We start from the raw sequence: 55,069 nt of genomic DNA on the forward strand, positions 1-55,069 counted from the left end.
CCAGCTCGTTACCCTTGGCACGATGCTCACGAGCTTCACGCTCACGCTCGGTGCTCATACGTTCGAACACGCTGCGGTTCACTTCCTTGGGCAGGTCAATGGCCTTGACCCGGACATCGACGACTTCGATACCCAGCTCTTTTTCCGCCATGGTGTTCAGCGAACGGGTGATATCCGCCATCAGCGCATCACGTTCACCAGAAACCACCTCATGCAGGGTGCGCTTACCAAACTGGTCACGCAGGCCCGATTCCAGACGACGGGACAAACGCTCGTCGGCAATCTGCTTGAGGCCGGAGGTCGCGGTGTAGAAGCGCTCGGCATCCTTGACGCGCCACTTGGCGTAGGCGTCAACCATCACGGCTTTCTTTTCCAGGGTCAGGAAGCGCTGTGTCGGTGCATCCAGGGTCATCAGGCGGGCGTCGAACTTGCGCACCTGGTTGACGTAGGGGACTTTCACATGCAGGCCTGGCTGGACATCCGCCTGGACCACGCGACCGAATTGCAGCAGCACCGCACGCTCGGTCTGAGCCACTATGTAGAAGCAGTTCCAGGCAGCGATGACCACGACGACGCCCACAATCAGGGCGGTCAGCGATTTATTGCTCATCAACGACTCTCCCTGGTACGTGTTTGCTGTTGCAGCAAGTCAGCGGCCGCACGGGCGCTCGCTTCGTTGGCAGCGGCATTCGAACCGGTGGACGGTGCGCTGGTGCCGCTACGACCACTTTCGATCATCTTGTCCAGCGGCAGGTACAGCAGGTTGTTCTGCCCACCCTTGTTGCCGGTCACGAGAACCTTGCTGGTGTTGCTGAAAACTTCCTGCATGGTGTCCAGGTACAGACGCTCACGCGTGACTTCCGGCGCCTTGCGGTACTCGGCAACCAGCTTGGTAAAGCGATCTGCCTCACCCTTGGCGCGCGAGACCACTTCGTCGCGATAACCGTTGGCATCTTCAAGGATGCGCTGGGCCTGACCACGGGCTTCCGGCACAACGCCGTTGGCATAGGTTTCAGCCTGGTTGCGCGAACGCTGCTCGTCTTCACGGGCGCGGATCACATCGTCAAACGCTTCCTGCACTTCACGCGGTGCCGCGGCGCTCTGTACGTTCACCTGAGTGACAGTGATACCGGTGCGGTAGGTATCGAGGAACCGTTGCAGGCGCTCCTTGATTTCACTGGCCATCAATTCACGACCTTCGGTCAGCACCTGGTCCATGGCGGTGGAACCCACCACATGGCGCAGGGCACTTTCGGTTGCGTGTTGCAGGCTGATCTCCGGCTGATCAACGTTCAGCACGAAATCCTGCAGGTTGCTGATCTTGTACTGCACGGTCAGCGGCACTTCGACGATGTTCTCGTCTTCGGTCAGCATCTGGCCCTGCTTGGTGTACGCACGCTCACGCGTGACGTTTTCCATGTACTTCTTGTCGATCGGCGGGAAATAGATGTTCAGGCCCGGCCCGACAGTCTCGTAGTACTTGCCGAAGCGCAGCACCACGGCTTGCTCCTGCTCGTCCACCACGTAGACCGCGCTGTACAGCCATACGGCCGCGAGCACGACAAGACCCAGGCCCAGCAGGCCGTAGCCGCCGCCCTTGCTGGTGCGACCGCCGTCGTCACCGCCACGTTTTTTTCCACCACCGAACAACCCATTCAGGCTTTCCTGCAGCTTTCGGAAGGCCTCGTCGAGATCCGGTGGCCCCTTGCGGTCGCCATTATTGCGGCGCTTACCACCCCAAGGATCCTGATTATTCGAGTTGCCACCCGGCTCATTCCAAGCCATAGCGCTCTCCATCTGATAAAGCAAAGACGCACCCACGGCGCGCCGACCAATGCTACAGAATGCCTGCTACTGCGGCACAACCGCTTTCTCAGGCTTTTATTGCAAAGTGTGTTGTTCAATGAACTCCGCCGGCACAACACCCTCGCGACTGACCAGTCGATTGAGCTCCGAGCGTGGCAATCGAACGGCCAGCAAGCTGACACCTTCTTCGTCGTGTTCTTCTTTCTGTACCGCACCCAGTTCGAAAAACTGTGCCCGCAGTCGAGCAAAACGCTGCGGCAAGCGCAAGGTGCCGACAAACAAATCGCTGCCCAGCAGTTCGGCAATCGCTTGCTCAAGCAGGTCCAAACCACTGCCATCACGCGCCGACAGCCAGACCCGCTGGGGCTTGCCGTTTTCGTCACGCTGGATTTGTGGCTCAACACCTTCAAGCAAATCGAGTTTGTTATAGACCTCGAGGATCGGCAAGTCCTGGGCACCAATCTCGCCCAGCACCACCATGACCTGTTCAATCTGCAACATGCGATCCGGTTCGGCCGCATCGATCACGTGCAGCAGCAGGTCGGAATTGCTCGACTCTTCGAGCGTAGACCGAAATGCCTCGACCAGCTTGTGCGGCAAGTGACGAATGAAACCCACGGTATCGGCCAGGACAATCGGCCCCAGGTCGTCTATGTCCAGACGGCGCAAGGTCGGGTCGAGGGTGGCGAACAGTTGGTCGGCCGCGTACACGTCCGATTTCGTCACGTTGTTGAACAGCGTGGACTTGCCGGCGTTGGTATAGCCCACCAGGGACACGGTAGGGATATCCGCACGGGAACGGCCACGGCGCGATTGTTCGCGCTGGCTGCGGACTTTTTCCAGGCGGCCCTTGATCTGGCGCAGGCGAACCCGCAGCAGACGCCGGTCGGTTTCCAGCTGGGTTTCACCCGGACCGCGCATACCGATGCCGCCACCTTGACGCTCAAGGTGAGTCCAGCCGCGAACCAGGCGGGTGCTCATGTGATCAAGCTGGGCCAGTTCGACCTGGAGCTTGCCTTCATGGGTACGGGCGCGCTGGGCGAAAATATCGAGAATCAGGCCGGTACGGTCGATCACGCGACACTCGAAAACACGTTCGAGGTTACGTTCCTGACTGGGCGTGAGGGTGTGATTGAAGATCACCAGATCGGCTTCTTCAGCGTGAACCAGGTCGCGCAGTTCCTCGACCTTGCCGCTGCCGATCAGGTATTTGGCGGTTGGCCGATGACGCGGCACGTTAAAAAACGCAACGGTCTCGGCGCCGGCCGAATTTGCCAACTCCTGAAACTCCTGCGGATCTTCGCGCGCCTCAGGGTCCTGTCCATCCAAGTGAACGAGGATTACTCGCTCACCACCACCGTGGCGCTCAAAGAACAAAGGAGACTCCTATCAGGCGTTACCTGGCTCAGCGTCACCCTGTTCATCACCTGCTGCGCTAGGCAGACGGATTGGACGAACTGGAACGACTGTCGAGATAGCGTGTTTGTAGACCATCTGGCTGACGGTGTTTTTCAGCAGGATCACGAACTGGTCGAACGACTCGATCGTGCCTTGCAACTTGATACCGTTGACCAGATAGATGGAAACCCCAACTTTCTCTTTACGTAAAGTATTCAAGTAAGGGTCTTGTAGCGAATGCCCTTTTGACATGTGCCGCACTCCTTTAAGGATCAATAATAAAAAATCGGAAAATAGATAGCTTATGGCCGTCACACCCCCAAGGATAGACGGCAATTGCAAGGACTCAGCTCAATATGGAGACCGTTCCCAAGTATTTCAAGGCGCGTGACAGATTGTCGCTGTCCAGGCTGTCCAACCAGTGCAAATCGCTCCAGCTGCGCAGCCAGGTGAACTGGCGCTTCGCCAATTGGCGCGTGGCGATGATGCCGCGCTCCTGCATTTCGGCTGACGTCAGCTTGCCATCCAGATGATCCCAGACTTGGCGGTAGCCTACAGCACGTATCGAAGGCAGCCCGGCATGCAGGTCACCTCTTGAACGCAGTGCTACGACCTCGTCCACAAACCCCTGTTCCAACATAATTGTGAATCTTTGTGCAATTCGTTCATGCAGCACCTGGCGATTTGCCGGAGCGATGGCCAGATTCGCCACAGTATAGGGCAATTGTGACTGTCCAGATGCGCCTGCATCAGCACTTTGCGCACTTTGTTTCAGCCGATGTTCAGTCATGGTCTGGCCGCTGACACGCCAAACTTCCAGGGCACGGGTAAGGCGCTGGGGATCATTGGGGTGGATGCGCGCTGCGGACACGGGGTCCACCGCTGCCAACTGGTCGTGCAGGGCTTGCCAGCCAAGGCGTACAGCCTCTTCTTCGAGTTCGGCGCGCACCTGGGCATCGGCAGGCGGCATATCGGCCAGCCCCTCCTGCAATGCCTTGTAGTAGAGCATGGTGCCACCCACCAGCAGCGGGATATTACCGCGCGCGGTGATCTCGGCCATGGCCGCCAGGGCATCGGTGCGAAAATCCGCAGCCGAATAGCTCTGCGCCGGGTCGATGATGTCGATCAATTTATGCGGATATTGGGCCAATAGCGCTTTGGACGGCTTGGCCGTGCCGATATCCATGTCCCGGTAAACCAGGGCAGAGTCGACACTGATCAACTCGCAGGGCAACACCTTGGTCAGCTCGATGGCCAGGTCCGTCTTGCCGGCGGCCGTGGGGCCCATCAGGAAGATCGCGGGGGGCAAGGCGCTCATCAACGGCCGCGCAAGAACAGTTTGTCCAGATCGTCCAGGCCCATTTGGGTCCAGGTCGGTCGGCCATGGTTGCATTGGCCGCTGCGCTCGGTGTTTTCCATGTCACGCAGCAGGCCGTTCATTTCCGGCAGGGCCAGGCGGCGATTGGCGCGGATGGCGCCGTGGCAGGCCATGGTGCCGAGCAATTCGTTGATATGCGCCTGGATACGGTCGCTGGTGCCGTATTCCATCAGGTCTGCCAGCACGTCGGCCACCAGGCGGTTGGCTTCGGCCTGCTTGAGCAGCGCGGGAATCTGACGGATCGCCAGGGTTTCCGGGCCCAGGCGTTGTAGCTCAAAACCCAGCTTCTGGAACACGCTGTGGTGTTCTTCGGCGCAATCGGCCTCGCGCTGGCTCACGGCCAGGGACTCCGGCACCAGCAGCGGCTGACCGCTGAGGCCTTCGCTGGCCATGGCGATCTTCAGGCGCTCGTACATGATCCGTTCGTGGGCGGCATGCATGTCCACCAGCACCAGGCCATGGGCGTTTTCCGCAAGGATGTAGATGCCCTTGAGCTGCGCCAGGGCATAGCCCAGCGGCGGGATATCACCGCCGCCTTCCGGCAACGAGGGAGCAGCACCCGGCTCGGCACCCGGCAGCGGCGCGAAAAACTCCCGGTAAGCCGCCTGGGCCTCGGCCACCGGCACCGTCGATTGCGGGCGCGGTGTGTATTGGTACTGATAACCCGCACCGGCACCCGAGTTTGGCGCCGTGTAGGCTGGCTGCGACGGCGTCGATTGCAGCAGGTTGGCCGCCAGGCTCATTTCACCTTGCGGACCGAACTCACCGGCCTCAGGACCGCTCGGGCGCACCACCGCCGTGACAATCGGCGCTGACAGTTGATCATCCGGGCGCACATCGCCCAAGGCGCGGTGCAGCGTGCCATACAGGAAGTCATGCACCATGCGCCCGTCCCGGAAGCGTACTTCGTGCTTGGTCGGGTGCACGTTGACGTCGACCACCGACGGGTCGACCTCGAAGAACAGCACAAACGTGGGGTGCCGGCCGTTGAACAGCACGTCGCGATAAGCCTGGCGCACCGCGTGGGCTACCAGCTTGTCGCGAACCGCACGGCCATTCACAAAGAAGTACTGCAAGTCGGCCTGGCTACGGGAGAACGTCGGCAACCCCACCCAACCCCACAACCTCAGGCCATTGCGCTCGATTTCAATCGGCAGCGCCTGCTCCAGGAAACCGCTGCCGCACACGGCTGCCACACGTCGTGCGCGGGCGGCGTCGTCGTTGGCTTCGTGCAGACTGAGGATGGTCTTGCCGTTGTGGCGCAGGTGAAACGCCACATCGAAACGGGCCAGGGCCAGGCGCTTGATGACTTCTTGCAGGTGATCGAATTCGGTTTTCTCGGCCTTGAGGAATTTGCGCCGCGCCGGGGTGTTGAAGAACAGGTCGCGCACCTCCACCGAAGTGCCCACCGGGTGTGCAGCCGGCTGGACCCGAGGCGCCATGTCGCGGCCTTCGGTTTCCACTTGCCAGGCTTGCTCGGCGTCGCGGGTGCGGGAGGTCAGGGTCAGGCGCGCCACGGAACTGATGGAGGCCAGGGCTTCACCGCGAAAACCCAGGCTCATGACCCGCTCAAGGTCTTCCAGATCACGGATCTTGCTGGTGGCGTGACGGGCCAGAGCCAGCGGCAGATCATCGGAGGAGATGCCGCTGCCGTCATCACGTACCCGCAGCAACTTGACGCCGCCCTGCTCCACGTCGACATCGATGCGCCTGGCACCAGAGTCGATGCTGTTTTCCAGCAGCTCCTTGATCACCGACGCAGGGCGCTCGACGACCTCACCCGCAGCAATCTGGTTAGCCAGGCGCGGGCTGAGCAATTCGATGCGCGAGCCGCTGTTCAACAAGGATTCGCTCATTACTGTGCCGCCAATTCAGTGCCGGGAATGGTCAACACCTGGCCGATCTTCAACTCATCGGTTTTCAGGTTATTGGCGCTGCGCAAGGCCGCAGGCGTGACCTGGAAACGTATCGCCAGCATGGCAACGGTGTCGCCGGGCTGCACACGATGGTCACGCGGGCCCTGGGCGATTTTGCCGGAATCGCGTAGCCAGGCGATATAAGTGCCCGGTGGTGGGTTCTGCTGGAAGAACTGGCGCACGCCCGCACTGATGGAGCGCGCCAGCGCTTGCTGGTGGCTGGCGCTGGCCAGCTTGGAGGCCTCGTTGGCGTTGGAGATAAACCCGGTTTCCACCAGGATCGACGGGATGTCCGGCGACTTCAACACCATGAACCCGGCTTGTTCCACCCGCTGTTTATGCAGCGACGTCACACGACCGATATTGCTCAGGACTTTCTGGCCAACGTTAAGGCTGGAGGTCAGCGAGGCGGTCATCGACAGGTCGAGCAGCACACCGGCGAGCATCTTGTCCTTGTCATCGAGGGACACGTTGCCGGCCCCGCCGATCAAGTCGGAGCGGTTTTCACTGTCGGCCAGCCAGCGGGCGGTCTCGGACGTGGCACCGCGATCCGACAGGGCAAATACCGAGGCACCAAATGCAGCAGTTGAAGGCGCGGCGTCGGCGTGAATGGACACGAACAGGTCAGCGCCCTTCTTGCGCGCAATTTCGGTACGGCCACGCAACGGAATGAAGTAGTCACCGGTGCGGGTCAGCTCGGCGCGGTAGCCTTTCATGCCGTTGACCTGGCGTTGCAGCTCGCGAGCGATGGCCAGTACCACGTCTTTCTCATGCTGGCCGCGTGAGCCGGAAGCCCCCGGATCTTCGCCACCGTGGCCGGCGTCGATCACCACGATAATGTCGCGCTTGCCTGCCGGCGCGGGCGGCGGCGGTGGCAATTTGACCTGGGGTTGCGACGGGTTGACCGGCACCGCAGGCACGGTAGCCACGCTTGGCGTCGGCGCAGGCGGTGGTGCCGCGTCGGCGGGGTTGTCGAACAGGTCGACCACCAGTCGGTTACCGTATTGGGCGTTGGGCGCCAGGGAGAAGCTCTTTGGCGTCACGGCCTTTTTCAGGTCGATGACCACGCGCAAGTCGGTCGGCGTACGCTGGGCCGAGCGCATGGCGGTAATCGGGGTATTGGCGGTAGACACCTTCAGCGGCGCGGCCAGGCTCGCACCGTTGATGTCGATCACCAGGCGATCAGGCGCCGTCAGGGTAAAGACGCTGTGCTGGACCGGGCCAGACAGGTCGAACACCAGTCGCGTGTTATCCGGCGCTCGCCACAGGCGAACGCTCTTTACCTGTGAAGCAGCCAGAGCATTGACAGTCATTGCCGCAAGCAACACCCCCACGACAGCAACCAACGCGCGAAAGCGCATACCTAACCCCACCAATTTTATTTGAATTCCAATGCCAGAGCGGTGCACCACGCTTCAGCGCGCACGCTCTGGGGCAACAACTTCAGCTGACGTCCGTGCTCATGCGGCGTAATGGTAATGGTCATGTCTGGCTTTGGCAAAAAGCCTGTGCCTTTATCTGGCCATTCGATCAGGCACAGCGCATCTTCATCGAAGTAATCACGGATGCCCATGTACTCCAGTTCCTCTGGATCTACCAGGCGATAAAGATCGAAGTGGAAAGCACGCACGTCGCCGATCTCGTAGGGCTCGACCAACGTAAAGGTCGGGCTTTTTACCGCGCCGGCATGGCCCAGGCCGCGAATAATCCCCCGGGACAATGTGGTTTTGCCTGCGCCGAGATCGCCTTCGAGAAAGATCAACCCTGCCCCTTGCGTGACCTGCGAAAGACGCTGCCCCAACGCGACCATGGCCTCTTCATCTGCCAGGAAAAGAATTACTTCAGGCACGGCGACTGCTCCTCCAGCAATTGACGAATGGCAGGGATCAGGTCGCTGGCAGCCAGCCCCCGACCAAAACTGCCCTGGCGGTCGCCAGCGGTAGCGTGCAACCACACCGCCAGGCAGCTTGCCTCGTACGCGGGCATACCCTGAGCCAATAGCGCGCCGACCAGACCAGCCAAGACATCCCCAAGCCCCGCCGTCGCCATCGCCGGGTGGCCTTGATCACAACGGGCAAGCCGTCCATCCGGGCTGGCAATCAAACTGCCAGCACCCTTGAGGATAGCCACTGCATTGAATTTTTGGCTCAACGCGCGCGCCACATTAAGGCGATCGGCCTGAACCTCGGCTGTCGATAGCCCCAACAAACGCGCAGCTTCGCCCGGATGAGGCGTAATCACACAGTTGGCCGGCAGCTCGACGCTGCCAGTGGCCAGTTGATTGAGCGCGTCGGCGTCCCACACCTGCGGCTGGCGGGCATTGGCCGCGACCGACAACAGGCTTTTGCCCCAAGCGGCATCGCCCAGGCCTGGGCCAATGACGATCACCGAGATTTTTTCCAGCAGGCCCATCAACTGGTTGGCCGAGCTCACGCCGACAGCCATGACTTCCGGCAGCCGGGCCAGAGCGGCTGGCACATGTTCCGGTCGAGTTGCCAGCGAGACCATGCCGGCGCCACCGCGCAGGGCACTTTCGGTGCTCAGCAGCGCCGCACCGCCAAAGCCACGGTCACCACCGATGACCAGCAGGTGGCCGAACTGGCCCTTATGGGCGTCCGGAGAACGCGCAGCCAGTTGCGGCAAATGGCCGGGCAACAACAGCTGAACGTCGGTAATTGGGTGTTTTGTCTGAGGCATGCGTCTTCAAGCTCCGATGTCTGGCAGAATTATACGCATCTAACCTGTGGTTTCCCGTGTCTCATGCCTGCTATTACCTCCGATCTGCCCGCCCTCGCCCAATCGATCAAAGACTGGGGCCGCGAGCTGGGCTTTCAACAAGTCGGCATCAGTGGCCTGGACCTGGCTGAGCATGAACAGCACCTGCAACGCTGGCTCGACGCGGGCTACCACGGCGAGATGGACTACATGGGCGCCCACGGCAGCAAACGCTCCCATCCCGAGGAACTGGTACCCGGCACCTTGCGCGTGGTGTCACTGCGCATGGACTACCTGCCCGGCGACACCCAGATGGCGCAACTGCTGGGCCAGCCGGAAAAAGCCTATATCTCGCGCTACGCCCTGGGCCGCGACTACCACAAGCTGATCCGCAAGCGCGTGCAGCAGCTGGCCGACCGCATCCAGGCGCAGATCGGGCCGTTCGGCTTTCGCGCCTTTGTCGACAGCGCGCCGGTCCTGGAAAAAGCCATCGCCGAACAAGCCGGACTGGGCTGGATCGGTAAAAACACCCTTGTGCTCAACCGCAAGGCCGGCAGTTATTTCTTCTTGAGCGAACTGTTTGTCGATTTACCGTTGCCGGTGGACCCACCCCACACTACCGAGCACTGCGGCCGTTGCACGGCGTGCCTGGACATCTGCCCCACCAACGCCTTCGTCGGCCCTTACGTGCTGGACGCCCGGCGCTGCATCTCCTACCTGACCATCGAGCTAAAGAGCGCCATTCCCGAGGACCTGCGCCCACTGATCGGCAACCGCGTCTTTGGCTGCGATGACTGTCAGATCGTTTGCCCATGGAATCGTTTCGCTCGACCCACTGCCGAAAGCGATTTCAAGCCCAGGCACAACCTGGATAACGCCGAGTTAGCCGAACTATTTATGTGGGACGAGGATAAATTCCTCAGCAGCACCGAGGGCTCCCCCCTGCGCCGCGCCGGTTACGAGCGCTGGTTACGCAATCTGGCGGTGGGCCTGGGCAATGCGCCGTCAAGCATTCCGGTATTGGAAGCCTTGAAGGCGCGGCGGGACTACCCCTCAGAGCTGGTTCGCGAGCATGTGGAATGGGCGCTGAACCAGCACGCGGCCCGCTAGTGTACGTCGTCGTTGTAGACGAACTTGGGCATTTCCCAGTGAAAACGGATCGCCAGCAAACGCAGTAGAAAGCCACTGAACAGCGTCAGCAGAATCGCCTGTTCGCTCGGCAGTTCCAGATACAGGCACAGCAAGTAGAACCAGGCGGCCAGGAACGACACGCTGGCGTACAACTCGCGGCGGAAGATCAGCGGAATGTCGTTACAGAAGATATCCCGCAGGATGCCCCCGAATACGCCGGTGATGACCCCGCTGACGGACGCCACCAACATGCCGTGACCCATTTCCAGGGCGGTCATGCAGCCGATCAGGGTGAATGCCACCAACCCCAAGGCGTCCAGCGCCAAAAACAGTGAGCGCAGGCGGCGCATCAGCGGCGCGATAAAGATCGTCACCAGCGCCGCGACGGAGGTCAGCACCAGGTACTCCGGGTGCTTGACCCAGGTCAGCGGGTAGTGGCCGAGCAGCACATCGCGCACCGAACCACCGCCCAGGGCCGTCACGCAGGCGATGAGCACCACGCCAAACCAGTCCATGCCGCGCCGACCGGCGGACAAGGCGCCGGTCATGGCTTCGGCGGTGATGGCGATGAGGTAGAGCATCAACAGCATGATGGCGATCCTTGCAGGGAGGCCGGCAGTCTAATCATTTGCTGATGGCACCAAAAGGGGGCAAACGCTCTCCAACACTTGGATTTGCAAACCCCTCCCACATGTTCAGCAGTCGCCCGTTTTCAAGCCTTGATGAAATGCTTGCGGTAATGCTGCAACTCGGCGATCGACTCACGAATATCATCCAGCGCCAGGTGCGTGCTGCCTTTATGGAAGCTGTCTTTGACTTCCGGCGCCCAACGCGCAGCCAGCTCTTTAAGCGTCGATACGTCCAGGTTGCGATAGTGGAAGTAGCTCTCCAGCGCCTTCATATGCGTATAAAGGAAGCGACGGTCCTGGCAGATGCTGTTGCCGCAGATCGGCGACTTGCCCTTGGGCACCCATTTTTCCAGGAATGCGATGGTTTCGGCTTCGGCTTCGGCCATGCTGATGCGGCTGTCGCGCACACGCTGGGTCAGCCCGGAGTTACCGTGGGTGCGGGTGTTCCACTCATCCATGGTGGCGAGCACGGCGTCGCTGTGGTGGATGGCGATCACCGGACCTTCGGCCAAGGTGTTGAGGTTGCTGTCGGTAACAATCGTCGCCATCTCGATGATGACGTCGCTGTCGGGGTTCAGACCGGTCATTTCCAGATCGATCCAAATCAGGTTCTGTGGGTTTTGCATGGCTTGATTCTCTTGGCACCTTGGCGTAGCTGCGCAGTTTAGCAGGCGGGGCCGTGCTAGACTCGCGACCGTTTTACCCAACTTTTGCATTATCGACACGGAACACCAATGGCCAAACGCCAGCTCAACCGTCGCCAAAACTGGCGCATCGAAAAGATTCAAGGTGAACGCGCAGCGCGTGCCGCCAAACGTGAATCCTCCGCCGTGGAAGCGCTCGAGGGCGGCGACCTGGGCCCCGAACAAACGGGCCTGGTGATCGCGCACTTTGGTGTGCAAGTCGAAGTCGAGGCGCTGGAAGGCGAACTCGCAGGCTCGGTGTCCCGTTGCCACCTGCGCGCCAACCTGCCTGCGCTGGTGACCGGCGACAAAGTCGTGTGGCGCGCCGGCAACCAGGGCATCGGCGTGATCGTCGCCCAGTTGCCGCGTAGCACCGAACTGCGTCGCCCCGACAGCCGTGGCCAGCTCAAGCCGGTGGCAGCCAACGTCGACATGATTGTGATCGTGTTCGCACCGTTGCCCGAGCCCCATGCCAACCTGATCGACCGCTACCTGGTCGCGGCCGAACACGCCGGCATCCGCCCGCTGTTGCTGTTGAACAAATTCGACCTGATCGACGAGCAAAACGCCCCGGCGCTCAATGCGTTGCTGGCGGTCTATCGCACCCTGGGCTACCCGGTGCTGGAAGTGTCGGCCCATCACGGCAACGGCATGGAACAGCTGCAACAGCAGCTGGACGGGCGCATCAGCGTGTTTGTCGGCCAGTCTGGCGTGGGCAAGTCATCGCTGGTCAACAGCCTGTTGCCGGAAGTCGATACCCGCGTGGGGCCGCTGTCGGAGCTTTCCGGCCAAGGCACCCACACCACCACCACTGCGAGGCTGTTCCACTTCCCCGGTGGCGGCGAGCTTATCGACTCCCCGGGTATTCGTGAATTCGGCTTGGGCCACGTCAGCCGCAGCGATGTGGAGGCGGGCTTTATCGAGTTCAACGACCTGATCGGCACCTGCCGCTTCCGCGACTGCAAACACGACCGCGAGCCGGGCTGTGCATTGCTCAAGGCCCTGGAAGATGGCCGCGTGCAACAGCAGCGGATGAACAGCTATCGGTCGATTATTGCGAGCTTGCCTGAGAGCAGTTATTGACGGTCAATTTCTTGATACACATAAACCACGGCGCTGAATGCCCTAGCCCATTGATTTAACAGGAGCGGGAATCAAGAATCCGGATCAACTGGGTGGCTCATACACACAAGCCAGCTTGTATTCAGATTTCCTGATGCCCATAATTGCTCCGTCACCAGCGAAAGCTGGCAGGAGTCTGGATCCTTTTCGGGGTTGATCCAGCGGCGCAGAAGGGGCGAAGCAAGCTCCGCTGCGTGTCGAATGAAGCCGCCTTCGGGCGGCTTTGCTTTTTGTGGGGAATTAACATTGGCTCTCTACTATCACCCCAAACAAGGCGACGTGCTGCTGTGTGACTTCACACGAGGTTTTGTTGCACCGGAAATGCTGAAAATCCGCAAGGTTGTCCCACGCCTGTGCGCCGACGACATGCGGGGCGTAGTTAATGGTGTCAAAGCCTACCTGCCACTCTGACCGCCAATGAAAACGCCCCGAATGATTCGGGGCGTTTTGGTTTCTGCTGTAGAGAGATAAGTTACGAGGCCGGCGCAGGCACCGTAGGATCCTTCATCCCACCGTCATCAAACAGGTTCAGCTTCTGCCGCAACTCATGGGCCGGCAGTGGCTCCTGCTCAGGCGGCAGTGCGTTGGGGTCGGCCGGCACTTCGCCAGGGGCACCATCGCCCTGAGTCGGTACCGGTGGCGGTGGCTGGTCGCCTTCAATCGCACGCTGGGCCTTTTTGGTCAGCACCACGATATCGATACGGCGGTTGACCGGGTTGAACGGGTCTTTGGGATCAAATAACTGCGATGAGGCAAAGCCCACCACCCGTGCCACTTGTGGGTCCGGATAGCTGCCGGCCACCAGCGCACGGCGGGCGGCGTTGGCGCGGTTGGCCGAGAGTTCCCAGTTGCCGAAGTCGCCCTGGCCCGCGTAGGGCTTGGCGTCGGTATGGCCGCTGATGCTGATCTTGTTCGGTACCGCCTTGATGGTGTCGGCCATGGCCAGCAGGATGTCTTCAAAGTACGGCTTCAAGCGCGCACTGCCGGAATCGAACATCGGCCGGTTGGCGGCGTCCGTGATCTGGATGCGCAGCCCTTCGGGCGTGATCTCGAACGAAATCTGGTCCTTGAACTTCAGCAGTTGCGGGTTTTCTTCGACCTTGTTCTGCAATTCCTGCAGCAACAGCTCCAGGCGTTCCTGCTCGACCTGCTCGGCCATGGTTTCGACGGTATCGCGCTCAATCGGGATTTTTTCCTGGGGCGACTCAGTTTGCACTTCCGGGTTGATGGTGCGCTCTGGCGCCAGTTGCGGTGAACCGCCCAGATCGATGACAAATGGCGTACCGCTTTCCGAAAAGCCAATCGGGTCTTTGAAGTAACCGGCGATGGCGATCTTCTGTTCCGGTGTGGCGGTGGACATCAGCCACAGCACCAGGAAGAACGCCATCATCGCCGTGGCAAAGTCGGCAAACGCGATTTTCCAGGCACCACCATGGTGCCCCGCAGCGAAGCGCTTGACGCGCTTGATGATGATCGGCTGGTTGTTTTCCATGGCTTAGCGACCGCGAACCGCTTGTTCCAGCTCGGAGAAACTTGGGCGATGCTTGGGGTACAGCACCTTGCGCCCGAACTCCACGGCCAGCGATGGCGGCATCCCCGATGCTGATGCCACCAGGCACGCCTTGATCGCTTCGTAGAGGTTGACCTCTTCCTTGGCATCGTGGGCCAGGGAAGTAGCGAGCGGGCCGAAGAAGCCATAGGCCGCGAGAATACCGAAGAAGGTACCCACCAGCGCCGCACCCACGTGCATGCCGATGGCCGCTTGATCGCCCTCGCCCAAGGACGCCATGGTCACCACGATACCCAGCACCGCCGCGACAATGCCGAAACCGGGCATGCCATCGGCGATGCCGGTCACGGCATGGGAAGGATGCTCCAGCTCTTCCTTGAGGCTGAACAACTCCATGTCGAACAGGCCTTCCAGCTCGTGGGGAGCCATGTTGCCGGAGGACATGATGCGCAGGTAGTCACAGATATAAGCGGTCATGCGCTCATCTTTGAGCACGGCCGGGTACTTGGCGAAAATCGGGCTGGCGGCGGCGTCTTCGATGTCGCCTTCGATCGCCATCATGCCTTCGCGGCGGCTCTTGTTGAGGATCTCGTAGATCAGCCCCAGCACTTCCAGATAGAAGGTGTGGGAAAAACGCGAACTGAACATGCCCAGCGATTTCTTGATCACGTGCATGGTCATGTAGCCGGGGTTGGCCTGCAAGAATGCGCCAAACGCGGCGCCGCCGATGATCAGCACTTCGAAAGGTTGGATCAATGCGGCGATTTTACCGTGGGAGAGGACGTACCCTCCGAGCACACTTGCGATGACGACAATGATGCCGATAATTTTAGCCATAGGAGATGGGTACTTGCGCCGTCGGGTTCATGGACATAGTGGGTGCAGCAGAAAACTCTTGTTCTACTTATCGGCAAAACTGCGCCAGACTATAGCCCGTTAAGGCGAAAAGCCAATTCGGCCCGTTCCGGGTGTGTTGAACACAAGTGATGATCGCGCCCCAATCATGGCAATCGAAACGACAGTCCCAACGAACCGCCCCACCACCCTCGCCGCTTGGATCAAGCGCCTGGACGACGTGCTGCTGCCCGTTCCCCAGGCCAACCATGAGCGCGTGTGCAAAGCCATCCGCGACAGTCGCAGTTCATTGCGAGATATTGCCGAGCTGATGCAAAACAGCCCGGCGCTGGTGCTGAGCGTGATGCGCGAGGCCAACAGCCAAGCCCATGGGAGCCTGGCCGAGCCCGCCGAAAACCTCGAAGTAGCGCTTAACCGTCTCGGCCTCAAACGTGCCGAGGAGTTGCTGGCACGCCTACCTTCGGTGCCGGCTGGAGAAATCCCAGCCGCATTGCGCCAACTGCTGCTGGTCAGCCAGCACGCGTCCCAGCAAGCCAACGGCTTGTTCGGCAGTCGCCTGGCGCGGCTATGGCAGGACATCCACTGGGGCAGCCTGCTGTTTCTGTCGCCACTGTGGCCGATGGCCGTCGCCTACCCCAAGCTTTTGGAGGAATGGGAGCTGCGGGTGATTCACAAGGGCCAGTCGGCGCGCCAGGTCGAGCAGGAACTGTTCGGTGTGCGCTTGCTGGACCTGTGCCTGGGCCTGACCGAAGCCTGGCACCTGCCGATCTGGGTTTCGCAGGGCTACAAGCTGCTGCTGGCCGAGCAACGCCTGCTGGTCAAGGCGCTGCACATTGCCCGCGAAGACGACGCCTTGCGCCACCAGCAATTGCTCGACGCCGACCCCAACCTGCGCCGCTGGCTGAACCAGCCAGCCAATACCGTGTTGCTGGCCAACGGCCTGGCGATGTCCGCCCAGGAATCCTGGACCTGCCCGCACACCGAACGCTGGCAATACCTCACCGCGCTATACCTGCAAGTGCCCTTGAGTGATGTGCAACAACAGGCGCACCAGCAGGCAGTCACGAGCGCCCGCACCACCTTGATGCCCGACCTCTGGCACCCGGCGCTGTCGCTGATCTGGCCGTGGCATGTGCAAAAAGTCCATCGCGGCTTGTTGCCCGCGCCGCCGCCCACGGCTGAAGCCCTGGCCGTATGGCGCACTCATTGCACCGAGTTGCTGGTCGAGCCGAGCCGCTTTGCCAACGCCATGCACCTGACCACCTGCGCCAAGCACGCCTTGGTTGCCAGTGGCATGCAGCGGGTGTTGTTGTTCATGGCCGATCGCGCCCTGAGCACCCTGCGCGTGCATCAGGCCGACGGTTTGCCCAGGGACGCCGCGCACCTGAGCCTGGATGTGGTCAACAGCACATTGCTGCAACGCCTTCTGGAAAAGTCCGCTCAGGTGCGTCTGACCCCCGACAACCATGCGCAGTTTTCCGCCCTGCTGCCGCCTATCCTGCGTCGCCTGTTTACGGGCGAGCACTTGCTGCTGCGTTCGCTGAGCTGCAATGGCCGCGTGGTGATGCTGGTAGTGGCGGACCAAGGCGGCGGACCATTCTCGGAAACCACCGTGCAGGCGTTCGGCAAAACCGCCCAATGCATCGAAAAAGCCCTGCACAGCTTTACCAACCGCAGCGCCTGATGCTTGCGCTACAATCAGCGGCCTTTATCACCAACATTTGTGCCCAGGAGACCTCACATGCCTGACTTCTCTGGCTTGCCGCTGGTGATCGAATCCAGTGACCTGCTCGCTCAACTGGATGCCGAGCACTTGATTCTGGTGGACCTCACCAGTGCCGCCCGCTACGCCGAAGGGCATATCCCCGGCGCGCATTTTGTTGACCCCAAGCGCACCCAACTGGGCCAGCCACCGGCACCCGGCTTGCTGCCGAGCAAGGCCGACCTGGAAAAACTGTTCGGCGAACTGGGCCACACCCCGGACGCGACCTACGTGGTCTATGACGACGAAGGCGGCGGCTGGGCCGGACGCTTTATCTGGATGCTCGACGTGATCGGTCACCAGAAATATCACTACCTCGACGGCGGCCTGCTGGCATGGCTGGAGGAAAAGTACCCACTCTCCATCGAAGTGCCCGCGCCGGCAGGCGGCCCCGTCAGCCTCACGTTGCACGATGGCCCCACGGCTACCCGTGAGTACCTGCAAAGCCGTCTCGGCGCGGCCGACCTGGGCGTCTGGGATGCCCGCGGCCCGCTGGAATATTCCGGCGAAAAAGTGCTCGCCGCCAAGGGGGGCCATATTCCCGGCGCGGTGAATTTCGAATGGACCGCCGGCATGGACAAGGCGCGCAACCTGCGCATCCGTCGCGACATGCCACAGGTCCTCGAAGAGCTCGGGCTGACCCGCGATAAAGAAATCATTACCCACTGCCAGACTCACCACCGCTCTGGCTTCACCTACCTGGTGGCCAAGGCGCTCGGTTATCCACGAGTCAAAGGCTATGCCGGTTCCTGGGGCGAATGGGGCAACCACCCCGACACCCCCGTTGAGATTTAAGGTTTAAGGACAGTTATGAAAAAGCAGTTGTTTATCCTCAGCCAGTACTTGCTGCCACACCACTTGCTCTCGCGCCTGGCCGGCTGCATTGCCGAGTGCCGCGTGCGCTGGTTCAAGAACGCCTTCACCGCCTGGTTCGCCAAGCGCTATCAAGTGGACATGTCCCAGGCCCTGGTTGAAGACCTGAGCGCCTATGAGCATTTCAACGCGTTCTTCACCCGCGCCTTGAAAGACGGCGCCCGCCCGCTCGACCAGACTCCCGGTGCCGTGCTGAGCCCGGCCGATGGCGCCGTCAGCCAGCTAGGCCCTATCGAACATGGCCGTGTGTTCCAGGCCAAGGGCCACAGCTTCAGCGTGCTGGAATTGCTCGGTGGCGACGCGGCGCTGGCTGCACCGTTCATGGGAGGCGATTTTGCGACTATTTACCTGTCACCCAAAGACTACCACCGGGTGCACATGCCACTGGCCGGCACCTTGCGTGAGATGGTCTATGTGCCAGGTCGGATTTTCTCGGTCAACCAGACCACCGCCGAAAACGTACCGGAGCTGTTTGCGCGCAACGAGCGGGTTGTATGCCTGTTTGACACCGAGCGCGGCCCGATGGCCGTGGTGTTGGTGGGTGCGATGATCGTCGCGTCGATTGAGACGGTGTGGGCCGGGTTGGTAACGCCGCCCAAGCGCGAGCTGAAAACCTTCCGCTACGACGAAGCCGCACGTGCGCCGATTCATTTGGAAAAAGGTGCGGAGCTGGGCCGTTTCAAGCTGGGCTCGACCGCCATCGTGCTGTTCGGGCCGGATCAGGTGAAGTGGGCTGAAGAACTGGCAGCGGGTACGCCAGTGCAGATGGGCCAGGGTATCGCATTGCCGAAAGCCTGATATTGCTGGTGACATCCTATGTGGGAGCCGGGCTTGCCCGCGATAGCGGAGTGTCAGTCAACACATCATTGACTGAACTGCCGCTATCGCGGGCAAGCCCGGCTCCCACATTTTTGACTGTATTTCTACAGTGAGATCGGCTTATAACTGACCGTCGCGGTCGCGCAAGCCCAGCAGATACAACACGCCATCGAGCCCCAGCGTTGAAATCGCCTGTTTGGCCGACTGCTTGACCAACGGCTTGGCGCGAAACGCCACACCCAATCCTGCAATCGCCAGCATCGGCAAGTCATTGGCGCCGTCGCCGACCGCAATGGTCTGCTCCAGACGCAAGCCTTCCTTGTGCGCCAATTCCTTGAGCAGGTCGGCCTTGCGCTGCGCATCGACAATCGGCTCGACGGCCACGCCGGTCACTTTGCCGTCCACCACTTCCAGCTCGTTGGCGAACACGTAGTCAATGCCCAACTTCGCCTGCAACTGCTTGGCGAAGTAGGTGAAGCCGCCCGACAGGATGGCGGTCTTGTAGCCCAGGCGCTTGAGTTCGGCGAACAGGGTTTCGGCGCCTTCCGTCAGGCGCAGGGATGCGCCGATGGAGTCCAGCACGCTCACGTCCAGGCCCTTGAGCAACGCCAGGCGCTCCTTGAAGCTGGCACGGAAATCCAGCTCACCGGCCATCGCCCGCTCGGTAATCTCGCTGACTTGCTCGCCGACTCCCGCTGCCTTGGCCAGTTCGTCGATGACTTCGGCTTCGATCAGGGTGGAGTCCATGTCGAACACCGCCAAACGACGGTTGCGACGGAACAGCGAATCTTCCTGGAAGGCGATATCGACATTCAACTCCTGGGCCACGCTCAGGAATTCGGCCCGCAGCGCTTGCGCGTCAGCCGGTTCACCGCGCACAGAAAACTCGATGCAGCCCTTGCCTTTGTCGGCTGGGGTGTCCAAGGGCATACGACCCGACAGACGGTCAATGTGGTCGATATTCAATCCGTAGTGGGCCGTGATCGAGCTGACACGCTGCAATTGTTCAGCCGTTACCTTGCGAGTAAGCAACGTCACGATATGGCGTTTTTTGCCCTGGCCTTCTACCCAGTGCTGGTAATCGGCTTCGGACACGGGGGTGAAACGCACCTGTTGATCCAGCTTATAGGCCGTAAACAGGATGTCCTTGAGTACCGACGAAGCCTGTTCGGTGCTGGGGATCTCCACCAGGATGCCGAACGACAGGGTGTCGTGGATCACCGCCTGACCGATGTCGAGGATGTTCACACCACCCTGGGCCAGGACGCCGGTAATGGCCGCGGTGAGACCCGGCCGGTCTTCACCCGTGATGTTGATCAGGACAATTTCGCGCAAAGCGCACCCCCAGGCTGGAAAAAAACCGCATTCTACCCACTTTCAGTGACCATCGGGCACAGCCAGTGCTTTGCCGGTCATGGGCCTGTCGCTATACTGCGCGTCAACTTCACGGACCAAGAGCCGAGCGCAAGTGAACCGGCCCACGCCAGTAAAAACCGATAACTTCTTCCTGCTGATCTTCCGGGCACTGCGCCACCGCCGTGTACCGATCGCATTACGCATCGCCAGCCATAACGTGATCCTGGTCGCCTTGGCCCTGGTAATCTACGCCTGCGTGATGGGTTTGCAGTTCAAGCAGGCCATGCATGAGCAAGCCGACGCCCTGGGTGCGAGCCTGACGACCCAGACGGCCACCTCGGCGACTGAGCTGCTGGTGTCCAACGACATCCTCAGCCTCAACGTGCTGCTCAACAACCTGACCAAGAACCCGCTGGTAGCTCACGCCGCCATTTATAGCGTGGACAACCGGATCATGGCCGAAGCCGGGCAGCGCCCGAAGAACGGCTTGCTGGGTGAAGCCGAGGGCCTCTACCAGAGCAATATCACCTTTCAGGATGTGAAAGCCGGCCAACTGCGTATCAGCCTCGACATGCAGCAGTTCCAGCAGCCGATGACCATCAGCCTGCAAAGCATGGGTATCTTGAGCGCGATCCTGCTGGCCCTGGCCCTGGCCTTGAGCCTGCGCCTGGGGAGGCATATCTCCACACCGCTGATGCAACTGCGTATCTGGCTGCGGGATATCGACGAACACACCCCGGCCACTGATCGCCAGGATGAAATCGGCGACCTCGCGCGCCAGCTCCATACCAGCTTCGCTCCGGAGCCGAAAGCGCCTGAAGTCGAACCGGAACCCGAATACGACGATACCGACGACTACAGCGATGAGCCTGAGTTTGAAGTACGTGACCTGCGCGACCCGGGCTTTGACGAAAGCGCTCCGGTGGCCGGCCTCAAGCCTGCACCGCGCCATGTGGTCAAGGCCGAGGAAGACGAACTCGACGAGGAAGACCCCTTCGCCGACCTGCGCGATACCTCGGCCGTGGCCCCGGCCGCTGCGACAAAACCCGTTGCGGTGGTCAGGAACACCGAGCCGCAGCACAGTGCAGTACTCGCCGTGCAATTGGGCTCCCAGGAGCAGCTGCGCCGCCTGCCTCGTGCCCGGCTGACCGAACTGCTCGAACGCTACCGCGATTGTCTCGACCAGGCCGCCTCGCTGTACCAGAGCGAGCTGCACACGTTGAACGATGGCAGCACCCTGATGCTGTTCCACAGCGAAGACAGCGGCGAAGACTACCTGACCAATGCAATTTGCTGCGGCGAATTGCTGCGCGCGCTGGGCCATGCCCTGCAGATCGAAGTGGCCGACAGCGGCATTACCCTGCAATTGCAGCTTGGCTTGACCGTGGGTGATGACCTGTTCGGCATGAGCCAGATCGACCTGCTGCTCACCGAAATCGCCCAGGATGCCCTGGCCCTGTCCCAACACAGCCGCAACCTGCTGCTGGTGGAACGCAAGATCAGTGAAGACACGCTGATCCGCCAACGCGCACGTATCCGTCCGATTGCCAGCCCTGAAGGGGCCAGTTGCGTAGAGCGGCTGATGGAACCGTACCCCTCGATGCTCGAACGCCAGCTGGCGCGGATGCATGAGACCCGCAAGCCCTGAAATACCTACTGTGGAGTGATTCCCGCTCCCACAGTTGATCTTCAACATGACTCAAATCCTGCACAAACAAAAAGGCCCGCTTATTCAGCGGGCCTTTTGTTTGGCTGCGATTCAGATCAGAACCTGAACACTTCCAGATCGGTACGAATCGGCGTAGCCATCGGCATCTTCGGCTTTTCCGGGGCTGCCGGTTTGGCCTGGGCTGGGGCCTGTTTACGCGGCTGCACCTCGGCAATCGGCGGCTGGTTCGCCAATGGCTTGAGCGCCACCGACAACTGCTGCGCCAAGTGCTGCAACAGCACACCCTGGGCCTGGACCTGAGAAGCGGTGGTGCCGGTATGCTCTTCCTGCAGGTGCACGATGCGGTTATCCCGTACTTGTCCGCGACGGTCGATCAGGCGCCACTGTGCATCCAGAATCGCCGGTTGCGATTTGCCGGAGTCGAGCCGCGTAATCGTCAGCAGCACCTGCACATCCGGAGTGAATCCCGATGGCCCTGGTGCCAGGACCACACGCTGGCTATCCAACTGCCCTGCAACCTGACGCAACATCAGTTGATTGATATCGGACGACAAGCTGCCCGCCCAACGACCATCAGTGGAACCTTGCAGGCTGCCGTCGTTCTGACGTTGCAGCAGGGTTTCGCGTTGCAGGTAATCGGCAACGACTACCGGACCGAGCAATACCGCCATGCCAGCCGTTTGGGCTGGCTGAGCCGGGCTACCGCTGTCCAGCTGGTACAGCGACACCGGTTGGTGCGTGCTGCAACCCGCCAGCCCCAAAAGGCCAGCGAGCATCAAAAATAGAGGAAGGCGTGGAGCAGTCATCATCCCATCCAAGTGGCTGCCACAAGGCGAACCACAATGTAATACTAAAAATAACCTGAACACGCTCGGCCACGCCGGCGCTGGAAAGGCCATATCATCCGTGAATATGCGCCATGACTCCAGCGCGAAAGCATCGATCTACAGGTTAAATCGTAGATCGAGTGCTCTAGTACGCCTTAAACCGGCGTTTCTACCAACAAGGCATCCACTCGCTGGAAACCTCTAGGCAGTTTGTTACCGCGTCGACCACGCTCGCCCTTGTAGTGTTCAAGGTCGTCTGGGCGCAATGACAACGTGCGCTTGCCGGCCTGGAGCACCAGGGTAGAGCCTTCCGGGACCACGGCGATGTCTGTTACGTACTCTTCGCGACTGGCCACCCGGTCACCGGGGATCCCGATAATCTTGTTGCCCTTGCCTTTGCCCAACTGCGGCAGATCGCTGATCTTGAACACCAGCAAACGCCCTTCGGTGGTCACCGAAGCCAACCAGTTGCTTTCACGATCATCCACCGGCCTTGGCAGGATCACCTTGGCGTTGTTCGGCAGGCTCAACAGCGCCTTGCCCGCCTTGTTCTTGGCTTGCAGGTCTTCACCCTTGACCACGAAACCGTAACCAGCGTCAGAGGCGATGACGTACAGCGAATCATCGTCCGGCAGCAGCACGCACTCGAAATTCGCCCCCGGTGGCGGCGTGAGGCGTCCGGTCAACGGCTCGCCCTGCCCCCGTGCGGACGGCAGGGTGTGGGCCGGCACCGAATAACTCCGCCCGGTCGAGTCGATAAACACCGCGAACTGATTGGAGCGCCCGGCGGCGGCGGTCTTGAAGCCATCACCGGCTTTGTACGAAAGGCCGGTGGCGTCAATATCATGCCCTTTGGCGGAACGAACCCAACCCTTTTCCGACAAAACGACGGTAATTTTCTCGTTAGGCAACAACTCAGTTTCTGTCAGAGCCTTGGCTTCAGCACGCTCGACGATCGGCGAACGACGGTCGTCGCCATAGGTTTCGGCGTCTTTGATCAGCTCACTGCGTACCAGCTTCTTGAGCTTGGCTTCGCTGCCCAGCAGCGCTTGCAGCTTGGCTTGTTCCTTGAGCAACGCGTCTTGCTCGTCACGCAGCTTCATTTCTTCCAGGCGTGCCAATTGGCGCAAGCGCGTGTCGAGGATGTAGTCAGCCTGGATTTCGCTCAGCTCGAAACGCGCGATCAACTCGGCTTTCGGGTGCTCGGCGGTACGGATGATATGGATCACTTCATCCAGGTTGAGGTAGGCAATCAGCAAGCCGTCCAACAGATGCAGGCGGCGCTCGACCTTGTCGAGGCGAAACTGCAGGCGGCGGCGCACGGTCTGTACGCGAAATTCCAGCCACTCCACCAGCAGGTTGCGCAGGTTCTTCAACTGCGGCTTGCCATCCAGGCCGATGATATTGACGTTGACCCGGTAGCTGGACTCCAGGTCGGTGCTGGCGAACAGATGCTGCATCAGCACTTCATGATCGACCCGGCTGTTGGTCGGGATGATCACGATACGGCACGGGTTCTCGTGGTCGGACTCATCACGCAGGTCGGCAACCTGGGGCAGTTTCGACGGCTTGGCCTGCATCAACGCGGCAATCTGCTCCAGCACCTTGGCACCGGACACCTGGTGCGGCAGCGCGGTGACAATAATGTCGCCATCTTCGATATGGTACACGGCGCGCATACGCACCGAGCCCTTGCCGGTTTCGTACATCTTCAGCAGGTCGGCGCGCGGCGTGATGATTTCCGCTTCGGTCGGGTAATCCGGGCCCTGGATATGTTCACACAACTGCTCGACCGTGGCCTTGGGCTCGTCCAGCAGGCGCACGCAGGCAGTGGCAACTTCGCGCAGGTTATGCGGCGGCACATCAGTGGCCATACCAACGGCGATACCGGTGGTGCCATTGAGCAGGATATTCGGCAAACGTGCTGGCAATACCAGGGGTTCGTCGAGGGTGCCGTCAAAGTTCGGCCCCCAGTTCGCCGTGCCCTGGCCCAGCTCGCTGAGCAGCACTTCGGAATAACGCGACAGCCGCGCTTCGGTGTAACGCATGGCGGCGAAGGACTTGGGATCATCCGGCGCACCCCAGTTGCCCTGCCCGTCCACCAGCGTATAGCGATAGCTGAATGGCTGGGCCATCAGCACCATGGCTTCATAACACGCCGAATCGCCGTGGGGGTGGAACTTGCCGAGTACGTCACCGACGGTACGCGCCGACTTCTTGTGCTTGGAATCAGCGTCCAGGCCCAGCTCACTCATGGCGTAGATGATGCGCCGTTGCACGGGCTTAAGGCCGTCGCCGATATGCGGCAGGGCACGGTCCATGATCACGTACATGGAGTAGTTGAGGTAGGCATTTTCGGTGAAGTCAGCCAGCGACCGGCGTTCTACGCCATCTAAGCTGTCTGCGAGGATGTCACTCATGCGGGCCTCATCATTGTTGGTTAACGCGCAGCGGAACTGCCGCTGCGCCGGGTCAATTGAAAAAACGGCTGGCTCATGGCTGGGCGCTCCAGCCACCGGCAGGGGCGGCGAAACGATAGACCACGGGGCGTTTTTCACCATCGGCGCGGGGGCCGAAATTGTTGTCTATACCGATCCATGCACCGTCGGCGTCCAACAGCAGGGCTTCGGCCAGGCCGTAAGGCTGTGGATAACGCCGCTGCGGCGTCAGGGTCTCTTCAGCAAACGACCAACACAGCTCAACCTTGGCCGTGACTGTGTCGCGTCGGCAAATCTGGAACGCATTGCGCTCCAGGGTAAACAGCTTGCCATTGAACAGCGCCAGGTCGGCAAAGTCATTGGACACTGCCTTGGCGTTGGTAAACTGCGCCGGTTGCACTTCCTGCCCGGCCTCGCTCAACAACACGCACCGGCCATCGCAATCCCATACGCTCTGCCCGCGCTTGATCGAGATCAGGCCGCGACGCTCACGCTCGGCGGCCAGCCAGATCTGGTTGCCTTCGGGGTTCACCGCCAGTCCCTCGAACAAGGCATTGAAGTGCAGCAACATGCCACTGGCCCGCGCCTCACGCACCATGCCCGGGGCGATTTTCAACCACTCGGGCGCGCCCGTCGCAGGTACCTGCAGCACTGCAGCATGGGCTTCGCTGACAATGTAGCGGTTACCTGCGGCATCACAGCTGATGCCCTCGAAATCCAGGTCACCACCGCGAATGAACGACGCGGCCTTGGTGCGTGAACGCAGCCCCCAGGGCAAACCCGACTCGGGCACGGGCGGCACGTCAATCTTCAGAGCTTCGGCGTTCCAGGTCGGTGCGCGGGTATCCAGGCGGTAGATCTGATCATCATCGCGGTCGGAAACCGTCCACAGTTCTGCGCCACACAACGCCAGGCCCGATAGGTTACCGCCGCGCATGCCGTCCACCGGGTGCTCGGATACCAGCTTCAGCTCTGCCACGCCGGCTGCAACCACGTGGGGAGTTGCCAGTGCGCTCAACATCAGCATCGCCAGGGCGAAGCCTGTGCGCATCAGCCCAGAACCTCGGCCAGGTTGCCCTTGGATTCCAGCCAGGCTTTGCGATCCGGCGCACGCTTCTTCGCCAGCAGCATGTCCATCATTTCCGAGGTGCCGGCGAAGTCTTCCAGGGTCAGTTGCACCAGGCGCCGGGTATTGGGGTCCATGGTGGTTTCGCGCAACTGCGGTGGGTTCATTTCACCCAGGCCCTTGAATCGCGTGACCTGTGGCTTGCCGCGTTTTTTCTCGGCCACCAGGCGATCGAGGATGCCATCGCGCTCGGCTTCGTCCAGGGCGTAGAAAATCTCCTTGCCCAAATCGATGCGGTACAGCGGCGGCATGGCGACGTAGACGTGACCGGCATCCACCAATGGGCGGAAATGCTGCACGAACAACGCGCACAACAACGTAGCAATGTGCAGGCCGTCGGAGTCGGCGTCGGCGAGGATGCAGATCTTGCCGTAGCGCAGCTGGCTCATGTCCGCCGCGCCAGGGTCGACACCGATAGCGACAGCGATATTGTGCACTTCCTGGCTGGCGAGCACTTCGCTGCCGTCGACTTCCCAGGTGTTGAGGATCTTGCCGCGCAACGGCAGGATCGCCTGGAACTCTTTGTCCCGCGCTTGTTTGGCGGAACCGCCGGCAGAGTCACCTTCCACCAGGAACAGCTCGGAACGCATCGGGTCCTGCCCGGCGCAGTCGGCCAGTTTGCCGGGCAATGCCGGGCCCTGGGTGATGCGCTTGCGCTCGACTTTCTTGCTGGCCTTCAGGCGACGACCGGCGTTGTTGATCGCCAGCTCCGCCAGGGCCAGGCCCAGTTCCGGGTGCTCGTTGAGCCACAGGCTGAAGGCATCCTTGACCACACCGGAGACAAATGCCGCCGCCTCACGGGACGACAGGCGCTCTTTGGTCTGGCCGGAGAATTGCGGCTCCTGCATCTTCATCGACAGCACGAACGCGATGCGCTCCCACACGTCTTCCGGCGCCAGCTTCACGCCGCGCGGCAACAGGCTGCGGTATTCGCAGAATTCGCGCATGGCATCCAGCAAGCCCTGGCGCAAACCGTTGACATGGGTGCCGCCCTGGGCGGTGGGGATCAGGTTGACGTAGCTTTCCTGCACACTGTCGCCACCTTCGGGCAACCACAGCAACGCCCAGTCGACGGCTTCCTTATTACCGGCCAGGCTGCCGCAGAACGGCTCGTTGGGCAGGCGTTCGAAGTCGCTGACGGAGTCTTCCAGGTAGGAGCGCAGGCCATCTTCGTAATGCCATTCGACCTTCTCGCCGGTGCCTTTGTCTTCAAAGCTGACCAGCAGGCCGGGGCACAATACGGCCTTGGCCTTGAGCACATGCTTGAGCCGGCTGATGGAGAATTTCGGCGAATCGAAGTATTTCGGGTCCGGGGCGAAGTACACGCTGGTACCGGTGTTGCGCTTGCCAACGGTGCCAACCACTTCCAGGTCGGTGGCTTTATAGCCATCGGCGAAGGTCATCTGGTACTCGTTACCGTCGCGCTTGACCTTGACCCGCACTTGCGTCGACAGGGCGTTGACCACCGAAATACCCACGCCGTGCAAACCACCGGAGAACTGGTAGTTCTTGTTGGAGAACTTGCCGCCGGCGTGCAGTTTGGTGAGGATCAGCTCGACGCCCGACACGCCCTCTTCCGGGTGAATGTCCACCGGCATGCCGCGACCATCGTCGGACACTTCAAGGGAGTGATCGGCATGGAGGATGACTTGTACCGACTTCGCGTGCCCGGCCAAGGCTTCGTCGACGCTGTTGTCGATGACTTCCTGGGCAAGGTGGTTCGGCCGGCTGGTGTCGGTGTACATGCCGGGGCGTTTGCGCACCGGGTCGAGGCCCGAGAGGACTTCGATGGCGTCGGCGTTATAAGAGCTAGCGCTGGGAGTGGCCATGGGGTCTCGTCGTGAGTCGTTCGATTAAAAAGTGACCTGCGATTTTTTACAGTGACGAAAAATCGAAGGATTGATACTGATCTGCGCCAATGCCGGCAAAACTCAATAAGGCCGGCAGTTGCTCGGCGAACCCTTGGTAACCATGATCGCCACCGGCCTGGATGCGCAAGGCACAGGCTCGGTAATACGCTTGGGCGAGGCGATAATCCAGGGTTTCGTCCCCGGTCTGCAACCACACCTGATACCGCCCTGCATCCTGCGGCGCCGGTACTTCCAGCTCGGCCAGCGCTGCGACGTGATCATGGGTCAACTCCCAGGTCTCATCGGTGTAGAGGTTCTTCTGGGTGCCCAGGTAACCGTCGAACATCCGATGGGGGCTGACCGCCGGGTTGACCAGCAGCGCCTTCAGGCCATGGCGTTCGGCAAGATGGGTTGCATAGTAGCCGCCGAGTGAGCTGCCGACCAGCAGCGGCCGCCCCAGTTGGTCAATGGCCTGCTCCAATTGCAGAATCGCCTGACGCGGGTGGTGATGCAGGGCCGGCACACGCAAACGGTCGGACAGGCCAAGCTTGCCCATTACGGTGATCAACTGGCTGGCCTTGTTGGAGGCTGGCGCACTGTTGAAGCCGTGGATATACAGGATCGAAGCGGACATGCCGGGCTCTCCGTGCTTGGGCCAAAGAGGCGCAGTTTACAGGGATCGGAGTGAGGTGTGAGCACCCGATCTTCCAGACACCGCAGAACCCATGTGGGAGAGGGCTTGCCCCCTCCCACATTTGATCAGTGTTTGCAGGTCTTAATAGCCGTTGCTGCCGTAGTCGACGGTAAACGCGAAGTCCCGAAGCCGCTCTACCCCCGTCTCCAACCGCCCGTCGGCATACAGGCGCAGCCAGCGATACCCCGGCGCTTGCTCGCTGACCTGGAAATCCTCGCTGCCCGGCGCGAACTGGATGCAGGTAGACGGTGAGGCCAGCAACCGCACGCCGTTGCGCTCGCGGTCGATTTCCTGATGCACATGCCCCCAGAGCAGCGCCTTGACCTGCGGGAAGCGGTCAAGCACGGCAAACAGCGCCTCGGGATTGCGCAGGCCGATCGGCTCCATCCACGCACAGCCGATGGACACTGGATGATGGTGCAAGCACACAAGATGATGGCGGCTGGGCGCCTCGCTCAGGGCCTGGGCAAGCAATTGCAGTTGCGAATCCTGCAGGTAACCGGGCACCGAACCCGGTACTGCGGAGTCCAGCAGGGTTATGCGCCAGTTGCCCACGTCCACCACGGGCTCGAGCAAATCGCTTTGCACAGCGGCCTCGCCCATGACCTGCGGCTCGTCATGATTACCCGGGATCCAGCGCGCCGGCGCACCGATGGGCGCGGTCATGTTCCGAAATAGCTGGTACGACGCCAGTGTGCCGTCCTGGGACAAGTCGCCCGTCGCCAGCACCAGGTCAATACGCGGCTGTTGCTCGTGCACCAAGTCGATCACGCTTTGCAAGCTTGCACGGGTGTTCATGCCCAGCAGCGTACCGCCCGCTTCGGCAAACAGATGGCTGTCGGACAATTGCACCAACAACGCAGCATCAGGGTTCATGGTCGGTACGCGAGGCAAGGCGCTCTCCCTGGCAATCACAGGCATGGATAATTTGACGATTATGCTAGGGCAGGACTCAAAGAGGAAACCTGAGAAACAGGCTCAATTCACATCTAGCGCACCACTTCGAACTCATGGCCCAGGGCCAGGCAGTGGCTCAGCCATTCACCGAGGAACACATTGAGCTGTGCTTTCTCATCGGGTTGGTGCATGAACACATTCGGGTAAGGATAGATGCTGCGAAAGCGTCGCGCATGTTCGGCGCTGATCACTTCGGCCATACGCGCGTCGTGGTACACCTGCACTTCAAGTTGCGGCACCGGCAGCCAGGGCAGGCTGTGTTCCTGGCGTACGCGCAGGGTGGTGGTGTACGGGCAATTGACGATGACTTCCAGGGTCAGCACACCAAGCATCTGGTCGCCATGGGTCACGGCGATACGCCGCGCCTCAGGAGTGTGGCGCATGTCGGGAAGCAGGCGCATCAGCCGCGCATAATTGGCCTCGCAGGCGGCTTGCAGCCCGATCAGGTCAACTCGATAACGTTCCCGTGCCTTTACTGCCATAGCCCCCTCACTTCCGCGCGGTTAAGCGCAAGCCATTGCAGGGCGATGATGCTGGCTGCATTGGAAATTTTGCCGTCGCGCACCGCTTGCAGGGCGTCTTCGAATGCCCAGACGGTGACGCGGATATCTTCTGCCTCTTCTTCCAATCCATGGATGCCACCAGCACCCGTGCCGTCGCAACGGCCCAGGTACAGGTGGACAAATTCGGTACTGCCGCCGGGCGACGGGAAGTACTTGGTGATCGGCCACAGCGCGGAGAACGTCAACCCAGCTTCCTCCTCGGCCTCGCGGTGTGCAACCTCCTCCGGTTGCTCATCCTTGTCAATCAGGCCGGCGACCATCTCTACCAACCACGGGTTGCCGGCGCGGCCCATGGCGCCCACGCGGAACTGTTCGATCAGCACCACCTCGTCACGTTGCGGGTCGTAGGGCAGCACGCACACAGCGTCATGGCGAACGAAGACTTCGCGGCTGATCACGCGGCTCATGCCACCGTCGAATTTCTCGTGGCGCAGTTGCACGTGATCGAGCTTGTAGAAGCCCTGGTAGCTATTGTCGCGCTGAACGATCTCGATCTTGTTCGGCGTGGACTTCGCGGTGTCCGTCATGTGTTTCCTCTCTTTGACAAGGAGTGTGCTTGTGCAATTGGCGCCATCCTAACGCGCCGTTGCCCGTTGATGCAGCCCCTTTCCGGTTGCCGGGACCGGCGGCGGACGTCAAACTCTCCCCCATCAGTCTAGTGGCGAACTGACTGCCTTGTTGGCAGTCCAAGCGCTACTCTTTTCGCTTTCCATCGATTTACGAAGGACACACATGTCGCTTTTCAAAATCGCCTCCATGGCCTGTATTGCCTTGACCCTGGGTGCTTGCCAGAGCCTGTTCCAACCCGGCCAGCTCAAGCCGCTGGACGTCACGACCGACAAGTCGGAACAGATCAAGCCTGGCTGTGATAGCCCGGACTGCCCACTGGTGAACATCGATACCGTGCACTTCCCCGCCGACCCGCAACTCGACAGCCTGGTGGAACAGCGCCTGCTGCAGATGACCCGCACTACGCCTGGCGCCAGTGTGCCTGCCACGCTCAATGCCTATCGAGACAAGTTCCTGCGCGAATCCGCGGACCGCCACAGCATGTATCTGCAAGCCAAGGTACGCGAGCAACATGACGCACTGGTGATCGTTGAAGTGTCCAGCTACCTCGACACCGGCGTCGCTCATGGTGAGCCGGGCCGTGGTTTCATCAACTATTCACGCCTGCTGCACAAGGAGTTGAGCCTGGCCGACATGTTGCTGCCGGGCCAGGAGCAGGCATTCTGGAACACCGCGAAAGTTGCGCATAACAGTTGGTTGATCAACACCAAGATGGACCGCGATCCGGAGTTCCTGAAGAACTGGCCATTCCAGAAAACCCCGAACGTGGCCTTGACCAGTGGTGGCGTAGTACTCAAGTACAACGTTGCCACCATCGCCCCTTACGCACAGGGGCTGATCGAAATTACCATCCCCTATACGCGCCTCACGGGTGTGATCAAGCCTGAACTGATGCCTGCACGCCACTAACCCGGCCCAGAATCAACTGCAACAGCCCTGCCAGCAGCAATGCCGGCAGGGTCGCACCGACCACGCCGAACAGCGGCGCAAACACTGAGCCGATCAGCAGCAGGAAGTTCTGGTATTGCGCCAAGGGTGCAAAACAGGCAATCAAGGTACAGACCAGGCCAATGGCCAACGCCAGGTGCTCGACTTTCATACGCAACAGCATCCCACTGGACACCGCCGCCGAGTGAATATCGGCAAAGGCGTTTTCCGACTCATCGAGCAGAATCAACAGCAGCGGAATGCCGAGCCCGGCGCCCGCCAGTGCCAGCAGCCAAATCCCCCATTTGCGCAGGATTTGCCGTACAAACGTCAGCGGGCCACTGACCGCCCAAGGGTGTGATCTCTAAGGGGCACTTGTTGTTTGGGAGATCGCTATCGCGGGCAAGCCCGCTCCCACAGGGGACCGGCTGTGGACACAAAAATTGTCTACAACTCGATCAACTGTGGGAGCCGGGCTTGCCCGCGATGACGGCCGTGCAGGCACCGCCGACTCGGGATCAGACCTTCTTGTAGAGCTGACTGCCTTCGCGCTTGAACCGCTCCGCCTGCTCGGCCAACCCCTTGGCCACGTCCACATCCACCGCTTCAATACGCTGGTTGGCCGCATACTCACGCACTTCGTGAGTCACCTTCATCGAACAGAATTTCGGCCCGCACATGGAGCAGAAATGCGCCACCTTGGCCGACTCCTTCGGCAGCGTTTCGTCGTGAAACGCCCGTGCGGTGTCTGGGTCCAGGCCGAGATTGAACTGGTCTTCCCAACGGAATTCGAAGCGCGCCTTGCTCAAGGCGTTATCGCGAATCTGCGCACCCGGATGGCCCTTGGCAAGGTCTGCGGCGTGTGCGGCGATCTTGTAGGTGATGATCCCGGTCTTCACATCATCCTTGTTCGGCAAACCCAGGTGTTCCTTGGGCGTGACGTAGCAGAGCATGGCGCATCCGAACCAGCCGATCATCGCCGCGCCGATACCTGAAGTGATGTGATCGTAGCCCGGCGCGATGTCGGTGGTCAGCGGGCCGAGGGTGTAGAACGGCGCCTCGTCGCAGCACTCCAGTTGCTTGTCCATGTTCTCCTTGATCAACTGCATCGGCACATGGCCGGGGCCTTCGATCATGGTCTGCACGTCGTGCTTCCAGGCGATCTTGGTCAACTCGCCCAGGGTTTCCAGCTCGCCGAATTGCGCAGCGTCGTTGGCATCGGCCACCGAACCCGGGCGCAGGCCGTCCCCCAGGGAGAAGCTGACGTCATAGGCCTTCATGATTTCGCAGATTTCTTCGAAATGCGTGTAGGCGAAGTTTTCCTTGTGGTGGGCCAGGCACCACTTGGCCATGATCGCGCCGCCACGGCTGACAATGCCGGTCACGCGGTTGGCAGTCAGCGGTACGTAACGCAGCAACACGCCGGCGTGGATGGTGAAATAGTCCACACCCTGCTCGGCTTGCTCGATCAGGGTGTCGCGGAACAACTCCCAGGTCAGATCCTCGGCCACGCCGTCGACTTTTTCCAGGGCCTGGTAGATCGGCACGGTGCCAATTGGTACGGGCGAGTTACGGATGATCCATTCGCGGGTTTCGTGAATATGTTTGCCGGTGGACAAGTCCATGATGTTGTCCGAACCCCAGCGGATCCCCCAGGTCATTTTCGCCACTTCTTCTTCAATGGACGAACCCAAGGCGCTGTTGCCGATATTGCCGTTGATCTTCACCAGAAAGTTACGGCCGATGATCATCGGTTCCAGCTCGGTGTGGTTGATGTTGGCCGGGATAATTGCGCGGCCGCGGGCGATTTCTTCGCGCACGAATTCAGGCGTGATGATTTTCGGAATGCTGGCACCAAAGCTGTGCCCGGCATGTTGTTGCTTGAGCAGGCCGGCTGCACGGGCTTCTTCGAGCTTCATGTTTTCGCGGATGGCCACGTATTCCATCTCGGGCGTAATGATGCCTTTTCGTGCGTAGTGCATCTGGCTGACGTTGGCACCGGCCTTCGCCCGACGCGGGTTTTGCAGGTGGGCAAAGCGCAGGTAGGCCAGGTCCGGGTTATCCAGGCGTTCCTGGCCGTATTTGGAGCTCAGGCAGGACAACCGCTCGGTATCGCCCCGCTCTTCGATCCACGGCGAGCGCACATCAGCCAGGCCTTTGCGCACATCGATGATGACGTTGGGGTCGGTATAGGGGCCGGAGGTGTCGTAAACCACCACAGGGGCGTTGATTTCGCCGCCAAACTCGGTGGGGGTCACATCCAGGCTGATTTCCCGCATCGGTACGCGGATGTCGGGGCGCGAGCCCTGCACGTAGATTTTCTGCGAGCGGGTAAACGGCTGCACGGAACCGGAGTCGACCTTGGCCGATTCACTCAGGTGCACAGTATTTTTTGGTTTTGTACTTTTTATCTCAGTGCTCATCACGGGCTCTCCAACTGATCCAGGCGGTGGATTTTTGTCGGAGCGAACCTGTGACGGACGGACGCACTGGAATCAGTGCTGTGCTTGGCGCACGAAGGCTGTTCGATTGTCGAACAACATCCCGGACGAAGCACAAGAGGACTCGCCGGGTGACGAGAAATCTTGTTCCCTACGCAGGCGCTAACCTGATCAGGTTCAACGGGATCCGGTATTTACCGATCTCAGCCTTCCAACAAGGCACCCCGACAAGAACGCGGCCAGTCTAGACCATGGCATGGGCAAATTGCCAATAGCGGTGCATTCAGCGTGATGAATGGCGTGATCGTGGGATTGTTGTGCGCAGGTCCGGCAACTACACTCGGGCACTGCTTCAAGGCTTGACGCCAGGAATGGCCAGCCTTAGCCTTGAGCGCTAAATTATTGCCGTAATATTTAAATTAGGGATCGCCTCATGCTGCGCAAACTTTCACTGGCTCTTGCCGTGTCTTGTGCGACCAACGGACTGGTCTGGGCAGCTGAAGCGCCCTTGTCCACCAACACCGATCTGGTCAGCGTCTATCAGGAAGCGGCGAGCAACAACGCCGACCTGGCCGCTGCCCGCGCTCAATATGGCGCGCAAAAAGAGGTGGTGCCCCAGGCGCGCGCAGGCTTGCTGCCGAACCTGTCGGCCGGCGCCGACAGTAACAATGTGCGCACCCAGATCGACCAGCCCGCCGCCACGGCCAACCGTGACGCCCACTCCTGGCGCGCTACCCTGAGCCAGCCGCTGTTCCGCGCCGATCGCTGGTTCCAGTTGCAAGCTGCCGAAGCCGTCAACGAGCAAGCCTCGCTGCAACTGTCGGCCAGTGAGCAGAACCTGATTTTGCAAAGTGCCGAGAGCTACTTCGCCGTGCTGCGCGCCCAGGACAACCTGGCGTCGACCAAGGCCGAAGAAAATGCCTTCAAGCGTCAGCTCGACCAGTCCAATGAGCGCTTCGATGTGGGCCTGTCGGACAAGACCGACGTGCTGCAATCCCAGGCCAGCTACGACACCGCCCGGGCCAACCGCATCGTGGCCCAGCGCCAGGTAGACGACGCTTTCGAAGCGCTGATTACCCTGACCAACCGCCAATACAACTCGATCCAGGGCATCGTCCATACGCTGCCGGTGCTGCCGCCGGCGCCGAACGACGCCAAGGCCTGGGTCGAAACCGCCGGGCGTCAGAACCTCAACCTGCTGGCCAGCAATTACGCCGTGACCGCCGCCGAAGAAACCCTCAGGCAGCGCAAGGCCGGCCACCTGCCGACACTCGATGCGGTCGCGCAATACGAAAAAGGCGACAACGACGCCCTGGGGTTCAGCAACCCGAATCAGTTGCCTATCCCGTACGGTGGCGATGTGTCGCAACGCACCATCGGCCTGCGTTTGAACATCCCGATCTACAGCGGCGGCCTCACCAGTTCGCAAGTGCGCGAATCCTATTCACGCCTCGACCAGTCCGAGCAACAACGCGAGGGCCTGCGCCGCCAGGTGGTGGAAAACACCCGCAACCTGCACCGTGCAGTGAACACCGACGTGGAGCAGGTGCAGGCACGCCGTCAGTCGATCATTTCCAACCAGAGCGCGGTAGAAGCCACGGAAATCGGTTATCAGGTGGGCACGCGCAACATCGTCGATGTGCTGGACTCACAGCGCCAGCTGTATGCGTCGGTGCGTAACTACAACAACAGCCGCTACGACTACATCCTCGACAACCTGCGCTTGAAACAGGCGGCGGGCACTCTGAACCCAGGGGACCTGCAAGACCTGGCGCGCTATCTCAAGGCCGACTACAACCCGGACAAGGACTTCCTGCCGCCGGACCTGGCCAAGGCCGCTGCCGAACAGCTCAAGGCCCGCCCGGGCTATTAAGCTCACCGCATAACCAATGTGGGAGGGGGCTTGCTCCCGATAGCGCTGTGTCAGTCGCCCAATAGGTTGGCTGACCCACTGCCATCGGGAGCAAGCCCCCTCCCACATTTGATGGGCGCTGGGTCAGTGAGCGATCAATCTTTCCAAACCGTCCAAAAGGCGTTTTAACGCACCCTGGTTGGCCTGCATCACTTTCAACCCCGCCTGCGCCATCCTGCGCGCATCCTGCGGCAGTTCGAACAATTGGCGCACCGCTTCGGCCAAACCGTCTGCATCATCCACCTCTCGCAACGCCCCGGCGTCGCGCATCATCGTGCTGATTTCGAGGAAGTTGAACAGGTGCGGCCCCATGATCACAGGCTTACCCAAAGCCGCCGGCTCCAGCGGGTTGTGCCCGCCGGTCGGCACCAGGCTGCCGCCCACAAAGGCACTGTCGGCCAGGGCGTAGAGAAACAGCAGCTCACCCATGGTATCGCCGAGCAGCACCGAGGTTTGCTCGGTGACCGGCTCACCGCTGGAGCGACGCACCGTGGCAAACCCTTGTTGCACACTCAGCTCGAACATCGGGCCGAAGCGCTCCTGGTGACGCGGCACCAGAATCAGCAACGCGTTGGGATAGCTCGCCAGCAATTGGCGATGGGCAGCCAACACCACTTCGTCTTCACCCTCATGGGTACTGGCGGCGATCCACACTGGCCGGTCGCTGGCGCCCCACTGTTCACGCAGCTCAGCGGCGCGGGCCGTCAATTGGGGGTCGATGGTCAGGTCGAATTTGATCGAGCCAGTCACCTCCACCGTTTCAGGCCGTGCGCCCAGACTGCGAAAGCGCTCCGCCTCGGTTTGCGTCTGCACGGCGAACAGGCTCATTTGCGCCAGCATCGGCGCCGTCAGCTTGGCAAACCGGGCGTAGCCCTTTGCCGAACGCGCCGACAACCGTGCATTGGCCAGCGCGACCGGGATACCGCGTTGAGCGCAGGCATGGATATGGTTGGGCCATAGCTCGGTTTCCATGATCACCGCCAGCTTGGGCTGCACACGGTCGAGAAAACGCTTGGCGGCGCAAGGCAAGTCGTAGGGCAAGTAGCAATGCTGGATGCGCGGCTCATTGGCGAACAACGCCTGGATACGCTCGGAACCGGTAGGCGTCATGCAGGTGACAGTGATCGGCAGTTGCGGATACCGCGCCAGCAAAGCGCGAATCATCGGCGCGGCGGCAATGCTTTCGCCCACCGAAACGGCGTGCACCCAGATGCCGCCGGGGCGCATCACCGGCAAGCCATAGGAAAACCGTTCGCCCACACGCTTGGCATAGGCCGGTGCCTTGCGCGCGCGCAGCCATAAACGTAAGGCCACCAACGGCAGCGCCAGGTAAAACAGACAGCTGTAGAGAGTTCTATTCATGGCGGCGGAGTTTATCGGCTTTTTCAGTCGATCGCCTGCAAGCACTCGGCAAATCGTTTGGCCAGGAAGCGAGCGGCGGGCCCCAGATGCTCATCGCGCCTCCATACCAGTTCCACGACCAGCGCCGGCGGTGTCCATTCGCTGGCTAACTCGACCATCTGTTGTTGGTAGGTCGGGTATTGCACGATGTGCCGAGGCAGCCAGGCCCAGCCCAGGCCGCTCATCAGCCATTCGGCCAATACGTAGAAGCTGTCGGCGCGCCACACCAGAGGGCTGGCCGCTTCGCTGCCGGGATAGACGCTGGTCTGGGTCGACATCAGCAACTGCCGATGCTGGGCCAAATGCTGGCAAGTCACGTAAGTTTCCTTGGCCAGCGCATGATTCACCCCGCATACCGTGACCATTTCCACACTGCCCACTACCCGCCGCTCAAGGGCCTCCGGGATTTGGTCGTGATAGAACAACAACCCAAGGTCCGCCTGGCGCTCCACCAGCTTGCGCGCCACATCGCCCTGGGCGGCGCTGGACAGCTGCACTTCCAGGAGCGGGTACTGCACCGCCAGCGCCTCCAGGCTGTCGAGCACTGGCTGAAACAACATCGCCTCATCCTGGGCCAGCCGCAGGCAGGCTTCCTCGCCGCGGGTGAGGGACAGCGCCCGGCCGTTAAGCCGCTCGCATTGGCGCAGCACTTCACGTGCTTCTTCCAGCAACACGCTGCCGGCTTCGGTCAGGCGTGGCTGGCGGCCGCTACTACGTTCAAACAGGCTGACGCCCAGGTCCGCCTCCAGCAGGGCGATGCCATTGCTGACCGCCGATTGCGCCTTGCGTTGCCCGCGCGCTACGGCAGAGAACGAACGCTGCTCGGCAACGCTGACAAACAGGCGCATCTGTTCCAGATCCCACTGCACGCTCATGGTTGAACCTATCTTGAATTCGGATAGGTAATGACTTTACCGCATCTGTTGAACCTCTAGAATGCCGACCTTATCAAACCAGCTTCACCTTGAGGATTGCCCCATGAACGCCGCCTACTGCTACCTGGCCATTGCCATTTGCTCGGAAGTGATCGCCACCGTCTCCATGAAAGCGGTCAAAGGCTTGAGCACACCGATCCCGCTGCTGCTGATGATCGCGGGTTATGGCGTAGCGTTCTGGATGCTCACCCTGGTGGTGCGCACCGTGCCCGTGGGCGTGGCTTACGCGGTCTGGGCAGGGCTGGGGATTGTGATGGTCAGTGTCGCGGCGCTGTTCATCTACGGGCAGAAGCTGGATGTGCCGGCGATGCTGGGCATGGGCCTGATCGTGCTGGGCGTGGTGGTGATTCAGCTGTTCTCGAAAACCGCCGGGCACTGACCGTCACTCAACAGCCTGTATACTGCGCCTCTTGTCTTGAACACTGAGGTCGCCGATGCCATCCGTTATTTCCACCGACGTTCTGATTGTCGGCGCCGGGGTTGCCGGGCTCTGGCTCAATGCGCGCCTGCGCCGCCAGGGGTTTTCCACGGTACTGGTAGAAAGCGCCAGCCTGGGCGGCGGGCAAAGCGTGAAGTCTCAGGGGATCATTCACGGCGGTGCGAAATACGCCCTGCATGGCGCCCTCACCGGCGCCTCCGAAGCCATTGCCGACATGCCGCGGCGCTGGCGTGAAGCCCTCGCGGGTGACGGTGAGCTGGATCTGTCCGGCGTGCGCGTGTTGTCCCAAGCGCATTATTTGTGGTCCCCGGGCACCCTCGCCGGCAACCTCACCAGCTTTTTTGCCAGCAAGGCCGTGCGCGGCCGCGTTGATCAGGTCAAGGGCGAAGAGCTGCCTGCTGCCCTGCAAGACCGCCGCTTCAAGGGCAAGGTCTATCGTCTGGCGGAGTTGGTAGTGGACGTACCGAGCCTGATCGAACGCCTGGCGCAACTGGCGGGTGACGGCTTGCTCGCAGGCCAGCACATCGAGCCGTTGCTGGACGGTAATACGCTGGTGGGCTTGAAGGTCGATGGCCGCGAGATCCGTGCCCAGCGCATCGTGCTGAGCGCCGGCGCCGGCACCGCTGACCTGCTCGCGGCCCTGGGCCTGAGCCAGCCGGCCATGCAAAAGCGCCCGTTGCATATGATCATCGCCAAAGGCCCGGGCCTGAAGCCGCTGTATGCCCATTGCCTGGGCGGCGGTACCAAGCCACGCATCACCGTAACCACCCACCCGGCCGCCGATGGCAACTGGGTGTGGTACCTGGGCGGGGATATCGCCGAGGCCGATGGCGTGGCGCGTACGCCTGACGAACAAATTGCCACCGCCCAGAAAGAGCTGGCGCACCTGCTGCCCTGGATCGACATGAGCCAGACCCGGTGGGCGACCCTGCGGGTGGAGCGCGCCGAGCCGCTGCAATCGGGGCTGAGCCGGCCCGACAACGCCTTTCTGGCCGAAGACGGCCGCCTGCTGGTCGGTTGGCCGACCAAACTGGCCCTGGCACCGGACTTCGCCGACCGCGTCCTCCACGCTCTGGAGCGAGACGGCATTCGCCCCGGCGCCAGCACCCCACTGCCCGAACTGCCAAAACCGGCTATCGGCCAACCCGCCTGGGAGCAACTGTTGCCATGAGCCTGCCAACCCTGCACGACCTGCATCGCCCGTTGGGCAGCACCGGCCTGCTGGTGTCGCCATTGGGACTGGGCACCGTCAAGCTGGGCCGCGACCAGGGGGTCAAATACCCCAGCGGCTTTCAGATTCCCGGCGACGACGAGGCGCGAATGCTGCTGCGCCAGGCTCGCGAGCTGGGCATCAACCTGATCGACACCGCCCCCGCCTACGGCATGAGTGAGGAACGCCTGGGCCCGTTGCTGCGTGGCCAGCGCAACGAGTGGGTGATTGTCAGCAAGGTCGGCGAAGAGTTTGCCGATGGCGTGTCCCGTCACGACTTCAGCGCGGCCCATACGCGAATGTCGATCGAACGCAGCCTGAAACGCCTTGAAACGGATTTTATCGATTTGGTGCTGGTGCACTCCGACGGTAACGACTTGCACATCCTCAACGACTGCGAGGTTTACCAGACCCTGGCCCAACTGAAGAAGGACGGCAAGATCGGCGGTTTCGGCTTCTCCGGCAAAACCGTCGAAGGCGGCATAAAGGCCCTGGAACAGGGCGATTGCGCGATGGTCACCTACAACCTCAATGAACAGGCCGAGAAAGCCGTGATCGATTACGCGACCACCCATGGCAAGGGCATCCTGGTAAAAAAAGCCCTGGCCAGCGGTCACGTGTGCCTGGAGCCAGGAATGGATCCAATTCATGCCAGTTTCCAGCTGTTGTTTGCGCAAACGGGCGTCGCCAGTGCTATTGTCGGGACCATTAATCCGCTGCACCTGGCCCATAACGTGGCAACCGCTGCCCGAGTCATCCGTCAACTCTGATGCCGCCCACGCGGCCGACCCCGTCGCACAAAGGAGCCGACATGCCGCGTACGCTCATAAGAAAGAACCCCAGTAACTTCAAGACACTGCCGCTGCACGTAGAGGCCACCCCCGAAGGCCTGAGCTACCAGAGCGTCGGCATGCCGCTCAACTTTGCCCAGACCCTGCAACGGCGCAAGCCGGTGGAGGTGCCGGATGCCGAACGCTTCGCCCTGGAACTGGCGAACCTCGGCGTCTCGGTGCGCCTGACACTGCACTGGCAAAACAAGGATTACTGGGTGCTGGTGCGCCAGCGTCGTCAGGACCGCGGCGATGTGGTGCTCAAGCTGATCTCCGGCTACGTACCGGCCCATGAACTGAACCTGCCGCTGCACACCGCGATCCAGGAAATTGCCGAAGAGTGCCTGCTGGAGACGCCTGAAGGCTGGCTCGGCGGGCGCTTCAATGACACCTGGCTACCGGCGCCCTACTCCGCCGCCCTGCATTACCGCGAAGCCCTACCGTTTCGCCTGAGCCCCCTGTCCGGCGCCGCACGCCCGGTACGCTGCGCCACCACGCAACTGATCGAGCGCCCACGGGCCTATGTGCACCTGCCGACGGCATCGCTGCAATTGATTTATGACCTGCGCCTGGAAGTGCCAAAGGAAGCCAAGTCCCTCAGTTTGTTCCATGTGGATGAACGCCTGGAAGGTGACCAACTGGTGGCGCGCCTGGATCGTCAGCGTCCGGATCTGTACCTGATGCCATTGAAAGACGGCGAGCCGTTGGCCGAACTGTATACCGTCAAGAAAGATCAGCTGTACCCGGCCAGCACACGCGGTTTGTACCTGGCGGAAAGCTTTGCCCAGCAAGAGGGCTGGCTGGTGCGCGATGAGCGGATTCGCTGGAAGGATTGGCTGCGCCAGCAAGGCCTGGCAGAGCCGGAAAAGGACTCGAAACTCAAGCGCCTGACCGGCAAGGCGCGGCAGATGCTGCGCAAGATCGTGCCGAAGAAAAACATCAGGAGCTGATGCGCTAACCTTTCATTGAGGCGCGAGGAGGACGGTTCTCTCCACCTCGGCTCATGCAGGTAAAACCGTCAGCTGTTCAACAGGCGCTCCAGCCCCACTTTCAACGGGGTAGGCTCGGGCGGCGTGAAACTGGCCAACAACCGTTGGTTATTCGCCCTTGAATGCCGAATATCGCCCGAGCGCGCCGCTTCATATGTCACAGCAGGCAACGAGCCCAAGGCCTCTTCCAGCGCCTGCAGAACCTGCCTGAGGGTGGTGGTGCGGCTCCAGCCGACGTTAATGGCCCCCAAGGGAGCGTCTGGCACTTCAACGGCCTGCACCAGCACATTGACTAGATCTTCCACATACATGAAATCGCGGGTCTGCTCACCATCGCCGTACACGGTGATAGGCAAGCCACGCTGGGCACGCTCGCTAAAGATGCTGATCACGCCGGAGTACGGCGATGACGGATCCTGGCGGGGTCCGAAAATATTGAAGAAACGAAAAATCACCGGCTCCAGCCCATGCTGGCGGCGGTAAAAATCAAAATAGTACTCGCCAGCCAACTTGTCCGAAGCATAGGGCGTCAATGGGGCTTTAGCTGTCTGCTCGTCAATCGAAGCACCTTCACCATTGTTGCCATACACAGCTGCGCTGGAGGCAAATACCACACGCTTCACACCGGCCTTGCGCATACCTTCGCAGACATTCAAGGTGCCGACGAAATTGCTCTGATGGGTGCTGACGGGATCATCCACCGATGCTTGTACCGAAGCTACAGCCGCCAAGTGCACCACCGCCGTCACACCAACAAGGGCCCGCGCCACCTCTTCGGCATTGGCGACGTCACCTTCAAGCAGTTCGACTCGCTCGTTATCGAGCGGCAAATTGCTTCGCTTGCCAGTGGACAGGTTATCCAGCACGCGGACCCAATAGCCTCCAGCAAGCAGCGCATCAACCAAATGTGAGCCGATGAAGCCAGCGCCGCCAGTGATCAGAACCCACTTTTTAGTATCAATCATTATTACGGATCTTCTCGACGATAGCGGTGGTTGAGCTGTTTTCAACTAGGCCCAGCACTTTGACCTTACCGCCGTAGGCGCTGACGATATCCGCCCCCACGACCTGGTCGACGGTATAGTCACCACCCTTTACCAGCACGTCAGGCTTGACCTGGGCCAGCAGATTTTGCGGAGTATCCTCGGAGAAGCTGATCACCCAGTCCACCGCGCCCAGGCCCGCCAGCACCGCCATGCGCCGGTCAACACTGTTGATCGGACGGCCCGGCCCCTTCAGGCGGCTAACCGAAGCATCATCGTTGACCGCGACGATCAAGCGATCGCCTTGGGCACTCGCCTGCTCCAGGTAGGTCACATGCCCGGCGTGCAGGATGTCAAAGCAACCGTTGGTGAACACAATGCTTTCGTTATGGGCACGTGCATCGTCAATCGCCAGCAGCAACTGCTCCAGGCCCAGCACGCCGCGCTCCGAGCCTTCGGAGCGCTGGATCGCACGGCGCAACTCCGGTGCGCTGATGGCCGCGGTACCCAGCTTGCCCACCACAATGCCCGCCGCCAGGTTGGCCAGGGCCACGGCGTGGGGCAGTTCCTCACCGGCCGCGATAGACGCCGCCAGGGTGGAAATCACGGTGTCACCGGCACCGGTAACGTCGAACACTTCACGGGCCCGCGCCGGCAGGTGCATGGCCGGATGGTCAGGTCGCAGCAGGGTCATACCGTGCTCGCCACGGGTCACCAGCAAGGCGCCCAGATCAAGCTCGGCCATCAGCGCCGCGCCCTTGCTCACCAGTTCGTGCTCATCGGCACAACCGCCGACGATGGTTTCGAACTCACTGAGGTTAGGCGTCAGCAGGCTGGCGCCTCGATACACCGAGAAATCCTTGCCCTTGGGATCGGCGAGTACCGGAATGTTGCGAGCCTTGGCGGCCTGGATCAGCACCTGGTGATTCTGCAAGGCGCCTTTGCCGTAGTCGGACAATACCAGCACCTTGATACCTTCGAGCAGCGCCTCGACCTGGTCGCCGAGGGCCAGGGCGTCGGTGGCGAAGGGCTCTTCAAAATCGATACGCAGCAATTGCTGGTGACGGCTCATGACCCGCAGCTTGACGATCGTCGGCTGATGGGCGATGCGCTGGAACAGTGCACGCACGCCGGCCCCCTGCAGGCTGTTGGCCAGGCTTTCGGCAGCTTCGTCGTCGCCGGTCACACCCACCAGGGAAGCCGGGGCACCGAGGGCGGCAATATTGAGAGCGACGTTGGCAGCGCCACCCGGGCGGTCTTCGATTTGCTCGACCTTGACGACCGGTACCGGAGCCTCAGGGGAAATCCGTGAGGTACCACCATGCCAGTAACGGTCGAGCATGACATCGCCGACCACCAAGACAGCGGCTTGATTGAATCGCGGCATGGACAACTTCATGGAGCAACCCACATACAAAATGAACAGGGGCGCGATATTAGCACAGGGTTTGCGGTCGCTTGCGCGCACTGCAGGCCAAATGTGGAAGGGGGCTTGCGCCCGATGGCGGTGTATCAGCTTGCACAAATGCCGGCTGATCCACCGCTATCGGAGGCAAGCCCCCTACATTAGCTCTGTGTCGCTGCTGGATCAGGTGATGTCAGCCGCTACTGGCGCATCCAGCCCCATGGCATGCAGGCGAGCGTAATAGCCGTTCTGCGCCAGCAACTCGCCGTGGGTGCCGCGCTCGACAATCCGCCCGTCATCCATAACCAGAATCAGGTCGGCTTTCTCGATAGTCGACAATCGGTGCGCGATCACCAAGGTCGTACGGCCTTGCATGACTTTGTCCAGTGCCGCCTGGATATGCCGCTCGGACTCGGTATCAAGGGCCGAAGTGGCCTCGTCGAGAATCAGCAGCGGCGCGTTCTTGAGCAAGGCGCGCGCAATCGCCAGGCGCTGACGCTGGCCGCCGGACAACAGCACGCCGTTCTCACCGACCTGGGTATCGAAGCCTTTGGGCAACTGGTCGATGAAGTCCTTGGCATTGGCATCCGCCGCCGCCGCTTCAACGTCGGCGCGGGGCGCACCGGCCAGGTCGCCGTAGGCGATGTTGTTGGTTACGGTGTCGCTGAACAGGGTCACGTGCTGGGTGACCTGAGCAATATGCTTGCGCAGGTTGAGCAGCTTGTAGTCTTCGATCTCTACGCCATCGAGCAGGATCTCACCGCTTTCATGGTGGTAGAAACGCGGGATCAGGCTGGCCAGGGTCGACTTGCCGCTGCCTGAACGGCCCACCAGAGCGATCATCTGCCCAGGCTCGGCGGTGAAGCTGATGTCTTTGAGCACATGGCGTTCGGTGCCTGGGTAGGTGAAGTTCAGATTGCGCACTTCCAGGCGGCCATTGACCTTGTCGCGCTCGATGGTGCCGTGGTCGACCTCAACGTCTTCGTCCAGCTGTTCAAAGATGCTCTCGGCGCCCGCAACACCTTTCTGGATGGTCGAACTGACCTCCGAGAGCTGACGGATCGGCTTGGGCAACAAGCCAGCCAGGGTGATGTAGGCCACCATGTCACCCGCCGAGGCATCGCCACGCAGATACAGGACCAGGAACATCAGCACGGCCATGGCGGAGTAGATCACCAACTGCAGCGCCGGGGTGTAGATCGCCCCGGTGCGAGTCATGCGCAGTTGCTTGTTGGTGTTGCTCTGGCTGGCCTTGAAAAAGCGCTTCTCTTCGTAGACTTCGCCACCAAAGCTGCGCACTACGCGGTAGCCCTGGATGGTTTCCGAGGCCACGTGGGTCACGTCGCCCATGGCCACCTGGATCTTCTTGCTCTGCTTGCGGAATTTCTTGCTGGCGGTGCTGACCATTACCGCAATCAACGGCAGGATCGCGATCATGACCAGCGTCAGGCGCCAGTTCATGTACAGCAGGGAGGCGAACAGGAAGATCACCGTCATGCCTTCGCGAATTACCACCTTGATGGCATCGGTTGCCGCACCCGTGACCATGGTCACGTTGAAGGTGATGCGGGAAATCAGGTGCCCGGAGTTGTGGTTATCGAAGTAACGGTTGGGCAGCGTCAACAAGTTGTTGAACAACTGCACCCGCAGGTCATGGACCAGCCCCAGGGAGACCTTGGCCAACAGATAGTTGCCCAGGAACGAACCCAGGCCCTGCCAGGCCGCGATCAGGATGATCAGCAGCGGCACCGCCTGCAGCAGTTGCAGATCGCGCAGGAAGGGTACGGTGGGGAACAACACGGCTTCCGGATTGGAAAGGCCGTCTACAAAGTACTTGAGGATGTAACCCAGCATCGGTTGGGTCGACGCGAAAATCAGAAATCCAAGGATACTCAACGCGAACAAGCCCATGTAGGGCTTAACGTAACTGAGCAGGCGGAAGTATATTTTCAAGCTCGAAGGGCTTGCGCTCGGACTGGAGTCGGTCATATCACGCGGCGTTTTGAAAAAGGAGGCTGACTTTAGCACAGCTTCTCTGTTGTACTTGCACCCGGTATACCCGCGGCCCGGTTGGATCTGACCGGCGACATTACATAGCCACTAGCTTAAGATGGTTGGCTTTCTATTTGTGGAATGGCTCTACTGTATGCACTCCAAGCGCCTTATCTATGGCTCAAACCGCGTTTTCGACTTCCTGGTCCTTTGGATTTTACCTGTTGGCTTGCTGCTGCTCCTGAGTGCACTTTTCTTCGTCGGCAATCGTAATGTCCTGCACCGGATCGTCTACATCCTGTTCAGCGTACCGACCTTGTTTTTACTGTGCATGCGCCCCCGGGAGCTCAGGGATCTGCTACGAGAGCCCCTGGCTATCGCCTTTCTAGCCTTTTCCGCCTGGGCCTTGGCCAGCCTGCTCTGGAGCCCTGAGCCCAGTTCCGATACCGACCTTTTCAAGCGGCCGCTCAATACCTTCATGCTGTTTGGCGGCTGCGGGCTCCTGCTGCATTACCGTAATGAACTGTTCAAGCCGATCTTCTTTGGTGCCGCCGTCATTGCGCTGGTGGTAAGCCTGTGCAACCTGGTGGTGTTCGTCAAATCATTCCAGCCCGGCATGCGCATGATCGGCGGCCTTGGCGCCCTCGACAACCCGTTGCTCAGTTCGCACCTTTTTGGTTTTTTCACTGTGTATTGGCTGTACGCCTGCATGACCACCCAGCGCTTGAAGGTATTGTGGTTCAGCGTACCGGCCCTGGCGATCATGACGGCGGCGGTGCTGGCGACCGGCTCACGCACGCCGCTGGTGGCGTTGACGCTGGCGATCCTGTGGATGAGCTTTGTCAGCCGCAACCGCCGCTCGGCATTGCTTCTCGGCGGTATGGTCCTGGGTGCCGTCGCGCTCCTGGTGCTCTACCCCGAATCGATCACTGAACGAGGCAGCTCATTCCGCCTTGAACTGTGGAGCATGTCGTTGCGGCTTATCGCCGAACACCCGTGGATCGGTCACAGTTACGACTCCGAACTGTTCCTGACCCTGGCAGATGGCGACCAACTGCGCGAACCCCACAGCTTTGCGCTCGGGGTGCTCTACTACGTCGGTATCATCGGCTTTATTCCGTGGATCTTCATGCTCGGGTGGGGCCTGTATAAGGGCCTGAAGGAGCGCGCGCAGCCGTTGTTCATCCTGGCATCGTCGCTGCTGGCCTATGGCATCGGCGCTGGCCTGACCGAAGGCGGCGGCATTCTGTCGCGGCCCAAGGAACATTGGTTCGTACTCTGGATTCCGTTGGCAATTATCACAGGTCTGAGCCTCGCCCAGCGCCACCGCAGCCTGCTGCGCATGCCGGTACAGAACATCAAGGTCCCGGCTTTCGAGCAGCTGTGCAGCAACGCCCATGTCATTGAAGCCGATGGCCTGGGCCCCAAAGTACTGCGCCTGCAAGACGGTAATTTCCTCAAGGTGTTCCGCCCCCGCCGCTGGTACACCTCCGGCAGTTTCAACCCCTATTCCGAGCGCTTTGCCAGCAACAGCGAGCAACTGCGTACCCTGGGGATCCCCGCTCCGCAAATCCTCGGGCTGTATCGTTTGCCCGATGCCAGCAGTGCCGTCACCTACACCCCCCTGCCCGGCCTGACTTTGCGCCAAGCGTTGCAAAGCCTGGACAGCAGCCTGCGCGAATCACTGGTGGAGCGTTTTGGCCGGTTCATGGCGCAGTTGCACGAGCGAGGGGTGTACTTTCGCTCGTTGCACCTGGGCAATGTGTTGTTGATGGACGATGGCGAGTTCGGCCTGATCGACATCGCTGACCTGCGCATCTACCCCTCTTCACTGCGTTATGCGCTGCGCCAACGTAACCTGCGTCACATGCAGCGCTATCCACAAGACCGCAACTGGCTGTTCGAAACGCATTTCGAACAACTGGTCAAAGGGTATGCCTCGGTGGCAAGCCCGGCCGCCACTGCGAAAATCCGCGAGCAGGTACAGGGCCTGTAGCAGGAGGGATGGCGCCGTTTCAGTTCCTGAGCGGCGCCAGATACAACCTCACCAACCCACGCAAGGTCTTGCGCCCCCAGAACTTCAACGGGATCTGCTTGAGAATCTCGCGCGCCAACGGGCGGTCGCGGTCGGCGGTCTTGAGGAACATTGAGTTCAGGAAGTTGTAGCGCACCTGATCATAGGCCGGGTGATCGCTGAACAATGCGTAAGTCTTGAGAATGTTCTGGATCATGTAACGGTGGTTCTTGTACGTGTTGGTAGCGTGCTGGCGATATTTGGCCATCACCACACCCAAAGCGTCGATGGTATAGCCCGCCGCCGTGATCTTCAGCTGGATCAACAAGTCCTCCAGGGGAATCTGCGGGTCGAACCCGCCGACCTCCTCCAGTACGTCGCGACGAATCAGCATGGTCGGCGCCGGCGGAAAGGGCTTGCGGTCCAGGAATATATCGTCGAAGTCGAGGCTGCGAAACGGCACGTCGCGACGTTGCTTCTTCTCCGGGTGCAGGTTGCCGTCACCGTCGATCAGCTCGATATTGCCGGCGCACATGCCCACCTTCGGCTTGCCCTCCATGTACGCAACCTGAGTGGCGAGACGGTCCGGCAACATGATGTCATCCGAACCGAACGGCGCGATCAGGCTACCCTTGGCACGAGCGATCGCACCGTTCAAGGTGGCGCTGAGGCCTTGGTTCTGCTGCACCTGGAAATCAAAGCCGTGCTCGGCCTGCAAGCGCTGGATGCGTTCGACGCTGTCATCCTTGGAACCGTCATCCACCACCAACAGTTCGATATTGGGGTAGGTCTGCCCCAGCACGCTGAGGATGCTCTGTTCGATGTACTGGCCATGGTTATAGGAGGCGATGATCACCGAGACCAGGGGCTGTTGCTGATTCATGCTCTACCTACTTCACGCAAACCGGTTTCAATCAGGGTCAGGTACTTGTGCTTGAACTCGTCAAGGGTGTGGTTGGCCTCCAGATAGCGGAACACCTCTTCACCCTTTTCGCGCAGCTGTTCATCGCTCAGTGCCAGATAAGTATCCAGGGCTGCAGCCAGCTGCTCGACGTTGCCCGGGTCATGGGACAGCCCACCCGCGCCCTGCACCAGGGGCAGCATTGCCGGTCCGTTGGAGGCAATCACCGGCAGATGGCCGCTCATGCCTTCCAGCAGAGCCAGGCCCAGGCCCTCGAACAGCGACGGCATGGTCCAGATGTCGAAGCCGCGCACGTACTTCATGCCGTCTTCGCGAAAGCCCAGTAAGTGCGCACGACCGTTCAGGCTCAGGCGTTCGATATCGGCACGCAAATCGGCTTCGGCGCGCCCGGAACCAATGATGCCCACCTGCGCCTCAGGGTATTTATCCTTGAGCGTGGCGAAAGCCTGCAGCAGATGAGTATGGCCCTTGATCGGCACCAGGCGGCCCAGAGCGCCGATCATCCGTGCTTCCATTGGCAGGCCCAGGGCCTTGCGTGCGTCCTCACGGGACAGTTGCAAGGCTTCTGCCTGGGGAATGTCGATGGCGTTGGTGACGTAGCTGGTGTTTTCACGGGTGAACCCACAGTTAAGGTCCACCAGGTAGTCCTTCACCGCTTCCGACACGCCGACAAAACGCCAGGCCGGGCTGACCCAGCGCTGGGTCTGACGCCGACGGTAACCACGGGCATATTCGCCAAAACCGTGGGAGATACCGATGCACAGAGGGATTTTCAACCAGCGATTGAGCGACAGCATCATGTTCACCGATTTGAAGCGGTTACAGATGACCACATCGAACTTCTGCTCGCGGCAATACTTGTAGATCTGCCACATGGCGCCAAAACGAATGCCCTTGAGAGACTTCTCCGGCAGCTCGAAATAGTGGGAGTGCTCAGCCACGCTCAGGGGCTGGCCGGGCAGCGGACGACCGCTTAGAAACCCGGAGGTCACCTCGAAACGTTCAGGCGGCAGGGATTTGACGATTTGCTCACCCAGGTCGGCGAAGTCATGGGTCTTGACGTTGTAGTCCGGCTGTAACTGCAAAACCTTGAAACGCGGCTTCATAACTCTCCATGCAGCGATCTGGCTACGGGCGCACGGCCCGGTAAAATGGGCGGCAGACCCACGCTGGCCTGCCTTCGAGAGGGTTTCAGTCCTGCTTAAGGACCCACAGCAGCTCGTGACGACGCACGGCTTTGCGAAAGAATTCGTTCTCGCCGTAAGGCGATGGACTACGTCCGGCCAGCACTTGCTGCAACCACTTGCGCACCCGGCGCTTGAGCGGCGCGCGCGGCTGCAAGTCGTGCATCATGCCCAGGGCCATGGCCTTGTCCTGCTGCTGGCTCAAGGTGAGTGCAAAGCTGCACGGCACCATCTCGGGCGATGAATCGAAACGTGGCGGCAGCGCCATCCCAGCACCGGAGTCACCCATGGGCCAGCGGTCATTATCATGCAGGTGGTTGGCATAACCGAGCAACGTGTCGGGCTGCCACTCCAGGCCCTGCAGAGCTTCAAGCACCGCCGCATGGGCGCAGATGTGGTCAGCGTGGGGGTCCAGCAATGGCGTGGGCAACACGATCACCTGAGGGCGCGCCTTGAGCAGCAGTGCGCGCAGGTCGGCGATCAGGTTGTGCCAGGTCGGTGCGCCATCTGCATCACCCGGCAGGGCAAAGCCGTTGAACTGGCGAAATAGCCGCGTGTCGGCCAAATCCGCTTCGCGCGACGCCTGAGGCTGGTCCGGCGCAGCCTGCATGGCCTGCAATTGCATGCAGAAGTAACCCAACTGCACGCATTGTGCTTCGGGCACCCCGGCCCAACGCGGCACGGCAACGCTGTCCCAGGCACGCAAGCGGCCCTTGAGGCGTGATGCTTGGGCCTTGGGCAAACCCATCTGCTGATAGTGCTCGGCTTCGATCTCCCCGGCGGTCAGGGTCACGATCCAGCTTTCAGCCGCTTGACTGTAAAGGCTGAACGCGGCCAGCTCGGCATCGTCGGCGTGAGGAGCGATCACCATCACACGTTGCTGGCGATAGTCCGGTTGGTGGAAATGCCACAGAATCGGCTGCCCCTTGATCCGGCAAAAGCGCCCGCGCAAGCTGATGTTGCCCGCCGCCAGTGCTTGTGCAGCGCCGGTCAGGTTGAGATAGCGACGCCCGTTGACGCCACGTTCAAAGGTTTGGCGGTCCGCTGAGTCAAGGCCCAACAGGTCCACCGCCGGGTCTAGGAAGCGCCCCAGCCACGAACTTTTCAACTCAACGCCAATAATCAGGGTTTCATCGTTCGCCAGCGGCGCATCCAGCAACAGCCGCCCCGACTCCAGGCGCAAACCGGGCTGCTCGCTGCCGGCTGGGAATGCGTACTCATAGTGGTCGCTGGGCGAGTAGAACAGGTGATCGGCAAACCACGCTTCATGGGCCGCCCATAGCAACACCGCCAACATCGGCGGCAACCACCAGGCCACCATTACACCGGTGGCAACCAGCACCGCCAAGCCGATCAACAGCGCGATGCGCTTGTTGCGCCGATGGCGCTTGAGCAGTTGCTGTTTGCGACTCATACGCTGAACACCGGCACCGGGTTGCACCAGCGCTCCTTATACTCACGGTCGGAACGACCGAAGGAAAAGCGCAGCGACTTGTTCGCCGCCCGCGCCTGCTCCCAGGCGCTTTGGGTATTGAGGAAACTCAACACGCTGCCAGGGCTGAACGCGCGGGTTTGCGGGTCGACGCCGCCGTTGACGTACTCGGCGCTGAACCATTCATTGGACTGCACCTGATACACCAATTGCACCGCAATCGCGGCGTCATTGAGAAACAGCACCGAGCCGAACACAAACTCCTTGAGCAGCTCCAGCACCTCGGCAAAACGCGCCGCACCAGCCGCCGGGAACCCCCAGCGACGCTGGAACAGATCGCAATAAATCGCCGCCAGCTCCACGCTGGAGAACTCACTGACCGCCCGCACCACGCCGCCCGCTTCTTCCAGCAAACGCAATTCACGTCGTTGGTTGTAGCGAAACTTCTTCGACAGCTCTTCGGGCGTGCGCGCCATGGCCAATTGCTCGGCCTGGGGCTTGAGGGTACTGACGCGCCCTTCGTTAAGGGCCGACAGGTAGCGCGCCCGGTGGCGCAGCGGCAACTGAGCATCGGCGGCAATGGGCAGGATGACCTCGGCATTGCCCAGGTCAAACAGGCCTTTCTTGCCGGTGCGCTTGAGCACGTCCTTGGAGAGAGCCAGATCGCGCCCCCAGGTGGCTATCGCCCCCTTGAGTTCGCCACCTTGTTCCCAGCCCAGGTAGCGTACCGGAATCTGCGCCAGGCCAGCCAACCGCTCGATAACCTGCGGGTGGGTCGCCACGCTGCCGCCGTAACGCTGCCAGGCCTGGGCGTAAACCTCGGCCTCGACAGGCGCCCAGCCACGTTCACGCCAGCCCTGGAAGCGGTTCAGCATTTAAACCACGGCGTCATAAGGGTCCACGCCGTCTTTCACGACCAGGATGTCTTCCATGATCAGGTACTGCAGGTCCGAGCCGAAGAACATGTTCAGCGCGTCGGTCGGCGAGCAGATCATCGCCTCGCCACGACGGTTGAGCGAGGTGTTCAGGGACACACCGTTACCGGTCAGCACTTCCAGCTCTTTCATCATGTCGTAGTAGCGCGGGTTGTATTCGCGCTTGAGCACCTGGGCGCGGGACGTGCCATCTTCATGCACCACTTCAGGCACGCGGGTCTTCCACTCTTCCGACACTTCAAAGGTGAAGGTCATGAACGGCGCCGGGTGATCGACCTTGATCATCTGCGGGGCCACGGTGTCGAGCATCGACGGGCAGAAAGGCCTCCAGCGCTCGCGGAACTTGATCTGGTGGTTGATGCGGTCAGCCACGCCGGTGGCGCTTGGGCAGCCGATAATCGAACGCCCACCCAAGGCACGCGGGCCAAACTCCATGCGGCCCTGAAACCAGGCCACCGGGTTACCGTCGACCATGATCTTGGCGATGCGCTTGGGCATGTTTTCGATCTTGCGCCAGTTCGGCTTGCTCTCGTGCTTGGCGCAAGCGGCGATCACGTCTTCGTTGCTATAGGACGGGCCGAGGTACACGTGCTCCATCTTCTCCACCGGTACACCACGAGCGTGGGATACATAGGCGGCCGCGCCGACAGCCGTGCCGGCATCACCGGACGCCGGCTGCACGAACAACTCTTTCACGTCGTCGCGGGCAATGATCTTCTGGTTCAGCTTGACGTTCAGCGCACAGCCGCCGGCGAAGGCCAGCTTGCCGGTGTCCTTGAGGATGTCGCCCAGGTAATGGTCGATCATCTGCAAGGCCAGCTTCTCGAACAACGCCTGCATACTGGCGGCGTAGTGGATATACGGCTCGTCGGCAATGTCGCCTTCGCGCTTGGGGCCCAGCCACTCGATCAGTTTTGGCGAGAAGTAGAAACCCTTGCCCTTCTCTTTGTAGCGACGCAGGCCGATGACGTTGGCGTAGTCGGTGTTGATCACCAGCTCGCCGTTTTCAAAGGACGCCAAACGCGAGAAGTCGTACTTGCTGGCATCACCGTACGGCGCCATGCCCATGACCTTGAACTCACCGTCGAGCATCTCGAAACCGAGGAACTCGGTGATCGCACCGTACAGGCCGCCGAGAGAATCCGGGTCGTAGAATTCCTTGATCTTGTGGATCTTGCCGTTTTCGCCATAGCCGAAGAACGTGGTGGCGTACTCACCTTTGCCGTCGATGCCCAGGATCGCGGTTTTTTCCTGGAAACCCGAGCAGTGGTAGGCGCTGGAAGCGTGGGCCAGGTGGTGTTCAACCGGTTCGATCTTGATTTTCTTCGGATCGAAGCCCAGTTGTTCCAGGCACCAGACAATCTTGTTGCGATAGCGCTTGTAGCGACGGTTACCCATCAGGATCGCGTCGAGGGCGCGGTCCGGGGCGTACCAGTAGCGCTTGGCGTAGTGCCAGCGTGCCTCGCCGAACAGGCTGATCGGGGCGAATGGGATCGCCACCACGTCAACGTCCGAAGGCTTGATGCCAGCCTGTTCCAGGCAGAACTTCGCCGACTCGTAGGGCATGCGGTTCTTTGCATGTTTGTCGCGTACGAAGCGCTCTTCTTCGGCGGCCGCAATCAGCTTGCCGTCGATATACAGGGCTGCGGAAGGATCATGGCTAAGGGCGCCGGACAGGCCAAGAATCGTCAATGCCACTGGGGTCTAGCCTCTTTTAGTCTGCATGCAGGCGCATCGCGCCTGAAAAAAGTGTGCTTCCCGCCCGGGCGGGAAACAGCTAAAGGGCGGGATTATAGCTTAAAAGCAGTAGGAAGCTGTTAGCGCAGCTCGATGCTACCGTCGGCGCTTTGGCGGTAGATGGTGTACGGCAAGACGAGCGTGTCCAGCACCGCGGAAACCGGCGCATCCAGAATGACCCATGGAATCCCGTTCAACGAGAGCCCACCCGCAGAGTTGGGAGGCCCATGCAAGACGCAGAGGTCATAAGCTACGCCACTGTAGATTCGCGAAACGGACTGACAGTAGGTTTTCTTGCCCTTGAGGTCACGAACAGTAACGTCATCGCCACGCAGCACGGTGGTCGCCGTGCCGCAGCCTGCAACGATCAACGACATTCCCAGCAACATCAGCAAGCGCAGGATAGGAGTCCACATAGTTGATTCTTCTTTTCGTTTGATAAAGATCGAAAACCTAGCACCACAAAACCAAGACTTCAGGCTTGCGCAGTCGACGCTAAGCGTAGGAAGCGTCCCAATGCGCCAGGCGGTAAGGAGTTCGGCAAATCAGAGGACGAGTCGTTAAACTTGTCACATTTGCACCTACACCCCTTACTTGCGTGCGCTACCCACTCGGCCTTTTCATGACTCCTTCTGCTCCAACCTGCCTTGCCTTACTGCTGGGCCTGTGCAACACCGCCCAAGCCGACAATGCGCCCCTGATCCTGGATCCCAGCGTGGTCACCGGCTCCCGCA

48 protein-coding genes, 1 pseudogene and 1 riboswitch (1 of these 50 cut by a window edge) are annotated in these 55,069 nt (G+C 60.9%); of the genes and pseudogenes, 14 read left to right on the forward strand and 35 right to left on the reverse strand.

What is annotated here, in order from left to right; all coding sequences use genetic code 11:
- The 9 genes from hflC to TK42_RS07135 form a co-directional block, all read right to left on the reverse strand.
- Nucleotides 1-610, reverse strand: partial view of a protease modulator HflC gene (gene hflC, locus TK42_RS07095; protein WP_003188064.1) — the 5' portion only. 257 nt of this gene lie to the left of the window's left edge; only the first 610 of its 867 coding nucleotides appear in the window; it begins with the start codon at nucleotides 608-610; the stop codon falls past the left edge of the window.
- Complete coding sequence (gene hflK / locus TK42_RS07100) at nucleotides 610-1,785, reverse strand: FtsH protease activity modulator HflK (RefSeq protein ID WP_005784234.1); 1,176 nt, start codon at nucleotides 1,783-1,785, stop codon at nucleotides 610-612. Before hflK ends, hflC begins: the two co-directional genes overlap by 1 nt.
- Nucleotides 1,786-1,881: 96 nt before the next feature.
- The gene (gene hflX, locus TK42_RS07105) at nucleotides 1,882-3,183 is read right to left on the reverse strand and encodes a ribosome rescue GTPase HflX (RefSeq protein ID WP_032878202.1); all 1,302 of its coding nucleotides are present in this window, start codon (nucleotides 3,181-3,183) and stop codon (nucleotides 1,882-1,884) included.
- 12 nt (nucleotides 3,184-3,195) lie between these two features.
- Entirely contained in the window at nucleotides 3,196-3,456 is a 261-nt protein-coding gene (hfq, locus tag TK42_RS07110) for an RNA chaperone Hfq (RefSeq protein WP_003188059.1), read from the reverse strand.
- Nucleotides 3,457-3,550: 94 nt separating this feature from the next.
- Nucleotides 3,551-4,522, reverse strand: a complete 972-nt coding sequence (gene miaA / locus TK42_RS07115) for a tRNA (adenosine(37)-N6)-dimethylallyltransferase MiaA (protein WP_103733910.1) — start codon at nucleotides 4,520-4,522, stop codon at nucleotides 3,551-3,553.
- Nucleotides 4,522-6,438, reverse strand: coding sequence for a DNA mismatch repair endonuclease MutL (gene mutL / locus TK42_RS07120; RefSeq protein ID WP_032878206.1), 1,917 nt, complete (start codon nucleotides 6,436-6,438; stop codon nucleotides 4,522-4,524). Before mutL ends, miaA begins: the two co-directional genes overlap by 1 nt.
- On the reverse strand, nucleotides 6,438-7,859 hold the full coding sequence (locus tag TK42_RS07125; protein WP_103733911.1) for an N-acetylmuramoyl-L-alanine amidase: 1,422 nt from the start codon (nucleotides 7,857-7,859) through the stop codon (nucleotides 6,438-6,440). The genes mutL and TK42_RS07125 overlap by 1 nt, the downstream gene beginning before the upstream one ends.
- A 17-nt stretch (nucleotides 7,860-7,876) precedes the next feature.
- Nucleotides 7,877-8,347 carry a tRNA (adenosine(37)-N6)-threonylcarbamoyltransferase complex ATPase subunit type 1 TsaE gene (gene tsaE / locus TK42_RS07130; RefSeq protein WP_103733912.1) on the reverse strand — a complete coding sequence of 157 codons (471 nt, stop codon included), beginning with the start codon at nucleotides 8,345-8,347 and terminating at the stop codon, nucleotides 7,877-7,879.
- On the reverse strand, nucleotides 8,335-9,195 hold the full coding sequence (locus tag TK42_RS07135) for an NAD(P)H-hydrate dehydratase (RefSeq protein WP_032878212.1): 861 nt from the start codon (nucleotides 9,193-9,195) through the stop codon (nucleotides 8,335-8,337). Before TK42_RS07135 ends, tsaE begins: the two co-directional genes overlap by 13 nt.
- A 63-nt stretch (nucleotides 9,196-9,258) precedes the next feature.
- Between TK42_RS07135 and queG the strand changes: the two genes are divergently transcribed.
- Nucleotides 9,259-10,323: a tRNA epoxyqueuosine(34) reductase QueG gene (queG, locus tag TK42_RS07140; protein ID WP_032878214.1), complete on the forward strand. Its 1,065-nt coding sequence runs from the start codon at nucleotides 9,259-9,261 to the stop codon at nucleotides 10,321-10,323.
- Here queG and TK42_RS07145 read toward each other — a convergent pair.
- Both TK42_RS07145 and orn read right to left on the reverse strand, forming a co-directional pair.
- The gene (locus TK42_RS07145) at nucleotides 10,320-10,937 is read right to left on the reverse strand and encodes a trimeric intracellular cation channel family protein (protein WP_172833454.1); all 618 of its coding nucleotides are present in this window, start codon (nucleotides 10,935-10,937) and stop codon (nucleotides 10,320-10,322) included. The genes queG and TK42_RS07145 overlap by 4 nt on opposite strands.
- A gap of 119 nt (nucleotides 10,938-11,056) precedes the next feature.
- Nucleotides 11,057-11,599, reverse strand: coding sequence for an oligoribonuclease (orn, locus tag TK42_RS07150; protein ID WP_005784217.1), 543 nt, complete (start codon nucleotides 11,597-11,599; stop codon nucleotides 11,057-11,059).
- 108 nt (nucleotides 11,600-11,707) lie between these two features.
- Between orn and rsgA the strand changes: the two genes are divergently transcribed.
- Nucleotides 11,708-12,739, forward strand: a complete 1,032-nt coding sequence (gene rsgA / locus TK42_RS07155) for a small ribosomal subunit biogenesis GTPase RsgA (protein ID WP_005784215.1) — start codon at nucleotides 11,708-11,710, stop codon at nucleotides 12,737-12,739.
- Nucleotides 12,740-12,979: 240 nt separating this feature from the next.
- Nucleotides 12,980-13,189 carry a hypothetical protein gene (locus TK42_RS26785; protein ID WP_078820139.1) on the forward strand — a complete coding sequence of 70 codons (210 nt, stop codon included), beginning with the start codon at nucleotides 12,980-12,982 and terminating at the stop codon, nucleotides 13,187-13,189.
- Between the two features lie 61 nt (nucleotides 13,190-13,250).
- On the opposite strand, the gene motB is transcribed toward TK42_RS26785, so the two are convergent.
- Nucleotides 13,251-14,270: a flagellar motor protein MotB gene (motB, locus tag TK42_RS07160; RefSeq protein WP_046070637.1), complete on the reverse strand. Its 1,020-nt coding sequence runs from the start codon at nucleotides 14,268-14,270 to the stop codon at nucleotides 13,251-13,253.
- Between the two features lie 3 nt (nucleotides 14,271-14,273).
- Nucleotides 14,274-15,125 (reverse strand): flagellar motor stator protein MotA, encoded by an 852-nt coding sequence (gene motA / locus TK42_RS07165; protein ID WP_005784209.1) that lies wholly within the window; start codon nucleotides 15,123-15,125, stop codon nucleotides 14,274-14,276.
- 166 nt (nucleotides 15,126-15,291) lie between these two features.
- Here motA and TK42_RS07170 point away from each other — a divergent pair, with 166 nt between their 5' ends.
- Genes TK42_RS07170 through asd form a run of 3 tightly spaced genes read left to right on the forward strand, consistent with a single transcriptional unit; the run spans nucleotide 15,292 to nucleotide 18,576 of the window.
- Complete coding sequence (locus TK42_RS07170) at nucleotides 15,292-16,827, forward strand: HDOD domain-containing protein (protein WP_032878218.1); 1,536 nt, start codon at nucleotides 15,292-15,294, stop codon at nucleotides 16,825-16,827.
- Nucleotides 16,828-16,884: 57 nt separating this feature from the next.
- Nucleotides 16,885-17,700 carry a thiosulfate sulfurtransferase gene (gene rhdA / locus TK42_RS07175; protein ID WP_032878220.1) on the forward strand — a complete coding sequence of 272 codons (816 nt, stop codon included), beginning with the start codon at nucleotides 16,885-16,887 and terminating at the stop codon, nucleotides 17,698-17,700.
- Nucleotides 17,701-17,715: 15 nt separating this feature from the next.
- Entirely contained in the window at nucleotides 17,716-18,576 is an 861-nt protein-coding gene (gene asd / locus TK42_RS07180; protein ID WP_032878223.1) for an archaetidylserine decarboxylase, read from the forward strand.
- Between the two features lie 141 nt (nucleotides 18,577-18,717).
- On the opposite strand, the gene serB is transcribed toward asd, so the two are convergent.
- The gene (serB, locus tag TK42_RS07185; protein WP_057702577.1) at nucleotides 18,718-19,932 is read right to left on the reverse strand and encodes a phosphoserine phosphatase SerB; all 1,215 of its coding nucleotides are present in this window, start codon (nucleotides 19,930-19,932) and stop codon (nucleotides 18,718-18,720) included.
- Between the two features lie 133 nt (nucleotides 19,933-20,065).
- Between serB and TK42_RS07190 the strand changes: the two genes are divergently transcribed.
- Nucleotides 20,066-21,601, forward strand: coding sequence for a HAMP domain-containing protein (locus TK42_RS07190; RefSeq protein ID WP_032878227.1), 1,536 nt, complete (start codon nucleotides 20,066-20,068; stop codon nucleotides 21,599-21,601).
- A 116-nt stretch (nucleotides 21,602-21,717) separates the two neighbouring features.
- Here the strand turns inward: TK42_RS07190 and TK42_RS07195 are convergent, their stop codons facing one another.
- The 8 genes from TK42_RS07195 to TK42_RS07230 all read right to left on the reverse strand — a co-directional run bounded on the left by TK42_RS07195 (nucleotide 21,718) and on the right by TK42_RS07230 (nucleotide 30,604).
- The gene (locus TK42_RS07195; protein WP_005784196.1) at nucleotides 21,718-22,431 is read right to left on the reverse strand and encodes a membrane integrity-associated transporter subunit PqiC; all 714 of its coding nucleotides are present in this window, start codon (nucleotides 22,429-22,431) and stop codon (nucleotides 21,718-21,720) included.
- A gap of 173 nt (nucleotides 22,432-22,604) precedes the next feature.
- Nucleotides 22,605-24,869: a DNA topoisomerase IV subunit A gene (gene parC / locus TK42_RS07200; protein ID WP_032878231.1), complete on the reverse strand. Its 2,265-nt coding sequence runs from the start codon at nucleotides 24,867-24,869 to the stop codon at nucleotides 22,605-22,607.
- 73 nt (nucleotides 24,870-24,942) lie between these two features.
- On the reverse strand, nucleotides 24,943-25,938 hold the full coding sequence (locus tag TK42_RS07205) for an esterase-like activity of phytase family protein (protein WP_103733913.1): 996 nt from the start codon (nucleotides 25,936-25,938) through the stop codon (nucleotides 24,943-24,945).
- Nucleotides 25,938-27,842 carry a DNA topoisomerase IV subunit B gene (gene parE / locus TK42_RS07210; protein WP_005784190.1) on the reverse strand — a complete coding sequence of 635 codons (1,905 nt, stop codon included), beginning with the start codon at nucleotides 27,840-27,842 and terminating at the stop codon, nucleotides 25,938-25,940. Before parE ends, TK42_RS07205 begins: the two co-directional genes overlap by 1 nt.
- Before the next feature lie 46 nt (nucleotides 27,843-27,888).
- A complete protein-coding gene (locus TK42_RS07215) occupies nucleotides 27,889-28,497 on the reverse strand; it encodes a YqiA/YcfP family alpha/beta fold hydrolase (protein WP_078820136.1) in 609 nt (202 codons plus the stop codon).
- Between the two features lie 141 nt (nucleotides 28,498-28,638).
- Nucleotides 28,639-29,433, reverse strand: a complete 795-nt coding sequence (gene cpdA, locus TK42_RS07220; RefSeq protein WP_371920238.1) for a 3',5'-cyclic-AMP phosphodiesterase — start codon at nucleotides 29,431-29,433, stop codon at nucleotides 28,639-28,641.
- A 113-nt stretch (nucleotides 29,434-29,546) separates the two neighbouring features.
- Nucleotides 29,547-29,996 carry a DUF1249 domain-containing protein gene (locus tag TK42_RS07225; protein ID WP_003209507.1) on the reverse strand — a complete coding sequence of 150 codons (450 nt, stop codon included), beginning with the start codon at nucleotides 29,994-29,996 and terminating at the stop codon, nucleotides 29,547-29,549.
- A complete protein-coding gene (locus tag TK42_RS07230) occupies nucleotides 29,987-30,604 on the reverse strand; it encodes an NUDIX domain-containing protein (RefSeq protein WP_032878236.1) in 618 nt (205 codons plus the stop codon). The genes TK42_RS07225 and TK42_RS07230 overlap by 10 nt, the downstream gene beginning before the upstream one ends.
- A 205-nt stretch (nucleotides 30,605-30,809) precedes the next feature.
- Here TK42_RS07230 and TK42_RS07235 point away from each other — a divergent pair, with 205 nt between their 5' ends.
- The gene (locus tag TK42_RS07235; RefSeq protein ID WP_032878238.1) at nucleotides 30,810-31,556 is read left to right on the forward strand and encodes an RsiV family protein; all 747 of its coding nucleotides are present in this window, start codon (nucleotides 30,810-30,812) and stop codon (nucleotides 31,554-31,556) included.
- Here the strand turns inward: TK42_RS07235 and TK42_RS07240 are convergent.
- Together TK42_RS07240 and thiC are read right to left on the reverse strand one after the other, a co-directional pair.
- Nucleotides 31,525-31,866: pseudogene (locus TK42_RS07240) on the reverse strand (putative hydroxymethylpyrimidine transporter CytX); the annotation flags it as partial. The gene TK42_RS07235 and the pseudogene TK42_RS07240 sit on opposite strands and share 32 nt — an antisense overlap.
- A 226-nt stretch (nucleotides 31,867-32,092) precedes the next feature.
- Nucleotides 32,093-33,997: a phosphomethylpyrimidine synthase ThiC gene (gene thiC / locus TK42_RS07245; RefSeq protein WP_032878242.1), complete on the reverse strand. Its 1,905-nt coding sequence runs from the start codon at nucleotides 33,995-33,997 to the stop codon at nucleotides 32,093-32,095.
- A gap of 149 nt (nucleotides 33,998-34,146) precedes the next feature.
- Nucleotides 34,147-34,252, reverse strand: a riboswitch (TPP riboswitch).
- Between the two features lie 196 nt (nucleotides 34,253-34,448).
- On the opposite strand from thiC, the gene TK42_RS07250 reads away from it, so the two are divergent.
- Nucleotides 34,449-35,888, forward strand: coding sequence for a TolC family outer membrane protein (locus tag TK42_RS07250; RefSeq protein ID WP_005784173.1), 1,440 nt, complete (start codon nucleotides 34,449-34,451; stop codon nucleotides 35,886-35,888).
- A gap of 123 nt (nucleotides 35,889-36,011) precedes the next feature.
- On the opposite strand, the gene waaA is transcribed toward TK42_RS07250, so the two are convergent.
- Both waaA and TK42_RS07260 read right to left on the reverse strand, forming a co-directional pair.
- A complete protein-coding gene (gene waaA / locus TK42_RS07255) occupies nucleotides 36,012-37,289 on the reverse strand; it encodes a lipid IV(A) 3-deoxy-D-manno-octulosonic acid transferase (RefSeq protein ID WP_078820135.1) in 1,278 nt (425 codons plus the stop codon).
- A 23-nt stretch (nucleotides 37,290-37,312) separates the two neighbouring features.
- Nucleotides 37,313-38,203 carry a LysR family transcriptional regulator gene (locus TK42_RS07260; protein ID WP_032878246.1) on the reverse strand — a complete coding sequence of 297 codons (891 nt, stop codon included), beginning with the start codon at nucleotides 38,201-38,203 and terminating at the stop codon, nucleotides 37,313-37,315.
- A gap of 103 nt (nucleotides 38,204-38,306) precedes the next feature.
- Between TK42_RS07260 and TK42_RS07265 the strand changes: the two genes are divergently transcribed.
- Genes TK42_RS07265 through TK42_RS07280 form a run of 4 tightly spaced genes read left to right on the forward strand, consistent with a single transcriptional unit; the run spans nucleotide 38,307 to nucleotide 41,692 of the window.
- Nucleotides 38,307-38,642, forward strand: coding sequence for a multidrug efflux SMR transporter (locus TK42_RS07265; protein WP_005784167.1), 336 nt, complete (start codon nucleotides 38,307-38,309; stop codon nucleotides 38,640-38,642).
- 55 nt (nucleotides 38,643-38,697) lie between these two features.
- On the forward strand, nucleotides 38,698-39,873 hold the full coding sequence (locus TK42_RS07270; RefSeq protein ID WP_032878248.1) for an FAD-binding oxidoreductase: 1,176 nt from the start codon (nucleotides 38,698-38,700) through the stop codon (nucleotides 39,871-39,873).
- Entirely contained in the window at nucleotides 39,870-40,682 is an 813-nt protein-coding gene (locus TK42_RS07275; RefSeq protein ID WP_032878250.1) for an aldo/keto reductase, read from the forward strand. Before TK42_RS07270 ends, TK42_RS07275 begins: the two co-directional genes overlap by 4 nt.
- Nucleotides 40,683-40,723: 41 nt before the next feature.
- Nucleotides 40,724-41,692: a hypothetical protein gene (locus TK42_RS07280; protein ID WP_005784162.1), complete on the forward strand. Its 969-nt coding sequence runs from the start codon at nucleotides 40,724-40,726 to the stop codon at nucleotides 41,690-41,692.
- 68 nt (nucleotides 41,693-41,760) lie between these two features.
- Here TK42_RS07280 and TK42_RS07285 read toward each other — a convergent pair whose 3' ends face one another.
- The 3 genes from TK42_RS07285 to msbA form a co-directional block, all read right to left on the reverse strand.
- Nucleotides 41,761-42,696, reverse strand: a complete 936-nt coding sequence (locus tag TK42_RS07285; protein ID WP_005784161.1) for an NAD-dependent epimerase/dehydratase family protein — start codon at nucleotides 42,694-42,696, stop codon at nucleotides 41,761-41,763.
- Nucleotides 42,689-44,113 carry a bifunctional D-glycero-beta-D-manno-heptose-7-phosphate kinase/D-glycero-beta-D-manno-heptose 1-phosphate adenylyltransferase HldE gene (gene hldE / locus TK42_RS07290; protein WP_005784159.1) on the reverse strand — a complete coding sequence of 475 codons (1,425 nt, stop codon included), beginning with the start codon at nucleotides 44,111-44,113 and terminating at the stop codon, nucleotides 42,689-42,691. Before hldE ends, TK42_RS07285 begins: the two co-directional genes overlap by 8 nt.
- Before the next feature lie 189 nt (nucleotides 44,114-44,302).
- Nucleotides 44,303-46,108: a lipid A export permease/ATP-binding protein MsbA gene (msbA, locus tag TK42_RS07300; RefSeq protein WP_032878254.1), complete on the reverse strand. Its 1,806-nt coding sequence runs from the start codon at nucleotides 46,106-46,108 to the stop codon at nucleotides 44,303-44,305.
- A gap of 157 nt (nucleotides 46,109-46,265) precedes the next feature.
- On the opposite strand from msbA, the gene TK42_RS07305 reads away from it, so the two are divergent.
- On the forward strand, nucleotides 46,266-48,107 hold the full coding sequence (locus tag TK42_RS07305) for a bifunctional O-antigen ligase/aminoglycoside phosphotransferase family protein (protein ID WP_103733914.1): 1,842 nt from the start codon (nucleotides 46,266-46,268) through the stop codon (nucleotides 48,105-48,107).
- 19 nt (nucleotides 48,108-48,126) lie between these two features.
- Here TK42_RS07305 and TK42_RS07310 read toward each other — a convergent pair whose 3' ends face one another.
- The 6 genes from TK42_RS07310 to TK42_RS07335 form a co-directional block, all read right to left on the reverse strand.
- On the reverse strand, nucleotides 48,127-49,008 hold the full coding sequence (locus TK42_RS07310) for a glycosyltransferase (RefSeq protein ID WP_032878256.1): 882 nt from the start codon (nucleotides 49,006-49,008) through the stop codon (nucleotides 48,127-48,129).
- A complete protein-coding gene (locus tag TK42_RS07315; protein WP_103733915.1) occupies nucleotides 49,005-50,153 on the reverse strand; it encodes a glycosyltransferase family 4 protein in 1,149 nt (382 codons plus the stop codon). The genes TK42_RS07310 and TK42_RS07315 overlap by 4 nt, the downstream gene beginning before the upstream one ends.
- Before the next feature lie 85 nt (nucleotides 50,154-50,238).
- Nucleotides 50,239-51,645, reverse strand: a complete 1,407-nt coding sequence (locus TK42_RS07320; protein WP_032878258.1) for a PIG-L deacetylase family protein — start codon at nucleotides 51,643-51,645, stop codon at nucleotides 50,239-50,241.
- Nucleotides 51,642-52,538: a GNAT family N-acetyltransferase gene (locus tag TK42_RS07325; RefSeq protein ID WP_103733916.1), complete on the reverse strand. Its 897-nt coding sequence runs from the start codon at nucleotides 52,536-52,538 to the stop codon at nucleotides 51,642-51,644. The genes TK42_RS07320 and TK42_RS07325 overlap by 4 nt, the downstream gene beginning before the upstream one ends.
- Nucleotides 52,539-54,296, reverse strand: coding sequence for a carbamoyltransferase (locus TK42_RS07330; protein ID WP_003187998.1), 1,758 nt, complete (start codon nucleotides 54,294-54,296; stop codon nucleotides 52,539-52,541).
- Nucleotides 54,297-54,415: 119 nt separating this feature from the next.
- Nucleotides 54,416-54,751, reverse strand: a complete 336-nt coding sequence (locus tag TK42_RS07335) for a YceK/YidQ family lipoprotein (RefSeq protein WP_032878260.1) — start codon at nucleotides 54,749-54,751, stop codon at nucleotides 54,416-54,418.
- Between the last annotated feature and the right edge of the window lie 318 nt (nucleotides 54,752-55,069).

This window comes from Pseudomonas sp. GZJR-8, assembly GCF_002916705.1.
Lineage (GTDB): Bacteria > Pseudomonadota > Gammaproteobacteria > Pseudomonadales > Pseudomonadaceae > Aquipseudomonas > Aquipseudomonas synxantha_A.

Excerpts from the sequence above, each read along its gene's own strand:
- hflK (WP_005784234.1), bottom strand. The coding sequence starts at position 1,785 with ATGGCTTGGAATGAGCCGGGTGGCAACTCGAATAATCAGGATCCTTGG.
- hfq (WP_003188059.1), bottom strand. The coding sequence starts at position 3,456 with ATGTCAAAAGGGCATTCGCTACAAGACCCTTACTTGAATACTTTACGT.
- miaA (WP_103733910.1), bottom strand. The coding sequence starts at position 4,522 with ATGAGCGCCTTGCCCCCCGCGATCTTCCTGATGGGCCCCACGGCCGCC.
- mutL (WP_032878206.1), bottom strand. The coding sequence starts at position 6,438 with ATGAGCGAATCCTTGTTGAACAGCGGCTCGCGCATCGAATTGCTCAGC.
- TK42_RS07125 (WP_103733911.1), bottom strand. The coding sequence starts at position 7,859 with ATGCGCTTTCGCGCGTTGGTTGCTGTCGTGGGGGTGTTGCTTGCGGCA.
- TK42_RS07135 (WP_032878212.1), bottom strand. The coding sequence starts at position 9,195 with ATGCCTCAGACAAAACACCCAATTACCGACGTTCAGCTGTTGTTGCCC.
- queG (WP_032878214.1), top strand. The coding sequence starts at position 9,259 with ATGCCTGCTATTACCTCCGATCTGCCCGCCCTCGCCCAATCGATCAAA.
- orn (WP_005784217.1), bottom strand. The coding sequence starts at position 11,599 with ATGCAAAACCCACAGAACCTGATTTGGATCGATCTGGAAATGACCGGT.
- rsgA (WP_005784215.1), top strand. The coding sequence starts at position 11,708 with ATGGCCAAACGCCAGCTCAACCGTCGCCAAAACTGGCGCATCGAAAAG.
- TK42_RS26785 (WP_078820139.1), top strand. The coding sequence starts at position 12,980 with ATGAAGCCGCCTTCGGGCGGCTTTGCTTTTTGTGGGGAATTAACATTG.
- motB (WP_046070637.1), bottom strand. The coding sequence starts at position 14,270 with ATGGAAAACAACCAGCCGATCATCATCAAGCGCGTCAAGCGCTTCGCT.
- motA (WP_005784209.1), bottom strand. The coding sequence starts at position 15,125 with ATGGCTAAAATTATCGGCATCATTGTCGTCATCGCAAGTGTGCTCGGA.
- TK42_RS07170 (WP_032878218.1), top strand. The coding sequence starts at position 15,292 with ATGGCAATCGAAACGACAGTCCCAACGAACCGCCCCACCACCCTCGCC.
- rhdA (WP_032878220.1), top strand. The coding sequence starts at position 16,885 with ATGCCTGACTTCTCTGGCTTGCCGCTGGTGATCGAATCCAGTGACCTG.
- asd (WP_032878223.1), top strand. The coding sequence starts at position 17,716 with ATGAAAAAGCAGTTGTTTATCCTCAGCCAGTACTTGCTGCCACACCAC.
- TK42_RS07195 (WP_005784196.1), bottom strand. The coding sequence starts at position 22,431 with ATGATGACTGCTCCACGCCTTCCTCTATTTTTGATGCTCGCTGGCCTT.
- parC (WP_032878231.1), bottom strand. The coding sequence starts at position 24,869 with ATGAGTGACATCCTCGCAGACAGCTTAGATGGCGTAGAACGCCGGTCG.
- TK42_RS07205 (WP_103733913.1), bottom strand. The coding sequence starts at position 25,938 with ATGCGCACAGGCTTCGCCCTGGCGATGCTGATGTTGAGCGCACTGGCA.
- parE (WP_005784190.1), bottom strand. The coding sequence starts at position 27,842 with ATGGCCACTCCCAGCGCTAGCTCTTATAACGCCGACGCCATCGAAGTC.
- TK42_RS07215 (WP_078820136.1), bottom strand. The coding sequence starts at position 28,497 with ATGTCCGCTTCGATCCTGTATATCCACGGCTTCAACAGTGCGCCAGCC.
- cpdA (WP_371920238.1), bottom strand. The coding sequence starts at position 29,433 with ATGAACCCTGATGCTGCGTTGTTGGTGCAATTGTCCGACAGCCATCTG.
- TK42_RS07225 (WP_003209507.1), bottom strand. The coding sequence starts at position 29,996 with ATGGCAGTAAAGGCACGGGAACGTTATCGAGTTGACCTGATCGGGCTG.
- TK42_RS07230 (WP_032878236.1), bottom strand. The coding sequence starts at position 30,604 with ATGACGGACACCGCGAAGTCCACGCCGAACAAGATCGAGATCGTTCAG.
- TK42_RS07235 (WP_032878238.1), top strand. The coding sequence starts at position 30,810 with ATGTCGCTTTTCAAAATCGCCTCCATGGCCTGTATTGCCTTGACCCTG.
- thiC (WP_032878242.1), bottom strand. The coding sequence starts at position 33,997 with ATGAGCACTGAGATAAAAAGTACAAAACCAAAAAATACTGTGCACCTG.
- TK42_RS07250 (WP_005784173.1), top strand. The coding sequence starts at position 34,449 with ATGCTGCGCAAACTTTCACTGGCTCTTGCCGTGTCTTGTGCGACCAAC.
- waaA (WP_078820135.1), bottom strand. The coding sequence starts at position 37,289 with ATGAATAGAACTCTCTACAGCTGTCTGTTTTACCTGGCGCTGCCGTTG.
- TK42_RS07260 (WP_032878246.1), bottom strand. The coding sequence starts at position 38,203 with ATGAGCGTGCAGTGGGATCTGGAACAGATGCGCCTGTTTGTCAGCGTT.
- TK42_RS07265 (WP_005784167.1), top strand. The coding sequence starts at position 38,307 with ATGAACGCCGCCTACTGCTACCTGGCCATTGCCATTTGCTCGGAAGTG.
- TK42_RS07270 (WP_032878248.1), top strand. The coding sequence starts at position 38,698 with ATGCCATCCGTTATTTCCACCGACGTTCTGATTGTCGGCGCCGGGGTT.
- TK42_RS07275 (WP_032878250.1), top strand. The coding sequence starts at position 39,870 with ATGAGCCTGCCAACCCTGCACGACCTGCATCGCCCGTTGGGCAGCACC.
- TK42_RS07280 (WP_005784162.1), top strand. The coding sequence starts at position 40,724 with ATGCCGCGTACGCTCATAAGAAAGAACCCCAGTAACTTCAAGACACTG.
- TK42_RS07285 (WP_005784161.1), bottom strand. The coding sequence starts at position 42,696 with ATGATTGATACTAAAAAGTGGGTTCTGATCACTGGCGGCGCTGGCTTC.
- hldE (WP_005784159.1), bottom strand. The coding sequence starts at position 44,113 with ATGAAGTTGTCCATGCCGCGATTCAATCAAGCCGCTGTCTTGGTGGTC.
- msbA (WP_032878254.1), bottom strand. The coding sequence starts at position 46,108 with ATGACCGACTCCAGTCCGAGCGCAAGCCCTTCGAGCTTGAAAATATAC.
- TK42_RS07305 (WP_103733914.1), top strand. The coding sequence starts at position 46,266 with ATGCACTCCAAGCGCCTTATCTATGGCTCAAACCGCGTTTTCGACTTC.
- TK42_RS07310 (WP_032878256.1), bottom strand. The coding sequence starts at position 49,008 with ATGAATCAGCAACAGCCCCTGGTCTCGGTGATCATCGCCTCCTATAAC.
- TK42_RS07315 (WP_103733915.1), bottom strand. The coding sequence starts at position 50,153 with ATGAAGCCGCGTTTCAAGGTTTTGCAGTTACAGCCGGACTACAACGTC.
- TK42_RS07320 (WP_032878258.1), bottom strand. The coding sequence starts at position 51,645 with ATGAGTCGCAAACAGCAACTGCTCAAGCGCCATCGGCGCAACAAGCGC.
- TK42_RS07325 (WP_103733916.1), bottom strand. The coding sequence starts at position 52,538 with ATGCTGAACCGCTTCCAGGGCTGGCGTGAACGTGGCTGGGCGCCTGTC.
- TK42_RS07335 (WP_032878260.1), bottom strand. The coding sequence starts at position 54,751 with ATGTGGACTCCTATCCTGCGCTTGCTGATGTTGCTGGGAATGTCGTTG.